This window comes from Pseudomonas sp. 05T35 (genome assembly GCF_056396605.1).
The window spans coordinates 1-47,234 of record NZ_JBFTLU010000023.1; the positions used below are offsets into that span (position 1 = coordinate 1).

Consider the following 47,234-nt stretch of genomic DNA (forward strand, 5'->3'; position numbering starts at 1 on the left):
GTTGGCCGATATCCCGGTGCGTTACCTGGCCTGGGAGCAGGGCGGCGAACTGAAAGCCGCGATCCCGACCTGGGGCCGCGACCTTGCATTGTCCAAGGACGTGCTCAAGCGTAAGGGCAAGAAGGGTTTGTTCGATCTCGGCAACGCTGAGTTCATCCTGCCGGCTGCGGCCGACGCGCAAGCGCTGTTGCGGCATCGCGGGCGCTACTTGTCGGCGTTGAATGAAGGTCGCTTTGCCGGTCTCAAGCTGCAAGCCGAACAACTGGCCATGGCCCGCACACCTGAAGAGCTGTCGAAGAAGTTTCGCTACAACCAGCGCCGTGAACTGCGTTTGCTGGAAGAGGCCGGTGGCGTGATACGACCGGTCAGCGACTTTTCCAGCCAGGAACTGGCGGCTATTTATTGTGATCTATTCCAGCGCCGCTGGGGGTTTCCGGCGACCGGTGCGGCACGCATGAGCGAGGTGCTCGAATTGCTGCGCGAGCTGATGATCGGCTCGGTGATTTTCCTCAACGATGCGCCGATTGCGATTCAGCTGGTCTACCGTGTTGAAGCGCCAGAATGGATCAGCGTCGAGTACATCAACGGTGGCGTCGACCCCGAGACTCGCGAGTTCAGCCCTGGCAGCGTATTGAGTTTTCTCAATACCCAAAGCGCTTGGGAGCACGCACGAGCAATCGACAAGCCGCTGCGCTTTTCCTTCGGGCGGGCTGATCGTGAATACAAGGACCGCTGGTGCAACCCTGTGCCGGTGTTCACCGTATGAGCCAGACCATGAGCCTGCCACTCAATCGCAAGCAGCAACTGCTCAAGCGTCATCGACGTAACAAGCGCATCGGTCTGTTGATCGGTGTCCTGCTGTTGATTGCCGTTGGCCTGCTGGTCACCTGGTGGCTGCCGCTGGTACTCGCGGTCCTGGCCTGGGTTGCCCATGAAGCGTGGTTTGCCGACCACTTGTTTTACTCACCCAAGGACGATTACCAGTACAGCTTCCCACCGTACACGCAGCAGCCCAAGGTCCGGCTGGAGGGCGCGCGTCTGCTGCTGGACGACGGCGTCATCCTGACTGACGACACCACGCTGGTACTGGCACTGAGGGTAAAAAGCACCTGGCTTGGACGTTTTTTCGACCCTGCAGTCGAGTTGTCGGGTGGTGATAATCCAGACCGACAAGCCTTCGAACGTGGTGTAGACGGCCTGCGTTACCTTAATCTCAGTGGTCAGGCGCATGTTCTGTCGCAGGGTGATTTGCGTGTGCGCGGGCGCTTCTGCCGATTGCTCGGCGAACCCGTGCTCTGGTCGTTCGAACAACCTGATTACCGCCGTCAACGAGTGATGGTGATCGCGCCTCACGCCGACGATGCGGAGCTGGCCGCTTTCGGTTTGTACAGCCAGGCCGACGAGGCCTGGATCGTCACGTTGACTGCCGGTGAAATTGAAGCCGGGCACTATCGGCAGATGGGGCTGAACGCCGTCGAGGCGTCGCGCGTCAAAGGCCGCTTGCGCGCCTGGGACAGCATTACGGTGCCGCGCTGGGCCGGCGTGCCTGAATCACAGTGTGTGCAATTAGGGTATTTCTGCCTGCAATTGCCAGCCATGCAGGCGGCGCCGGATCAACCGGTGGGCTCGCGTGAGGCGGATCTGAACGACACGCGACTGTTTCGCCAACTCAATCCGTTCGCGCTGCCGGGTGACCGCGATGGTGCCCCGACCTGGAATAACCTGCTGGCCGATCTGCGTGAACTGCTGCTCAAGGCGCGCCCTGAAGTGATCGTTTTGCCGCACCCATCGCTCGATCCGCATCCCGATCACATCTGTGCACAGCATGCGGTGCTGGAAGCCTTGAAGGGGCTTGAGTGGCAGCCGACTACACTGCTCGGTTACGCGAACCATCTGCACGACAATGATCGCTGGCCAATGGGTGATTCAGAGGCTGGTATTGCGTTGCCACCGGTGTTCGATTCGGCACACGTGCTACAACCCTATTGCCTGGTCTTGTCGATCGAGCAACAGCGCGACAAGGCCATGGCGCTGGGGATGATGCATGACTTGCAGCCGCGTGCGCCGTTCAAGCGTCGGATGCGTCGCGGTTTACAGCGTCTGCTGGCAGGGCGTTCAGGTTCGCCTTACGGCGAGAACGAATTTTTTCGCAAGGCTGTGCGTCGGCATGAGCTGTTCTGGCGTTTGTAAATGGCTGTCGCATGGAGTCTTTCTGCCAGGGCAGAAGGGTGATTTCAGGTTTTTGTCGGGCTGTTCAATGCTGCAAGGAAGACAATGAAGGTTCTATTTCTGGTGCAGAAAGAACAGCGGGCCATTCTGGACCGTTTGTACGAAGGTGTGGCCGCTCATTGCGAATGCGACCTGCGCTGGTTGAGCAGTGATGAACAGCGCAACCTGCGTAGCTATTTTCGGCGTGAAGTGGACGTGTCGCGCTATGACCGTATCGTGTTCTTCCTGCGGTTCAAGCAGGAAATTCGACAGGCCGGGTTTATCCGCACGATTCCCAATCTGGTGATTCTCGAACACGATGCCTACCAGAACTACATTCCCTGCAAGTACACCGGCAAGTTCAGTGCACATTACCGCCGCCTGCCGTGGGCCCGGGTGATCAGTTCCGGTTTTGTGGTCGCCAAGCGTTTACGTGAAGAAGGCGTTGACGCGGTGTTCGTGCCCAAGGGCTATGACCAGGCGTTGTTGCAGGATCAGGGGCGTGAGCGCGATATCGAACTGGCCTTCGTCGGCAGTACCAATAGTGTGGCGTACAGCGGTCGCAAAGCGCTGCTCGATGAGTTGGCGGGTGTCGAACCCTTGGTAGTGACGCGTACCCATTCCGGTGACGAATATCGCGACACGCTCAACCGTATCCGCTTCTTCGTCAGTGCCGACGTTGGTATGGGCGAATTCATGATCAAGAACTTTGAAGCGATGGCCTGTGGCTGTGTGTTGTTGGCCTTCGATCAGGGGGATGCGGAAAGTCGGGCCCTGGGGCTGCAGGATATGCACAACGTGGTGCTCTATCGGGATATCCCGCAACTGCAGGAAAAACTCGCCAGGCTGCGTGCCGATCCTGAGTTGGCTTCGATCATTGCCCGAAACGGACGCGATCTGGCGGTCAGTCAATTCAGCTTCGCACGTATTGGCCAACGTATTGTCGAAGAACTCCAGCCGGCTTTGAGGCCTCGCGCAGCGTTGAGTCTGATTGAACGGTTACGCCTGAATCTGGGCATTTGACAKGGTTTTCAAATCATTGAAAGTGCTCGAAATTATAAGAAGATGTGCCATCAGCCGATGTGAAAAAGGGCCTTCTGCTCGATGAGTATCCTTAATGTCATGTGGTCCGGGGGGGCTGCCTATGCCTCTGTCCACAAGGTTCATCTGCAGATACTTGCTCAGGTAGAACCCGCAACACCGATCAACACCTGGCTGTTGCAGGGTAGTGCGCGCGGCTGTGTCGCTGAAATCGGTGAAACTCGGGAGTGGCATCTGCCCTCCAATCAACTCAAGGGCAGGCGTTTCTGGAAACTGCTGACCCTGTGGATGCAGGCGCGCTTTTATCGCGCACTGCATCAAAGTGACGTACGCGTGCTGTTGCTCGACGGCTTAGGCACGGCTCGTGTGCTGCTGCCGGTTCTCAAGAAGCTGCCGCAACTTCGTGCCGTAGTACTTTTTCATGGCGCGACCCGGTTCACCGCAGCGGATCACAAGTTGCTTTCACAGCTTCCTGCTTCACAGCTGACCCTTGCGGCGGTTTCGCAAACCCTGGCCAACGCACTTGAGGCCGATTTACAGATCCCCGTCGTCACGTTGCGCAGTGCACTTGATCCATTGGCTTTTCGTTCCCGGCTGCTTTCTCGTGAGCAGGCGCGTGCTCGGCTGCAATTGCCAGTCGACAACACACCTGTCGTGGGGGCTGTAGGGCGCCTGGTTGGCAAAAAAGGCTTTGCATGCCTGATCGAAGCCTTTGCCAAGGTGCTGATACAGCGCCCGCAGTTGCGCCTGGTGATTATCGGGGAAGGTCAGGCAAGGGCTGCGCTGGAGGCGCGGGTCAACCGGCTTGGGTTACGCGACAAGGTGCTATTGCCCGGGAACCTGGAGGATGCAGCGACGCTTTTTCGGGCTTTCGATTGGATCGCGATCCCGTCACTTGAGGAAGGTCTTGGCTTGATCCTGCAAGAGGCTGTAATGGCCGGTGTCCCGGTGCTGGCCAGCGATTTGGCAGTGTTTCGCGAGCAATTGGCAGGGGCGGGTTGTTACGCCATGCCTGAGGATGTGACCGCCTGGAGTGAGGCGTTAATACAGGCGCTTGGTGTCGCTTCTGAATCGGTCGCTGCGGCTCAATCCACTGTACTTTCACCGGACGACGCCTGGCTGGATTTCAGCCAGGTTGCCCGCAGGCTGTTGTCATGCACAAAGTAGAATGTGCTCCAGCGTCTGCATCGGAAAGCTCTCGTTCAGCTTCTCTCGATCAATATACCGTGCGAAATGTTGCAGGTTGCGCTTGACCAGGTGTTGTGGCAGCGGTCCGCGCAAGAAGCGCATGTCGGCGACATCGATCAGGCCGAGCTGGTTGCCTGGAGTCACGACGATGTTGCCCAGGTGCAGCGAGCGAAAGTAGACCCCGGCCGCATGGAGTTCGCGGATGAATACGGTCAGCGCCGGCAAGGTCTGTTGCCAGTCGAAGCCGTCTTTGCCTGCCAGCTGGCGCAGGGTTTCTCCTGGCAGGGGGCGGTAAAGCACGGCCGTCATGCCAGGCGTATCCAGTTGATGGAATGTGAGCGTCTGAAGGGTGGGAATGCCGAGCTGTTMGAGTCGGGCGGCATTGTCGATGAAACGCTTTGAATAGGGGCGAAACAGTGCTGACGAAAGAAACCGCTTGCGGCGAAACAGTTTGAGAATATTCCCGTCCGGTAGAAGAAATACTTTCGGGCCGAAGCTGTCGGCTTCTAGTACTCTGGCGCCTTTAATCATCTGATTTAAAGCGGCTTGTGGAAGCCGGAAGCATTGCATGTGGAGAGCCTTGTAGAAATTGCGGGCGTATTGGCGATCAATGATGCCGAAAAGTTGCTGTTTTCACCATGCCGGGTTGGCGATCGGACCATTTAACGAGGATAGGCCAATGCAGGAAACGCGTTGGGCGCAGGTATGGATGGCGACTGGACTGTTCTGGTTTTTGACTGCCATTGCTTTTGCGCCGACCAATAAGCTTTATCAGCAAGGGTTGACCGTGTTTCTCTGGTTGCCGGCAATGTTTTTTGCCTGGTCGGCACGTGCTCGGTTATTTGAGCTTTGGCAAGCACAGCGCGTGTTTTGCCTTGGGTTGCTCGGGCTGGTGCTGTGGTCGTTGATCAGCGTGTCGTGGACGCATGACGATGACCTGACGCGGGGCGCCAAGCGAATATTGTACATCGTGGTGTTCCTGTTGTTTTTTCCGGTATTTGCCAATGCCCGTCCGGAGCGTGTCGTGCGTGTCATGCAATGGGGCGGCCTGGGCCTGGCATTGAGTGCGCTGTTGGCGGCCATCAAATTTTATCTGATCGACGGTAACACCTGGACGGCGCGCGTTGAAGGGTTGGGAGAGTTGAGTCACCCGATTCTGGGCGGTTACGTACTGGGAGTGGCGGCGGTCTGGATGATCCATTGGGTACCTCGGACCCGCTGGCTACAAGGTGTCTGGTTGGTTGCACTGGGTTTGCTCGCAGGCTTTGTCGTGCTGTCCCAGAGTCGTGGGGCCGCGCTGGCGCTGTTGCTGACGCTGGTGGCAATGCCCATTTGGTGCCGCAACCGACGTAGCTGCATTATCGCTATTAGCGCACTGGTTCTGGCGATGCTGGCGTTCTGGCTTTTCGAACCGCTGGTGTTGGCTCGCGGTACCTCGTACCGGCCACAAATATTCATGGCCAGCCTGCACATGATCGCTGCACATCCCTTGCGTGGACTGGGGTTGGAGTCTGGTTACACGGTGCTTGCCGAAGGCATCGAATTTGATCATGCGCACAACCTGTTCACCCATATCGCGATCGAATTGGGATTGCCAGGGCTCTTGCTGTGGTGTTTGGTCTGGTTTGCGGTATTGCGTGAGGCATGGCGAGCCCGTGAAACGCTGTATGGTCAGGGTATCATCGGGATCTGGTTGTTCTCGTTCCTGGCCATGCAATTCGATGCGGCCAGCATCAGTGGATCACCGCGAGCCGAATGGTTCATCAGCTGGCTACCGGTTGGCCTGGCCAGCCTTTTGGTATGGACACAGGCCAAATACAAAGCCTGTGATAAAATTTCGCGTTCAACCTAATCAGTGAGCTCTACGATGAGTGCAGCACCGCCCAATGCGGAACAGGAATCAAGCCTGAAAATCTATTTGCGACTGTTGGGGTATGTAAAACCCTACGTTGGCATTTTCCTGTTGAGTATCGTGGGCTTTGTGATATTTGCCTCCACCCAGCCGATGCTGGCCGGAATTCTCAAGTATTTCGTCGATGGCTTGAGCAACCCTGACGCAGTGCTCTTCCCCCACACTCCGTATCTGCGGGAGTTGAAGTTGCTGGTTGCCGTGCCGCTGTTGATCATCTTGATCGCTGCCTGGCAAGGGCTTGGTTCGTTCCTGAGTAACTACTACCTGGCCAGGGTTTCCCTGGGGCTGGTTCATGACCTGCGGGTAGAGTTGTTCAACAAGCTGCTGGTGTTGCCTAACCGTTATTTCGATACCCACAACTCCGGGCATCTGATTTCCCGTATCACCTTCAACGTGACCATGGTGACCGGTGCTGCAACAGACGCCATTAAAGTGGTGATTCGCGAAGGTCTGACCGTAGTTTTTCTGTTCGGCTACCTGTTGTGGATGAACTGGAAGCTCACCTTGGTGATGCTGGCAATTCTGCCGCTGATTTCTTTCATGGTCGGCAATACCAGCAAGAAATTTCGCAAGCAGAGCAAGAAGATTCAGGTGGCGATGGGCGACGTGACTCACGTCGCGTCCGAAACCATTCAGGGCTATCGAGTGGTTCGCAGCTTCGGTGGTGAAAGCTACGAGCAACAGCGCTTTGCCAAAGCCAGTCAGAGCAACACCGACAAGCAACTGCGCATGACCAGAACCAGCGCGATCTACACCCCTGCACTGCAACTGGTGATTTATAGCGCCATGGCGGCATTGATGTTCCTGGTGCTGTTTCTGCGCGGTGATGCGACGGCCGGTGATCTGGTGGCCTACATTACGGCTGCGGGTTTGTTGCCCAAGCCGATTCGTCAGCTGTCCGAAGTCAGCTCGACTATTCAGAAAGGTGTGGCCGGTGCTGAAAGCATTTTCGAACAGCTCGATGTCGAGCCGGAGCTCGATGCGGGCATCATCGAGCGCGAGCGTATCAGCGGTCGTCTGGATGTACACAACCTGAGTTTCACTTATCCGGGTACTGATCGCGAGGTGTTGAAAAACATCAGCTTCACTGCGGCGCCGGGGCAGATGATCGCACTGGTTGGTCGCTCGGGCAGTGGCAAGTCGACGCTGGCCAGCCTGATCCCGCGCTTCTACCACCATGAAACGGGGCAAATACTGCTTGATGAAGTAGAGATCGAAGACTATCGCCTGCGTAACCTGCGCAAGCATGTCTCTCAGGTCACACAACACGTTACCCTGTTCAACGATACCGTGGCCAACAACATCGCCTACGGTGATCTGGCCGGGGCTCCTCGTGCAGACATCGAGAAAGCCGCGCAAGACGCCTATGCGATGGACTTCATCTCCCAGTTGCCACATGGCCTGGACACCGAGGTAGGCGAGAACGGGGTATTGCTGTCCGGTGGTCAGCGTCAGCGTCTGGCCATTGCTCGCGCCTTGTTGAAAAACGCACCGTTGCTGATTCTCGACGAAGCGACTTCGGCACTGGATACCGAGTCTGAACGGCATATTCAGGCAGCGTTGGATAAGGTCATGAAGGGGCGTACCACGCTGGTGATCGCGCACCGTCTGTCGACTATCGAAAAGGCCGATCTGATCCTGGTGATGGACCACGGTGAAATTGTCGAGCGCGGTACTCACGCCCAACTGCTGGCACAGGGCGGGTACTACTCGCGTCTGCATGCCATGGGACTGGACGAACCCCTTTTTGCTGGGCCGTTTGTCGGTCGTTGACCGGCAGGCCGTGAACAAGTCGATGTCCGGCAATACCGCTTTTCCAGCGCACTTTCAGCAGCGTTCATGCCTGTTCATTCATGTTCCGAAATGTGCCGGCAGTAGCGTGTGCTCTGCATTGTTCAACGGTTGGACGCCTGGGCACCTGCCGCTGTACTGGTACGAACAGCAGTTTCCCGAACACTACGCAGGCAGTTTCAAGTTTGCGTTTGTCCGCGATCCGTTGGAGCGGGTTTATTCCGCCTATGCCTATTTGCGCGGCAACCAGTTGCCGCAACGGGATGAATCGGCTCGGCTGTTGGTCAACAGTTTCCGGGATTTTGATGATTTCGTCGGGCGCTGGTTGCACCCGGATAACATCCGTAAACAGCTTCATTTCGCACCGCAATCCGACTTTTTGAATGACTCCATGGGGCGCATGGCGATGGATTTCGTCGGCTATCAGGAACACCTGGAGCGCGACTTTCAGCTGCTCTGCCAGCATCTCGGCATGACGTCATCGTTGCCTCATCTGAATATCTCGCAAGAGCGTCGCGCTGAGCCCGTGCGCGATTTTTGCTCGGTGCGCACACGGCGCCTGGTACTGCGTGTCTATCAGCGTGATTACGAGGTTCTTGGTTATGAATGAGTCGCCGCTCATTGCTGCACATTCGTTGCACATTCGCCCCTTTGCATTGTCGTTATCAGCCTCGGCCCGAGCAGCGGTCAAGCATCAGCAACCGTGTTGTCTGTGGCTGACGGGGCTGTCCGGTGCCGGCAAGTCGACCTTGGCCAATGCGCTCGAGTTGCAGCTCAATGAACAGGGGCACCACACCTTTGTGCTGGATGGCGACAACGTGCGTAACGGTTTGTGCAATGACCTGGGTATGGACGCTGCAGCGCGCAAGGAAAATATCCGGCGTATTGCCGAAGTGGCGCGGTTGATGGTCGACGCGGGGCTGATTGTGATCGTCTCGGCGATATCGCCGTTTCAGGCCGATCGAGCGTCGGCCAGAGCCTTGTTCCGCACGGACGAGTTTCTTGAGGTGTATGTCAGCACGCCATTCGACATCTGTGCCCGGCGCGACCCCAAGGGCTTGTATCAAGCTGCGCTGCAAGGGCGAATCAAGGACTTCACCGGTCTTGACAGCCCATATGAGGCACCGCAGCAGGCGGACTGCGAAATCAACACCGATGAGGTCGAGTTGGCCGACGCCGTGCAGCACATCCTGGCTGTTTTGCTTAAAAAATGAACAATGTAACGGCGTGATGCACCCCAGATGAAGCTGTCGAACTAGGTAGCGCCCACCCTGTGCTAATATCGCGCCCCTGTTCATTTTGTATGTGGGTTGCTCCATGAAGTTGTCCATGCCGCGATTCRATCAAGCCCCTGTCTTGGTGGTCGGCGATGTCATGCTCGACCGTTACTGGCATGGTGGTACCTCACGGATTTCTCCTGAGGCACCGGTGCCGGTGGTCAAGGTCGAGCAAATCGAAGACCGCCCGGGCGGTGCTGCCAACGTTGCCTTGAACATTGCCGCGCTCGGCGCGCCGGCGTCCCTGGTCGGTGTGACCGGTGATGACGAGGCCGCCGACAGCCTGACCAATAGCCTAAAGGGCGCCGGTGTACGTGCATTGTTTCAGCGCATCGCGCATCAGCCGACCATCGTCAAACTGCGGGTCATGAGTCGTCACCAGCAATTGCTGCGTATTGACTTCGAACAACCGTTTGCCACCGACGCGCTGGCGCTCGGTGCTGAAGTCGACGGCCTGCTCGAAGGCATCAAGGTGCTGGTGTTGTCTGACTATGGCAAAGGCGCGCTGAAGAACCACCAGGCCTTGATCCAGGCCGCCCGTGCCCGTGGCATTCCGGTGCTGGCGGATCCCAAAGGCAAGGATTTCTCGATTTACCGCGGTGCCAGCCTGATCACCCCGAACCTCAGCGAGTTCGAAACCATTGTTGGTGGTTGCGTCGACGAGCATGATCTGGTCAGCAAGGGCGCGAAGCTGATGCACGACCTTGATCTGGGGGCCTTGCTGGTCACGCGTGGCGAGCACGGCATGACCTTGCTGCGTCCTGATCATCCGGCGCTGCACTTGCCCGCACGGGCTCGTGAAGTATTCGATGTGACCGGTGCCGGTGATACGGTGATTTCTACGTTGGCGGCGGCGATTGCTGCTGGCGAAGAACTGCCGCACGCAGTGGCCCTGGCCAACCTGGCCGCTGGCATCGTGGTCGGCAAGCTGGGTACGGCGGCGATCAGTGCTCCGGAATTGCGTCGCGCGATTCAGCGCGAAGAGGGTTCCGAACGGGGTGTCCTGGGCCTGGAGCAATTGCTGCTGGCGGTCGACGATGCGCGCGCGCACAAAGAGAAGATCGTCTTTACCAATGGCTGCTTCGACATCCTCCATGCGGGCCATGTGACCTACCTGGAGCAGGCGCGGGCGCAGGGCGATCGTTTGATCGTTGCAGTCAACGACGATGCATCGGTGAGCCGCTTGAAAGGTCCTGGGCGACCGATCAACAGCGTTGACCGACGCATGGCGGTGCTGGCGGGCCTGGGTGCGGTGGACTGGGTGATCAGCTTCTCTGAAGGCACTCCGGAAAACCTCCTGGCGCAGGTCAAGCCGGACGTGCTGGTCAAGGGCRGCGATTACGGGATCGACCAAGTGGTCGGTGCCGACATCGTCAGCGCTTATGGCGGAACAGTGAAAGTGCTGGGGCTGGTGGAAAACAGCTCGACGACGGCTATTGTCGAAAAAATCCGCAAGACCTGAAACGGGGGCGAGGGAGCTTGCTCCCGCTCGCCTGCGCTGCAGGCGTAAACCAGCAAACGCGGTGTATCTGTAGAAACTCAATGGCGGGTTTTAGGGCCGCTTCGCGGCCCAGCGGGAGCAAGCTCCCTCGCCACAGGGTGAGTTAGCGTGCCACCTTGCGTGGCACGATTTTCTTCAGCAGCAGTCTGGCTTTGCCGGTCAATCGGCTGAAACCCGATGCCTTGTCCGGTTGGCTCAAGCCCTGCTGCCTGAGCCAGTCCTTCCAGCGAATCCGTTCGTCACGCACCAGCCAGCCTTCCTGTCGGGCAAAACTTTCTGCCAGATACAGTCCGCGCGTGCTTGCCGGGTAGAGCTGATCTTTTTTCAGGGTGTAGAGCTCGGGCAGCGGCTGGCCATCCTCAAGCGGCATCAGGTACAGGTCGGGGCGCTTGCGATCCAGTCGTGCAACGAGTTGATCGCCTTCAAGACGTTCATCGACATGGAACAGGCTCAGGGATTTGGTTTCCTTGGGAACGTCCAGGCGCAAATCGTAGATCAACTGCAAGGACGCCGTGGGCAGATGCACGTAGGCCCGTGGTCGTTCGAGCAACTGCATATTGGCACAACGCACCGGGCGTGCAGCTCCAGACAGCGGCGTCAGGCGAAACGGCAGCGCTTCGCGGTAATGCAGCGCGCTGGCATAGGGGGCTGGCAGCCAAGTGTCATTGAAGCGCCCGCCGAGCCAGCCTTCTGGGGTCTCCAGCAGGCATTCTTCGGCGATCTCCTGAATGGCCGTGTGCAACGGCAGGTTCAGTTCATGGGCCGGCACATAACCCGAGATCAGCTTGAGCACCACGTCGCCACGGTCCTGACGACGCTGGCGAACCAGCACCCAGTAATCGCGATTCTGCCAGTGCAGGGTCAGCCGTACCGAGACGCCAAGGTTGGCCAGCTCCAGCGAAAAGTGCTCTGGATTGGCCACTGTGACCGGGCGCCGACGTTGCAGGGTTTGGGAGAAGTTCAGCGGCCTGCCGACACTCTGATAACTCAGGCCTTCGGGAGTCGCTTCGACGTATAACGGCAGGGTCTTGAAGTTGCTGGGGTTCTTTCTTATGAGCGTTCGCGGCATGTCGGCTCCTTCTTGYGTCGGGGTCGGCCGCCTCGGCGGCTGTTCAACGACTACGTAGGACTTGAGCAACAGTCGCCACATTGTGGGCGAGGTGCAGCGGATTAATGGTCCCGACAATAGCACTGGTGACACCGGGTTGCGCAAACAACAGTTCGAAGCTGGCGCGTACCGGATCAACACCCGGGCTGAGGCAGACGTGACCGCTGGCCAGAGCCTTCTTCACCAGGATCGCTTTGCCGTGGGCAGCAGCGTAGTCGATGACTGGCCGCTCGGCCTGTTCGTTGAGATTGTAGGTGACCATGGCGCAATCGCCTTGTTCCAGAGCCTTCAAACCGCCATCAACGGTCTTGCCGGAAAAGCCGAACCCGCGAATCTTGCCTTCGCGCTTGAGCTCGGCGAGGGTCTGGTAGACCTCGCACTCGTTGATAATCGCCAGATCGTTGCCGTCCGAGTGCACCAGCACCAGGTCGATAAAGTCGGTTTCCAGGCGTTTCAGGCTGCGCTCGATGGAAAAACGTGTGTGGGCAGCGCTGAAGTCATGGTGCGACAGACCGTCGGCGAATTCTTCACCGACCTTGCTGACAATCACCCACTCCTGACGCTGACCGCGCAGCAGCGGGCCGAGGCGTTCTTCGCTACGGCCATAGGCGGGGGCGGTGTCGATCAGGTTGATGCCCAGCTCGCGGGTCAGCTTGAGCAATCTGCGCGCTTCGTCATCGTCCGGGATCTGGAAGCCATTGGGGTACTTCACGCCTTGGTCGCGGCCGAGTTTCACCGTGCCCAGGCCCAGCGGCGAAACCAGCAGGCCAGTGCTGCCCAACGGGCGATGCAGGTCGTGCAGGGTGGCTTGGCTCATGGCAACAATTGCTCCCAGGCAGGCACGCCCATTGGCGGTTTTGGCAGGGTTGGCAACGGCGCCGGGTGGCTTGGCTGGATGCCGTCGCGTTGCAGCGACGCCATTACCCGGTCAGCGAAGTCCGGTGCCAGCGCCAGTTTGGTCGGCCAGCCCACCAGCAGGCGATCCTGCTCGGCGAGGAAGGCGTTGTCGGGTCGGCTCAGGCCCGATTGCAGTGGTTCGGCGCGCTCGACCCGCAAGGTCGCCCATTGCGCCTGGCTGAGGTCGACCCAGGGCAACAGGTTGCCGAGTTCTTTCTGTGCGGCGGCAATTTGCGCGGCAGGTTCGCGAGCCACGCCTTCGGCTTCGGCGATATCACCGCCCAGGTACCAGACCCATTGACCATCGGCGGCCGGGTGGGTGGTGACGGTGATGCGCGGCTTCGGCCCGCCGCCCAGGCAGTGGGCGTACAAGGGTTTGAGGCTCGGGCCTTTGACGATGACCATGTGCAGCGGCCGACGTTGCATGGCCGGCTGACTCAGGCCGAGTGCCGTGAGCAAGTCGGCGTTGCCAGCACCGGCGCTGAGGACGATGCGCTGCGCACGGATCTCGCGCTCGTCGACCCGCAGGCCAACCAGTTCGCCGTTTTCCAGCAGTGGCTCGATCTTCTGCCCGGCCAGCAGGCCGTCACCGGCCAGTTCGGCCAGACGCCCGATCAGGCTTGGCACATCGACCACCAGTTCCGCCAGGCGATAGACCTTGCCCTTGAAGCGCTTGTCTTGCAGGGCGGGTGGCAGTTGCTCGCCCTTGACCTGATCGACCCGGCCGCGCACCGCTTTGCTGGCGAAGAAACTGGTGAGGTTGCCGGCGAGGGTGCCAGGGGACCACAAATAGTGGGCTTCGGAGAGCAGACGCACGCCGGACAGGTCCAGCTCGCCGTCTCCGGCCAAGGCTGCACGCCAACGGCGCGGCATGTCGGAAATCGCTTCGGAGGCACCGGTCAACGCACCATGCAGCGCGTACTTGGCGCCGCCGTGGATGATCCCCTGGGATTTCACACTCTGCCCGCCRCCGAGGCTGGCGCTTTCCACCAGYACGGTCGAGAAACCCTGRCGRCGCAGGCGTGCGTTCAGCCAGAGGCCGGCGACACCAGCGCCGACAATCAGCACGTCGGTAGAAATAACGGATGGCATGCAGCGACCTCGGAGTTCAGGACTAGAGGCGCAGTATACAGACTCGACGAGTGGAGGTTTTGCTGGCGATCAACAGGTGGCTGGTCAGGCCATGCACAAATCTGTGGCGAGGGAGYTTGCTCCCGCTCGGGTGCGCAGCAGCCGCAAATGAACCAATGCGGTCTATCCCCAAGCCTCGATATCAGGTTTTGGGGCCGCTTCGCGACCCAGCGGGAGCAAGCTTCCTCGCCACAATGGACAGGTATCGGGCTTTAGTGGCCTGCGGTTTTCGAGAACAGCTGGATGACCACCACGCCCAGGACGATCAGTGCCATGCCGAGCATGGCCGGGATGTCGAGTTTCTGGTCGTAGAGAAACAGCGCCGCGATGCTGACCATCACGATCCCCATGCCGGCCCACACCGCATAGGTGACGCCAACCGGAATGGTGCGCACCACCAGGGTCAGCATCCAGAACGCAATGCCGTAACCGACGATGATCAACAGCAAAGGGAGTGGCGTGCTCAGGCCCTTGACCGCTTTCATCGATACGGTGGCGATCACTTCGGCGCAGATGGCGATAGCCAGGAGGTAGTAAGCGTTCATGGTGTGATCCTCGTATTTTGGCCTGCTTGATGAGGTCGGCATTCTAGAGGCTTTCGAGATGGGGTAAAGTCATTACCTATCTGATTTGAAGATGGGTTGAGCCATGAGTGTGCAATGGAGTCTGGAACAGATGCGTTTGTTCGTCAGCGTGGCCGAGCAGCGTTCGTTTTCGGCTGTCGCGCGGGACCAGCGCAAGGCGCAATCGGCGGTCAGCAGTGCGATTGCACTGCTTGAGGCAGACCTTGGCCTGAACCTGTTTGACCGCAGTAGCGGCCGCCAGCCGCGCTTGACCGAAGCAGGCAGCGCGTTGCTCGAAGAAGCGCGAGAAGTGCTGCGCCAGTGCGAGCGCCTCAACGGTCGGGCGCTGGCGTTGATGCGGGGTCAGGAAGCGCGGCTGCGTCTGGCGCAGGATGAGGCCATGCCTTATCAGCCGGTGCTCGACAGTCTCGAGGCATTGGCCGAGCAATTTCCCAGCCTGGAAGTGCAACTGGCCAGCGCCGCTCAGGGCGATGTGGCGCGCAAACTGGTGGAGCGCCGGGCCGATCTGGGCTTGCTGTTTTATCACGAGCAGATTCCCGAAGCCTTGGAACGTCGGGTGCTGGGCAGCGTCGAGATGGTCACGGTGTGCGGAGTAGGGCATCCGCTGGCTGTAGAAGGGCAGGTCAATTGCCAGCAGATGGCGCAGCATCGACAGCTGCTGATGGCCACGCATTCCAGCGTCTACCCCGGCAGTGAGCAAGCCAGCCCGCAAGTCTGGCGCGCCGACAGTTTCTACGTTCTCGCCGAGTGGCTGATGCGTGGCCTGGGGTGGGGCTGGCTGCCGCGGCATGTGGTGCAGTACCCGGCGTATCAGGGGCAGATGGTCGAACTGGTCAGCGAATGGACCCCGCCAGCCTTGGTGGTTGAGTTGGTCTGGCGGCGTGATGAACCGCTGGGGCCGGCGGCGCGTTGGTTGGCGGAACGTTTTGCCGTGCACTTGCAGGCGATTGGCTAAAAAAGCCGATAAACTCCGCCGCCATGAATAGAACTCTCTACACCGTGCTGTTTTACCTGGGGCTGCCACTGGTAGCGATTCGGCTGKGGCTGCGCTCGCGCAAGGCACCGGCGTACGCCAAACGTATTGGCGAACGTTTCTCCATCGGCTTGCCGGTGATGAAAACCGGCGGCATCTGGGTACATGCGGTGTCGGTTGGCGAAAGCATTGCCGCTGCACCGATGATTCGCGGGTTGCTCGAGCGTTATCCACAGCTGCCGATCACCGTGACCTGCATGACCCCGACCGGGTCCGAGCGGATTCACGCGATGTTCGCCAATGAGTCGCGCATCCAGCACTGCTATCTGCCTTACGATCTGCCGTGCGCGGCGGCGCGGTTTCTCGACCGGATTCAGCCGAAACTCGCGGTGATCATGGAAACCGAGTTGTGGCCCAACCACATTCATCAATGTGCCAAGCGCGGGATCCCGGTGGCGCTGGCCAATGCCCGGCTCTCGGAACGCTCGGCCAAAGGCTATGGCCGTTTCAGCAAGCTGACACAGCCGATGCTGGCCGAAATGAGTCTGTTCGCAGTGCAGACCGAAGCCGAGGCCGAGCGTTTTCGGCAGCTGGGCGCGCGTGCGGAAACGGTCGAAGTGACCGGTTCGATCAAGTTTGATTTGCGCATCGACCCCCAGCTGCTGCAGCGGGCCGCCGAGTTGCGTCAGCAATGGCAAGCAGTCGAGCGTCCGGTATGGATCGCCGCGAGTACCCATGAAGGTGAAGACGAAGTGGTGCTGGCGGCGCATCGACAATTGCTCGCCAGCCATCCGGATGCGCTGTTGATTCTGGTGCYGCGTCACCCCGAGCGTTTCAACCCGGTATTCGAACTCTGCCAGCAGCAGGGTTTCAACACGGTCCGTCGTTCGACCGGTGAAGCAGTCAGCGCCAGCACCTCAGTGCTGCTCGGCGACACCATGGGCGAGTTGCTGTTTCTCTACGCCTTGGCCGACAGTGCGTTTGTCGGCGGCAGTCTGGTGCCCAATGGTGGGCATAACCTGCTGGAGCCGGCAGCACTGGCCAAACCGGTGTTGAGCGGGCCGCACCTGTTCAACTTCCTTGAGATCGCCGCGCTGATGCGTAGCGCCAAGGCATTGCAGGAAGTGGATGACGCCCATGGGCTGGCGGTGGCGGTGCAGCGGTTGTTCGAGTTGCCACGCGATGCGCAGCGGATGGCAGAGGCGGGGCTGAACGTGATGCGCGCTAATCAAGGCGCCTTGCAGCGATTGCTGGATGGGTTGGGGCGGTTGATCAACTAATTCGGAATCTGACACCTGTGGCGAGGGAGCAAGCTCCCTCGCCACAGGGTGGGGTTTATTACTGCCCGGGATTAGCCTTCAGCTGTTCCGCTGCAGCCTTGGCCAGGTCCGGTGGCAGGAAATCCTTGTCCGGGTTGTAGTCGGCCTTGAGGTAACGCTTCAGGTCCTGCAAGTCGCCCGGGCTGAGAGTACCGGCCGCCTGCTTCAGGCGCAGGTTGTCGAGAATATAGTCGTAGCGGCTGTTGTTGTAGTTGCGCACCGAGGTGTACAGCTGACGCTGGGCGTCAAGCACGTCGACGATATTGCGCGTCCCCACCTGATAACCAATCTCCGTGGCTTCCACCGCGCTCTGGTTCGAGATGATCGACTGCCGACGTGCCTGCACCTGCTCGACATCGCTGTTCACCGCGCGGTGCAGGTTGCGGGTGTTTTCCACTACTTGCCGACGCAGTGCTTCGCGTTGCTGTTCGCTTTGGTCCAGGCGCGAGTACGACTCGCGAACCTGCGAGCTGGTCAGCCCGCCGCTGTAGATCGGAATGTTCAATTGCAGGCCGACCGTGCTTTGCGAGACGGTGCCGCCGTACGGTTGACCAAAGGCGCTCGGGTTGCTGAAGCCTAGCGCATCGTTGTCACCGGTCTTGTACTGCGCCACGGCGTCGAGGGTCGGTGCGTGGCCGGCCTTGCGCTGCTTGAGCGTTTCTTCGGCGGCGCTGACCGCGTAGTTGCTGGCTAGCAGATTGAGGTTCTGTTTGGCGGCGGTATCGACCCAGGCCTTGGCGTCGTTCGGTGCTGGCGGCAGGACCGGCAAGGTGTGGACGATGCCCTGAATCGAGTTGTACTGACGGTTGGTCAGGGTGATCAGTGCTTCGAACGCATCATCCACCTGGCGCTGGGCGAGAATCCGGTTGGCGCGCGCGGTGTCGTAACTGGCTTGCGATTGCAGCACGTCGGTCTTGTCCGAGAGGCCGACATCGAAGCGCTCATTGGACTGATCGAGCTGGCGCTTGAACGCGGCTTCCTCGGCCTTGGTCGAGGCAAGGTTGTCCTGACTGCGCAGCACGTTGAAGTAGGTTACGGCGCTTTGCAGTATCAGGTTCTGCTCGGTCGCCGAGAGTTGCAGCGCCGCTTGCTCGTTGACATCCTTGGCCGCCTGGAACTGGAACCAGCGATCGGCGCGGAACAACGGCTGGGCCAGCGTCGCTTGATAGAAGTGGGCACTGCGGTTGGCGATGGCTGACGGCTGGTCGATTTTTGTCCGCACATCGGCAACCTGGGCACCACCCGAGAGGTTCGGCAGCAGGCCGGCACGGGCCTGAGGCACGACTTCCTTTTGTGCGCCGTATTGGGCGCGGGCGGCGGCCAGGTCGGCGTTGTTGTCGACAGCTTCCTGGTAGACGCTGACCAGATCGGTATTGGTCGATAATGGCGCTTCTGCTGCCCAGGCCATTCCGTTGGACGCACAAGACACGGCAAGAGCCAGTGAGAGTTTGCGCAGCATGAGGCGATCCCTAAAATTTTATTACGTCGATAATTTGAGCGCCAAGGCTACGGCGCACGCCCTACAGCGTCAAGGCGCAGCATGGCGTAGCGAGTGTRGATGCGCCAACCTGCGGCAACAATCCTGTAATTACGCCATTCATCACGCTGTTTGCACCGGTGTTGGCGTTCTTTGCCAGTTGTGTCTAGACTGGCCGGGTTCTTGTCGGGGTGCCTTGCTATGAGGCTGAGATCGAATAATTTCGGATCCCGTTGAACCTGATCAGGTTTAAGCCTGCGTAGGGAACAAGATTTCTCGTCACCCGGCGAGTCCTCTTGTGCTTCGTCCGGGATGTTGTTCGACAATCGAACAGCCCTCGTGCACTCAGCACAGCACTCATCCAGCTGGAGTTTTCACTGGTGGGCTGCGTCCATTCGTTACAGGTTCGCTCCGACAAAATTCCACTGCCTGGATGAAGTCTGGAGAGCCCGTGATGACTATAAAATCAAAAAATGCGATCAATCTGAGTGACTCGGCCAAAGTCGATCAGCAATCGGTTCAGCCCTTTACCCGCTCGCAAAAAATTTATGTTCAGGGCTCTCGCCCGGACATCCTCGTGCCGATGCGCGAAATCAGCCTCGACGTGACGCCAACCGATTTCGGCGGTGAGATCAACGCACCGGTTGTGGTCTACGATACTTCGGGTCCATACACCGACCCCAACGTCATCATCGATGTGCGCAAAGGCCTGGGCGACGTGCGTTCGCCGTGGATCGAAGCGCGTAGTGATACCGAGCGTCTGGCCGGCCTGAGCTCGAACTTTGGCCAGGAACGCCTCGCCGATCCGGAGCTGACCAAGCTGCGTTTCGCTCACGTCAACAACCCGCGCCGCGCCAAGCCGGGCGCCAACGTCAGCCAGATGCACTACGCCCGCAAAGGCATCATCACCGCGGAGATGGAATACGTCGCCATCCGCGAAAACATGAAGCTCGAAGTGGCCCGCGCCGCAGGTTTGCTGGATCAGCAGCACGCTGGCCACAGCTTCGGCGCCAGCGTGCCGAAAATCATCACCCCGGAATTCGTCCGTGAAGAAATCGCCCGCGGTCGCGCGATCATCCCGGCGAACATCAACCACACTGAACTGGAACCGATGATCATTGGCCGTAACTTCCTGGTGAAGATCAACGGCAACATCGGCAACAGCGCACTGGGTTCGTCCATCGAAGAAGAAGTGGCGAAACTGACCTGGGGCATTCGCTGGGGCTCGGACACGGTCATGGACCTGTCCACCGGCAAGCACATTCACGAAACCCGTGAGTGGATCATCCGCAATTCGCCAGTGCCGATCGGTACCGTGCCGATCTATCAGGCGCTGGAAAAAGTCGGTGGCGCTGCCGAAGACCTGACCTGGGAGCTGTTCCGTGACACGTTGATCGAGCAGGCCGAACAGGGCGTSGACTACTTCACCATCCACGCSGGCGTGYTGCTGCGCTACGTGCCGATGACCGCCAAACGCGTGACCGGGATCGTTTCCCGTGGCGGTTCGATCATGGCCAAGTGGTGCCTGGCGCACCACAAAGAGAACTTCCTCTACACTCATTTCGAAGACATCTGCGAAATCATGAAGGCCTACGACGTCAGCTTCTCGCTGGGCGATGGCCTGCGTCCGGGCTCGATTGCCGACGCCAACGACGAAGCGCAATTCGGTGAGCTGGAAACCCTCGGCGAGCTGACCAAGATCGCCTGGAAGCACGACGTGCAAACCATGATCGAAGGCCCGGGCCACGTGCCGATGCAGTTGATCAAGGAGAACATGGACAAGCAGCTCGAGTGCTGCGACGAGGCGCCGTTCTACACCCTCGGCCCATTGACTACCGACATCGCACCGGGTTACGACCACATCACCTCGGGCATCGGCGCGGCAATGATCGGCTGGTTCGGTTGCGCCATGCTCTGCTACGTCACGCCGAAGGAGCACTTGGGCCTGCCGAACAAGGATGACGTGAAGACCGGGATCATCACCTACAAGATCGCCGCCCACGCGGCAGACTTGGCCAAAGGACATCCGGGCGCACAGATCCGCGACAATGCCTTGAGCAAGGCGCGTTTCGAATTCCGCTGGGAAGATCAGTTCAACCTCGGCCTGGACCCGGACACCGCGCGTTCGTACCACGATGAAACCCTGCCGAAAGACTCGGCCAAGGTCGCGCATTTCTGCTCGATGTGCGGGCCGAAATTCTGCTCGATGAAAATCACCCAGGAAGTCCGCGAGTATGCGGCCAACCAGCGGATCGAAACCGTCGATGCCGAAGTCGCCCAAGGTCTGGCCGAACAGGCTGAGCGCTTCAAGCAGGAAGGCAGTCAGTTGTACAAGAAGGTTTGATCTGACTTGAGGTTGGCGGTGCCTGCACCGCCGCCATCGCGAGCAGGCTCGCTCCCACATTGGATTTGTGTCGTTCACAAGTCCCCTGTGGGAGCGAGCCTGCTCGCGATGGCGATCAACACAACAACAAATGTTCCTCTGAGATACCCCCCCTTGAGTATTCAACCCAGTACCTATTCTCCCGACCACGCCGTGCCTCTGGCCCAGCGCGTGTTCGGTGCCCGTGATCTGTTCTCCCTGTGGTTCTCCCTCGGCATTGGCCTGATGGTCTTGCAGACCGGGGCCTTGCTGGCACCCGGTTTGGGCTTGTCGGGTTCGTTGCTGGCGATTTTCCTGGGCACGCTGGTCGGCGTTCTGCTGCTGGCGTGCGTCGGGGTGATCGGCAGCGATACCGGCCTGTCGGCCATGGCTGCACTCAAACTGAGCCTCGGTACTCGCGGTGCGAGTCTGCCGGCGCTGTTGAACCTGCTGCAACTGATCGGTTGGGGTTCGTTCGAAATCATCGTCATGCGCGACGCGGCCAGCCTGCTCGGCGCCCGTGCGTTCAGCGACGCTAGCCTGATGGCCAATCCATTGCTCTGGACGCTGGCGTTCGGCGCCTTGGCGACCTTGCTCGCCGTCAGCGGTCCGTTGACGTTTGTCCGTCAGATCCTGCGCAAATGGGGCATCTGGTTGCTGCTGGCAGCGTGCACCTGGCTAACCTGGAACCTCTTCACCAAAGCCGATCTGGCTGCGCTGTGGGTACAGGCCGGTGACGGTTCGATGCCATTCGCCGTGGGTTTTGATATCGCCATCGCGATGCCGCTGTCGTGGCTGCCGCTGATTGCCGACTACTCGCGTTTCGGCAAGCGTGCGAAAAGCGTATTCGGCGGCACGGCGCTGGGCTTCTTCATTGGTAACTTCTGGCTGATGAGCCTGGGCGTTGCCTACACCCTGGCGTTTGCCCCGAGTGGTGAAGTCAACGCCTTGCTGTTGGCGCTGGCCGGTGCCGGCTTGGGCATTCCGCTGTTGCTGATCCTGCTGGACGAGTCAGAAAATGCGTTCGCCGACATTCACTCGGCGGCGGTCTCCAGCGGGATTCTGTTGCGCATGAAAGTCGAACACCTGGCCTTGGCCATTGGTGTGATCTGCACCTTGATCGCGTGCCTGGCGCCATTGGCCCAGTACCAGAACTTCCTGCTGCTGATCGGTTCGGTGTTTGCGCCGCTGTTCGGCGTGGTGCTGGTGGATCACTTCATCCTGCGCAAGCGCAGTGCCCGGATCGCGTCAGCCGCCTTGCGCTGGCCGGCGTTGCTCGCCTGGCTGGGCGGGGTGAGCACCTATCACTTGCTGGCGAATCTGTATCCGGAAGTCGGCGCAACCCTGCCATCGCTGGTACTGGCAGGGCTGCTGCAACTGCTGCTGGGGCGGGTCTTCAGCTACGCTCCGGCACCAGCTCAGGCTTGATCTGACCCTTGAGACGAGCGTAGGGGATGGTCATCTCGATGAGGCCACTCGAATAGGGCGCGATGGTCGCGACGTTGTACTTGAGCACCACCCCGGCGCTGGTCAAGGCCACGTTCGGGGTTTTCTGGAAGGGCCAGGTTTTGACGAAGTCCGGATCCCGATCCAGTTGCGAATTGATCAGCCAGCTATTGTGCGCAACTTGCGCGGTCTTCCAGAACGCCACTTCCTGCCCCGGCAACAGCATGTCGCTCAGGCTCAGCTCTTTTTGCAGCTGGCGCGAGTAGTTGATAAAGCCTCGTCCCGGCGTGCCATTGGCCGCGCCCGTGTCCAGATAGCTGGATACTTCAATGATCACCAGTCCGTCATGCTGCTCACGTACCTTGGCTTGCAAGTAGACGCTGTTGCGATCGCCTGATTCACGCAGGAACTGTTCGCGGAAGGCGTTGAGGGAGGCGGGTAGCGCCGCGCCCGGTGAGGTGCGGGCCATTTGCAGCAGGCGCTGTTCGACGATCCGGTCCAGTTGCGGGTCGGTCGGGAAATGCACCGTGTCGATATTCACCAGCGGACAGTCGGGGCCGTCGCAACCCGGCTTGACCTGCTCGGACGCATCGCGAGTGGATGTCACCTGTGCCCGATAGCTGGGTTGGAACAGGCTTTGGCAGGCGCCGAGCGTGAGGGCAATACAGGCCACGGAGGCGATTTTCAACAGCGACATGGGCGTCCTTCATGAATMAGAGAAAGGCAAAATTCAGGGTCTTCGACTGCCAGCGGCGCGGTCGGTTCGCCACTAAGCTAATTAGAGCCAATTAGAGTTGTTTTCACCCCTTGCCGTCTATCCCGCTGACGGCAAAGAGGCTGCATCAACCGGTGCGGGCGCGTTAGGATGGCGCGAAGCCTGGGGGGGAGCCTCAGACAGATCGACAGTAAACGAGGAATGTTATGACTGATTTTGCCACTGCTACCCCGACCATCGTAGACGTCGTACGCAGTGAAAACTGCTTCAAGGGCTTCTACAAGCTTGAGCGCGTGCATCTGCGCCATGAGCTGTTTGCCGGTGGCATGAGTCGCGAGATCAGCCGCGAGCTGTTCGTTCGCCATGATGCCGTGTGTGTCTTGCCTTACGATCCACAGCGGGACGAAGTGGTATTGATCGAGCAATTTCGCGCCGGCGCATTGGGCAAAGTCGATAATCCGTGGCTGATCGAACTGGTCGCCGGTCTGATCGACCGGGACGAAATACCGGAAGAAGTTGCTCACCGCGAAGCGCAGGAGGAAGCTGGACTTGTATTCACTGCGCTGTGGCCGATGCTCAATTATTTTCCGTCGCCTGGTGGCAGTACCGAATATGTGCACTTGTATCTGGGGCGGTGTAACAGTGCCGGGGCCGGCGGCCTGCATGGGCTGGTGGAGGAAGCAGAAGATATTCGCGTGACGGTCTGGGACTTCGAAGATGCCCTGCAAGCCGTACGTGATGGACGGATTTCCAACGCGGCGAGCATTATTGCCTTGCAATGGCTGGCTTTGAACCGCGTTGAAGTGAGGGGGTTATGGTCGTAAACAAACAGCGCGATCGTTATCGGGTCGACCTTGTGGGGCTGCAAAGCGCCTGCGAGGCCAACTACGCCCGACTGATGCGCCTGTTACCGGAGATGCGCAACCAGCCGGCTGCCCGGCGCATTGCCATGACCCAGGGTGAGCAGATGCTGGGCGTGCTGATGCTGGAAGTGTTGCAGGCGTGTCCGTACACCACGACCCTGCGAGTACGCCAGGAGCACAGTCTGCCATGGCTGCCGGTGCCGCAGTTGGAAGTGCAGGTCTACCACGATGCGCGTATGGCCGAAGTCATCAGTGCCGAACATGCACGGCGCTTTCGCGGCATCTATCCTTATCCGAATGCGTTGATGCACCAGCCGGACGAAAAGGCCCAGCTCAATGTGTTCCTCGGCGAGTGGTTGAGTCATTGCTTGGCCTGCGGGCATGAGTTCGAAGTCGTACGCTAGTTGTGAACTGCGTCTGGTTCACGGGTTTCCTCTTTTCAATTTCCCCCAGCATAATTGCGCCATTCATCCATATCCGTGATCACGCCTTGGGAGAACGCCTTGCCGAGCGTATCCACTCTGACAGCCAACGATGCCGTATTGCTGGTGCAGCTCTCTGACAGCCATCTGTTCGCCGAGGCGGATGGCACGTTGCTGGGCATGAACACCCGCGACAGCCTGCAAAAGGTTATCGAGTTGGTACTGGCGCAACAGCCGCAGATTGACCTGATGATCGCCAGTGGCGACGTGTCCCAGGATGGCACGCTTGAGTCGTATCAGCAGTTTCGCGAGATGACCCGGCAGATCGATGCGCCCGCGCGCTGGATTCCGGGCAACCACGATGAGCCGCAGATCATGGCCCGGGCCGCGGTCCAGAGTCAGTTGCTGGAGCCCATCGTGGACATCGGTAACTGGCGGATCACCTTGCTGGATTCGGCGGTACCGGGTTCGGTGCCAGGGTATTTGCAGGACGATCAACTGCAATTGCTCGTCCGCGCCTTGAGCGAAGCGCCGGAGCGCCATCATCTGGTGTGCTTGCATCATCATCCGGTGTCCATCGGTTGTGCCTGGATGGAACCGATTGGCCTGCGCAACCCGGACGCCTTGTTTGCCGTGCTCGATCGCTTCCCGCAGGTGCGGGCAGTGCTCTGGGGTCATGTGCATCAGGAAATCGATCAGTTGCGCAACGATGTGCGGCTGATCGCTTCGCCATCGACGTGCATCCAGTTCGAGCCTGGTAGTGTGGATTTCAAGGTCGATACCCTGGCGCCGGGTTATCGCTGGTTGCGGTTGCTGCCGGACGGACGGCTGGAAACCGGGGTCGAGCGCGTGACCGGGTTCGATTTCCAGATCGACTACGGTTCCAACGGCTACTGAAATTTTTGTAGCTCAGGAAAACCGGGTCGCGGCCATCGTCGGAACGCCGCCCGGAGCAGGCTCGCTCCCACATTGATCTCGGGTGTTCACAAATGGTGTGCTCACCGCAGATCCACTGTGGGAGCGAGCCTGCTCGCGATGGCGTCCTTAAAGAGGGCCTGATTTCTGTGGATGTCCCCGATCCGCCCGACTCCCTGTAAACTGCGGCATCTTTGCCCGCCTCACAGGGAGCTCGCATGTCTGGTTCGATCCTCTATATCCACGGTTTCAACAGCGCACCCGCGTCGAAAAAGGCCTGTCAGCTGGTCGACGTGATGGATCGTCTGGGTCTGGGCGACCAGTTGCAGGTGCCGGCCTTGCATCACCATCCGCGCGAGGCCATCGGTCAGCTGGAACAGGCGATTGCCAGGCTGGGGCGGCCACTGCTGGTCGGCAGCTCCCTCGGCGGCTACTATGCCACTCACCTTGCCGAGCGCCATGGCCTCAAGGCCCTGTTGATCAACCCTGCCGTCAGCCCGCACCGGATGTTCGACGGATACCTGGGCACGCAGAAAAACCTGTATACCGAAGAGACCTGGGAATTGACCCACGACCACGTGACGGCCCTGGCCGAGCTGGAAGTGCCGGCGCCCCAAGACCCGCAGCGGTTTCAGGTGTGGTTGCAAACCGGGGACGAAACGCTGGACTATCGCCTCGCCCAGCAGTATTACCGAGCCTGTGCCTTGCGTATCCAGGCTGGCGGCGACCATAGTTTCCAAGGATTCGCCGGGCAATTACCGGCTCTGTTGAGTTTTGCCGGCATCGGCGCAGATGTGTACCAGGCGATCGATTTCACAGCACTGTGAACCTTCGCCCCTATTTTCATGAACGACTGACGACGAGACCCCATGGCCACTCCCAGCGCTAGCTCTTATAACGCAGACGCCATCGAAGTCCTCTCGGGCCTCGACCCGGTGCGCAAACGCCCCGGCATGTACACCGACACCAGTCGGCCGAACCACCTTGCCCAGGAAGTCATCGACAACAGTGTCGACGAAGCCTTGGCCGGGCATGCGACATCGGTGCAGGTCATTCTCCACGCCGACCACTCCCTGGAAGTCAGCGATGACGGCCGTGGCATGCCGGTGGACATTCACCCCGAAGAGGGCGTCTCGGGCGTCGAGCTGATCCTCACCAAGCTGCACGCCGGCGGCAAGTTCTCGAACAAGAACTACCAGTTCTCCGGCGGTTTGCACGGGGTGGGTATTTCGGTGGTCAACGCCCTGTCGACCCAGGTCCGGGTGCGCGTCAAACGCGATGGCAACGAGTACCAGATGACCTTCGCCGATGGCTACAAAGCCACCGACCTGGAAATCGTCGGCACCGTTGGCAAGCGCAACACCGGGACCAGCGTGTACTTCTCGCCGGACCCGAAATACTTCGACTCACCGAAATTTTCCATCAGCCGTCTCAAGCACGTACTCAAGGCCAAGGCCGTGTTGTGCCCGGGGCTGCTGGTCAGCTTTGAAGACAAGGCCACCGGCGAAAAAGTCGAATGGCATTACGAAGACGGTCTGCGTTCCTACCTGGTAGACGCGGTCAGTGAATTCGAGCGTCTGCCCGACGAACCCTTCTGCGGCAGCCTGGCCGGTAATAAAGAAGCGGTCGACTGGGCTGTCGATGAAAATGCAGGAACCGCAGTTCTCCGGCCAGACCAAAGAACGACTGTCGTCCCGCGAGGCGGCGGCGTTTGTTTCCGGCGTGGTCAAGGACGCCTTCAGCCTGTGGCTCAACGCGAATCCCGAGTTGGGCCTGCAACTGGCTGAGCTGGCGATCAACAACGCTGGCCGCCGTTTGAAGGCCAGCAAAAAGGTCGAGCGCAAACGCATTACCCAAGGGCCGGCCTTGCCGGGCAAGCTCGCCGATTGCGCCGGGCAGGACCCGATGCGTTCCGAGCTGTTCCTGGTGGAAGGTGATTCCGCCGGCGGTTCGGCCAAGCAAGCGCGGGACAAAGAGTTCCAGGCGATCCTGCCGCTGCGCGGGAAGATTCTGAACACCTGGGAAGTCGACGGCAGCGAAGTGCTGGCCAGCCAGGAAGTGCACAACATTGCCGTGGCCATTGGTGTCGATCCGGGCGCTGCGGACATGAGCCAGCTGCGTTACGGCAAGATCTGCATCCTCGCCGACGCCGACTCCGACGGTCTGCACATCGCGACCTTGCTGTGTGCCTTGTTCGTCCAGCACTTCCGTCCGCTGGTGGATGCCGGCCACGTCTACGTGGCGATGCCGCCGCTGTACCGTATCGACCTCGGCAAAGAGATTTACTACGCCCTCGATGAAGCCGAGCGCGATGGCATTCTCGATCGTTTGGTGGCCGAGAAGAAACGCGGCAAGCCGCAGGTCACCCGATTCAAGGGGCTGGGTGAAATGAACCCGCCGCAACTGCGCGAAACCACCATGGACCCGAACACTCGACGTCTGGTGCAACTGACGCTGGATGATTTCGAAGCCACCTCGGAAATGATGGACATGCTGCTGGCGAAAAAACGCGCCGGCGACCGCAAGTCCTGGCTGGAGTCCAAAGGCAATCTGGCCGAGGTTCTGGGTTGATGCGGAGCGGTTTCGCCCTCGCGTTGCTGCTGTTGGCGTCCGCCGTTGCGGCGGAGCCTGCGCCGGAACTGACGCTGGTTGCCGAGCATGCCGTGGACGGCATGCGCGGCGGTAACCTGTCGGGGCTGGCGCAATGCGGCAAAGACCTGTGGGCGGTTTCCGATCGTGATGATGACCAGATCTACCGGCTCGATAGCAGCGAGCGCGTCTGGCAGGCCGAAACCGTGCGCATCAATGTGCCGCCAGTGCCTGACAGCGGGTTGCCCTGGGGGCTGAAGTCGCGTACCTGGGCGGCATCGTTCGTACGCGGTGGAAACCTCGACTTCGAGGGGATCACCTGCGACAAGGCCGGTAACCGCTACATTGTCAGTGAAGCCCAAGCTGCGGTGCTGCAAGTGCCGGTACAGGGGCCCGCCGCGTGGCTGAGAATTTCACCGATCATGGTTCGCGAAGCGCGAGCCAGTGGCATGTTGCTGCACTTCAACGCGCTGTTCGAAGGGCTGGCGATCAGTCCGCAAGGTGATCAGCTATGGCTGGCGGCCGAGCGCGAGCGGCGTGGTTTGTTGCTGATCAAGCGCCAACAGACCGTCTGGGACTGTGACGGCAGCTGTGTGCTGTTGAGCGAAGCTGGCAAGGAAATGCAGCCCGCGCCATTTCCCAACGCCAAGCCGGTATCCAAGGATTTTGCGGACCTGGCACTGTTCAACGGCAAGCTCTTCACCCTGGAGCGCAACGCTTTTCAAATCTGTCGTCGCGATGCGCTGAGCGCCAAGGTCGAGCGTTGCTGGTCATTTGCGGCTGAAGCCTTGCAGGAACATCGACGTTATTCACAGCCCTACGGTCTGGCCGAAGCCCTGGTGGTCGATGCCGATGGCGCCTGGATCGGCATCGACAACAACAACGGTGCCCGCGCGGACGGCGAAGCCCGGCCGATAGTCTGGCGCTTTGCCGCACCGCAAGGTGGCTGGAGCGCCAAGTTGTGATCGTCCTGAAAACACTTGAATTTACCCAGCGCAGTGGCACCTTGTTGCTGCGCCAGACAACGAACTGATGAGGCCCGCATGAGCGACTCCCTGGATCTCAGCCTGGACGGCGTTGAACGCCGCTCACTGGCCGACTTCACCGAAAATGCCTACCTCAACTACTCCATGTACGTGATCATGGACCGAGCTTTGCCGCACATCGGCGACGGCTTGAAACCTGTGCAGCGGCGTATCATCTACGCCATGAGCGAGTTGGGGCTGGACGCTGACTCCAAGCACAAGAAATCCGCGCGTACGGTCGGTGACGTACTCGGCAAGTTCCACCCACACGGTGACTCCGCGTGCTACGAAGCCATGGTGCTGATGGCCCAGCCGTTCAGCTACCGCTACACGCTGGTGGACGGGCAGGGTAACTGGGGTGCGCCGGACGATCCGAAATCCTTCGCCGCCATGCGTTACACCGAAGCGCGCCTGTCGCGTTATTCCGAAGTGCTGCTCAGCGAACTGGGCCAGGGCACGGCGGATTGGGGCCCGAACTTCGACGGCACCCTCGACGAGCCGCTGGTATTGCCGGCACGTTTGCCGAACATCCTGCTCAACGGCACCACCGGCATCGCCGTGGGGATGGCCACCGACGTTCCGCCGCACAACCTGCGGGAAGTCGCCACGGCTTGCGTGCGTTTGCTCGATGAACCGAAAGCCACGGTCGAGCAGCTCTGTGAGCACATCCAGGGCCCGGATTATCCGACCGAAGCGGAAATCATCACGCCGCGCGCCGACCTGCTGAAAATCTACGAAACCGGTCGCGGTTCGGTGCGCATGCGCGCCGTGTACCACGCTACCGGGTCAACATCAACATCATTGGCCTGGATGGCAAGCCGCAGCTGAAGAACCTGCGGGCGTTGCTGGTGGAATGGCTGGAGTTCCGGGTCCAGACCGTACGCCGCCGCCTGCAATTTCGCCTGGACAAGGTCGAGCGTCGCCTGCACCTGTTGGACGGCTTGCTGATCGCGTACCTCAACCTGGATGAAGTGATCCACATCATCCGTACCGAGGAACACCCGAAAGCCAAGCTGATCGAGCGCTTCGCCCTGAGCGAAATCCAGGCCGATTACATTCTCGATACTCGCCTGCGTCAGTTGGCGCGACTCGAAGAAATGAAGCTGCGCGATGAGCAGGATGAACTGCTCAAGGAACAAGCCAAGCTGCAAGCCTTGCTGGGCAGCGAAGCCAAGCTGAAGAAGCTGGTACGCAGCGAGCTGATCAAAGACGCCGAAACCTATGGCGACGACCGTCGCTCGCCGATTGTCGAGCGTGCCGAAGCCAAAGCGCTGACCGAGCACGATCTGCTGCCGAACGAAAAGGTCACCGTGGTGTTGTCCGAGAAAGGCTGGGTGCGTTCGGCCAAGGGCCACGACATCGACGCCACCGGGCTTTCGTACAAGGCCGGGGACGGCTTCAAGACCGCGGCAGCCGGTCGTTCCAACCAGTTTGCGGTGTTCATCGACTCCACTGGTCGCAGTTATTCGGTGCCGGCGCACACGCTGCCGTCAGCTCGTGGTCAGGGTGAGCCGCTGACGGGGCGTCTGACGCCGCCGCCCGGCGCGACCTTCGAATGCGTGTTGATGCCTGAAGACGATGGGCTGTACGTCATCGCCTCGGACGCCGGTTACGGTTTCGTGGTCAAGGGTGAAGACCTGCAAGCCAAGAACAAGGCTGGCAAKGCGCTGTTGAGCCTGCCGAACAACGCCAAGGTGATTCTGCCGCGTCCGGTCGCTGACCGTGAGCACAACTGGTTGGCCTCGGTGACCACCGAAGGTCGCCTGCTGATTTTCAAAATCAGCGATCTGCCGCAACTGGGCAAGGGCAAAGGCAACAAGATCATCGGTATCTCCGGCGAACGTGTGGCCAGTCGCGAGGAATATGTCACCGACATCGCGGTATTGCCGGAAGGTGCGACCCTGGTATTGCAGGCGGGTAAACGCACGCTGTCGCTTAAAGCCGATGACCTCGAACACTATAAAGGTGAGCGCGGACGCCGTGGCAACAAGCTGCCACGGGGCTTTCAGCGTGTCGATGCACTGTTGGTAGAAACTCTCAATTAAGCGCTCCTGGGGGCTCGATCTACGATTTAACCCGTAGATCGATGCTTTCGCGCTGGAGTCGGAAGCCATATTCACGGATGATATGGCCTTTCAAACGTGGGCGTGGTCCTGCGTTCTTCATATTGGTTGAGTATTTTTCACTGTGGCCGGCCTGTTGGCCGTCACTTGGATGGGATGATGACTGTTCTGCGCCTTCCTCTATTTTTGTTGCTCGCTGGCGTATTTGGCCTGGCGGGTTGCAGCGTTCACCAGCCGGTGTCGCTGTATCAGCTGGACAGCGGAAGTCCGGCTCAGCCTGCGCAAAGCGCGGGCATGGCGGTTTTGTTGGGTCCGGTATCGATTGCCGATTACCTGCAACGTGAAACCCTGCTGCAGCGTCAGCCTGATGGCAGCCTGCAAGCGTCCACCGACGGTCGTTGGGCAGGCAGCCTGTCTTCGGACATCAACCAGCTTTTATTGCGTCAGGTGGCCGGCCATCTGGACAGCCAGCGCGTAGTGCTGGCGCCGGCGACCTTGGGTTTCACCCCGGATGTACAGGTTTTGCTGTCGATCACACGCCTGGATTCGGGTGAGTCGCAACCGGCGATCCTCGATGCCCAGTGGCGTTTGATCGATCGTCGTGGCCAGGTGCGTGACAACCGCATCATTCATCTGCAAGAGCCACACGCCAGTGGTACGGCGGCTCAGGTACAGGCCCAGGGCATATTGCTGCAGCGTTTGGCCGAGCAACTGTCGGTCGCGCTCAAGCCGCTGGCCAATCAGCCGCCGGTTGTCGAAGCACCGCGTAAACCTGCGTCCAAACCAGCGGCGCCGGCAGAACCGGAGAAACCGAAGATCCCGATGGCTTCACCGATTCGCACTGACATGGAAGTGTTCAGGTTCTAAGGTGAATGCCGTACAGACAAAGCCCGCGTTGATGCGGGCTTTGTTGTTTCTGCAGGTTGGGAAACTCTAGCGCTGCTCCCGGCCTCATCGCGAGCAGGCTCGCTCCCACAGTGGATTTGGGAGCGATCTAGATCAAATGTGGGAGCGAGCCTGCTCGCGATGAGGCCGGAACGGCCGGGTTCAGCTCTTGGCGCGCGTCTCATGCATGCGCGCCAGTTGCCGCTCCAGCATCGACGGGTAAGGCTCCATCAACCGTTCGACGCAGCAAGCGCCTTCAGGGCTGGCGATTGGGCGGATCCGCGCACGCTGGCGGATCAGTACGTCGTCGCTGATCTTGCGCTCCACCAGCAGCAGGTTTCGGCTGTGCTGGGACAATGCGAGCGCATCCTGAGCGGTTTCGGTCAGCAGCAGATCAATCTGGCTGAGGCCGAAGAGCCCATCGCCCAAGGTCAGGCCCAGCTGCAATTGCAGGGTGATGCCGCTGTCGGCGACTTCGATCTGCAACTGGTGGCCGAGCGCACGCAGCAACTCACCACAGCAGATGGCGTTGGTCAGGTAGTCGTCGCCGCTGTCTTCACTGTGGAACAGCATCAGCGTGCTGCCATCGTTCAGGGTGTGCAGTTCGCTTTCATACAGCGAAGCCGCCTGGTCCAGGCAGTCGCGATAACGCTCCAGCAGTTCGGTCAGGCGTGCCCGCGGCAAGCGACGCAGTTGATCCTGAGCACCCAGCTGCACCGCCAATACCGCGCTGTGCTGTGGTTGCGCCGGGGCAGCAGGCTTGGGTTGCGGCTTGGCAACCGGCGTAGCGACGGCGGTGTCGCGCAGGTCGGCAAACGGATCTTCTTCGTCMAGTTCGTCTTCTTCAGCGTTGACCACATGCCGTGTCGCCGGTTTCAGGCCAGCCAGCGGAGCACTTTCGTCGAAGCTCGGATCGCGCAGATTACGCACTTCGAAGGTCGGCTCGGCCTCTTCAGTGTCTTCGAAATCGTCGAACTCAGGCTCTGGCTCGGGTTCAGGCTCGACCTTTTCAGGTGCATAACTGCTGTGGAGCTGGCGGGCCAGGTCACCGATTTCGTCCTGGCGCTGAGTCGCCGGAGTGTGTTCGTCAATGTCACGCAGCCACACCCGCAATTGCAGCAGCGGTGTGGAGATGTGCCGACCCAGGCGCAAGCTCAGGGCCAGGGACAACGCCAGCAGGATCGCGCTGAGAATGCCCATGCTTTGCAGGCTGATGGTCATTGGCTGCTGGAACTGCGCCATGTCCAGGCTGATCCGCAGTTGACCGGCGGTCACGTCCTGAAAGGTGATCTTGCTCTCGTACATGCCTTCGGCTTCGCCCAGCAAGCCATGCTTGGGGCGCTGTCCGGCCTCGGCGAGAATCCGGTTGTCCACGCTATAAATAGCCGCGTGAGCCACCAACGGGTTCTTGGTCAGGTTGTTCAGCAACACGTTGAGGCTGAGGATGTCGTTGGACACCAACAGCTCGGTTGCCGACATCGCTGTCTGGGTGGTCAGGCTCTGGCCGAGGGCATCCGCTTGCTCGTGCATGGCCTGTTTGAACTGCAGACCCATCACGCAGGCGTAGATCACCAGGGCCAATGCGACCAGGATCACGTTATGGCTGGCAATGCGCAATGCAATCGGTACACGGCGATGGCGCAGTGCCCGGAAGATCAGCAGAAAGAAGTTATCGGTTTTGACTGGCGTAGGCCGGTTCACTGAGCTCGGCTCTTTTGTCCGTGAAGTTGAGGCGCAGTATAGCGACAGGCCCCAGACCGGCAAAGCGCTCGCTGTGCCCGATGGTCACTGAAAGTGGGTAGAATGCGGTTTTTTTCCACTTGCGGGGGTGCGCCTTGCGCGAAATCGTCCTGATAAACATCACGGGAGTCGACCGTCCGGGTCTGACTGCGGCCATTACCGGTGTACTGGCCCAGGGTGGTGTGAACATTCTCGACATCGGTCAGGCGGTGATCCACGACACGTTGTCGTTCGGCATCCTGGTTGAAATTCCCGACACCAAACAGGGTTCGTCGGTGCTCAAGGACATCCTGTTCAAGGCCTACGAGCTGGGGCAGCAGGTGCGTTTCACGCCGGTCTCCGAAGAGGATTACCAGCAATGGGTCGGCGCCCAAGGCAAGAAACGCCACATTGTGACCTTGCTGACCCGCAAAGTGACGGCCGAGCAGTTGCAGCGCGTGAGCTCGATCACCGCCAAATACGGGCTGAACATCGATCACATCGACCGTCTGTCCGGGCGTATGCCGCTGGACACTCCGGCCGACAAGGGCAAGGGCTGCATTGAGTTTTCCGTGCGCGGCGAAGCGGCCGATCCGCAGGCCCTGCGTGCCGAATTCCTCAGCGTGGCCCAGGAGCTGAACGTCGATATCGCCTTCCAGGAAGATTCGCTGTTCCGCCGCAACCGGCGTCTGGCGGTGTTCGACATGGATTCGACTCTGATCGAGGCCGAAGTCATCGACGAGCTGGCCAAGGCCGCCGGGGTGGGCGAGAAGGTGTCGGAAATTACCGAGCGGGCGATGGCCGGCGAACTGGATTTTCGCGCCAGCTTCAAGGAACGCCTGGCCTTGCTCAAAGGGCTGGACGTCAGCGTGCTGGACTCGATCGGGGCTTCCCTGCGCCTGACCGAAGGTGCTGAAACCTTGTTCGCCGAACTCAAGCGCCTGGGCTACAAGACGGCCATTCTGTCGGGCGGCTTCACTTACTTTGCCAAACAGCTGCAAGCCAAGCTGGGCATCGACTACGTGTTCGCCAATGAACTGGAAGTGGTCGACGGCAAAGTGACCGGCGTGGCTGTCGAGCCGATTGTCGATGCACAGCGCAAAGCCGATTTGCTGCGTGAACTGGCGCACAAGGAAGGCTTGCGTCTGGAGCAGACCATTGCCGTCGGCGATGGTGCCAACGATTTGCCGATGCTGGCGATTGCGGGTCTGGGGGTGGCGTTCCGTGCCAAGCCGCTGGTCAAGCAGTCGGCCAAGCAGGCGATTTCGACCCTGGGTCTGGATGGCGTGCTGTATCTGCTGGGCTTCAGGGACCGCGACGGTCAGCTTTAACACCACGAGGCCTGAGTGAATGCAGGCCTTTGTGGGAGCGAGCCTGCTCGCGATTGTATCGCCGCGGTTTATCAGATAGACCGCGGTGCCTGAATCGCGAGCAGGCTCGCTCCCACATTTCCCACATTGGATCTGTGTGCAGATCAGGCTTTCGGCAAGCCCATGCCTTGGCCCATTTGTACCGGCGAGCCAGCCGCCAGCTCTTCAGCCCACTTCACTTGATTCGGGCCAAACAGCACAACCGCCGTCGAACCCAGCTTGAAGCGACCCAGCTCGGCACCTTTTTCCAGGTGAATCGGCGCGCGGGCAGCTTCGTCGTAGCGGAAGGTTTTCAGTTCGCGCTTGGGCGGCGTTACCAGCCCGGCCCAGACGGTTTCGATCGAAGCAACGATCATCGCACCGACCAATACCACAGCCATTGGCCCGCGCTCGGTGTCGAAGATGCACGCGACGCGTTCGTTACGGGCGAACAGCTCCGGAACGTTTTCCGCGGTGGTCTGGTTGACCGAGAAGATCCGGCCCGGGATGTAGACCATTTCGCGCAGGGTACCGGCCAGCGGCATGTGGACGCGATGGTAGTCTTTGGGCGACAGGTAAATAGTGGCGAAATCACCGCCCATGAACGGCGCCGCGTTTGCCGTATCACCGCCGAGCAATTCCAGCACGCTGAAACTGTGGCCCTTGGCCTGGAACACCCGACCGTGCTCGATTGGGCCGAGCTGACTGACGGCGCCGTCGGCCGGGCTGAGGATTGCGCCCGGGGTCTGGTCCAGCGGGCGTGCGCCGTCTTTCAACGCGCGGGTGAAGAACGCGTTGAAGTGTTCGTAAGCGGTCAGGTCCTCGACCAGCGCTTGCGACATGTCCACCTGATAACGCTTGGCGAACCAGGCGGTGAAGGCGTTCTTGAACCAGCGCACGCGGCATTCGGCAATGCAGCCGGCCAGACGCGACAGCAGGTGATGAGGCAGCAGGTACTGGCTGAGGATAAACAAACGCTTATTCATAACTTTCCTTAAAAAAACTTAAATCTCTACGGGCGTGTCAGGGTGATTGCCCCATTCGCCCCAGGAGCCGGCGTAGCCTTTGACCCGCGGATAACCGAGTGACTTGGCCACCAGATAGGTGAAGCCAGAACGATGGTGGGTCTGGCAGTGGGTAATCACTTCTTTGTCTTTGCTGATCCCGAGCTGTTCGAGGATTTGCGGCATGTCGCTGCGGATGCGCAGGTTACGCGCCTTGTCCATGCCGGCGGTCCATTCGAAATTGACTGCGCCGGGGATGTGTCCGCCCTTGGCGGCGAGGACTTTCTCACCGGAATATTCCAGCGGCCCGCGTGCGTCCCAGATCGCCAGGTCGGCGGCGCCGAGACGGCTTTGCAGGTATTCGCGGGTGGCGGTGGGCTCGTCGTGCAAGGTCAGTGCAACCGGGCCGCCGACAGCCGCGGGAACCTCGGTCGACACCGGCAAGCCTTCTGCCAGCCAGGCCAGCAGACCGCCGTCCACATAGTGGTAGTTGCTGTGGCCAATGACGTCCAGCAGCCAGATGAAACGCCCGGCCCAGCCACCACCTTCGTCGTCGTAGACCACGTAGACCGCGTCCGGGTTATGCCCCAGTTCGCCGAACAGGGCTTCAAGCGCGGCCTGTGACGGCAGCAGACCCGGCGCTGGCGGATGACCCAGTTGAGTCCGTTTGGGGTCGACGAAGCGCGCGCCGGGAATGTGGCCTTCGGCGTAGCGGGCGCTGCTGGTCAGGTCGACCAGAATCAGTTCGCGAGCATCGAGACGGGTGAGCAGGTCGCTCGGCTCGATCACCAGCGACAAGCCAGAGAAGTCAGACATGTGAGGTCTCCAGAGCACAAAGGGGAGGATTGTAGCGCAGGAACTACTGGCCGCGGTTGGTAAAGCTGTGCAGGGCCTTTTCGATGCACTGTGCGGTTTTACCAAAGGCTTGCACGGTGATTTCCGAAAAGGGACCGCCGCCCTGATCCGCCACGACCAGCATGATCACCCGGCCATTGTTGACCAGTGAGCGCAGCAGCAGGTGCTCGCCGCCGAACAGTGCCCGCAGGCTGGCAGGCAGCAAGGCTGAAAACTGTGCGTTGTTGGCTGGCGTCAGCCGCACCTGAGCCTGTTGCGAGAGCAGGCGTTGCAGCACGGTGCTCTGGCTGACCACAAAGTTCAGCGTCGCGGCTTCTTTAGGCAGGCCGTGAATCTGGTGCACGCGCAATTGGCTGTGCGTGCGATCAGCCATCAGAATCATCACCCGACGCATGCCGCAGGCAGCCAGCGCATCCCGTGCGGAGGTGGTCAGGTGCATGGCGTTGGTAAAGCGGCTCGGCTCCGCCAGCAGTTCTGCGCATTGCTTGCGCCACTTGGTCAGGTCTTCGGCGGTGGGGGCGGGCGCCGGAAGCTGGCCGCGATGAAGACGCCGCTCGTCCCACGGCCAGAGCAATGCTCCGGCGGGATGCCAAAGGTCCGGCATGGCGTGGTTACGGGCGCTGAGTGCCGCTTGCTGGTGCAGTTGCTGCTGGACCTCGTCCATCGGCATTTGCAGGTAGAGGCTGGTCAGAAACTGCCAGCGCAGGCAGTGAGGGCTGCTCCAGGCTTGCTGCGCCGATAACGCCAGACCGTTGGCCAGCAATACCGTGTTGGCGGGTTGATTGAGCCAGCGGCGCAGGGTCGGGTCGTCATCAAGTCGGTTTTGCTGGCGCAACGGGTGATCGGCATCGCGGGCGATATGCACGACTTTCGCCAGTTCGCGTTGCTCATCCAGCAGCAATCGATAGCCTTGTCCTACCCAGATTGGCAGACGCCAGACGTCCACCAGTGCCTGGCCGAGTTCCAGCAGGCGTACGCCGAACAGTTCTTTTTCGACCTTGCCTGCTGGCTCATGCTTGTGCAGGACCCGCAGTTCCCAGTCTTCCAGCAACTGCGGGAAGGTCAGGGCCAGTGGCCAGAACGGCGAGAGGAACAGCAGGCTACCCCAGTGGATGTCCTGCCAGAGCCGCGCCAGGCGACTGGCAAAAAAACCGTTGGCCTGTTGGGTCGCGTGCAGGCTTATCAATTGGAGTTGGCGCAGGGCCGGCGGGATTTCGTTCTCGGGCAGGGCGGGCAGGCGCGCGAGCAGTTCTTCGGTGCGCTTGAGACCGAGGCGATTGATCGCCACTTCCAGGTTCTCGCTGGGCTCGCTCATACTGCCGAGGGTGTGGCGATTGGCTTCGCGGATGACGCTGAGGGCCAGGGCCGGGCTGCCCTGCATCAGTTCGGCAATATCGCGCAACGAGCTGCGATTGTCGGCGATTGCCTTGCAGACGCGATCATGGCTGGCTCGCGGCACGGGCAAGGTCACGCCGTCGAGCAGCTTGACCCAGCTTTCGAGTGTGGTCGGTCTGGCAGTTGGAACGGTCGTTTCATTAGCCATGGTTGGGCGCGATCATCGTCTGCATTAAACACGCCCGGAGTGGGCCAAATTAGCTTTTCGCCTTAACTGGCTATAGTCTGGCGCAGTTTTGCCGATAAGTAGAAGAAGAGATTTTTTAACTTCCGAATATGACCTTGAACCCGACTTAAGTAAGTACCTTCTACCTATGGCTAAAATTATCGGCATCATCGTCGTATTCGCGAGCGTGCTCGGCGGATACGTGCTTTCCCACGGCAAGATTGCCGCCCTGATTCAGCCTTTCGAGGTGATGATCATCGGCGGTGCGGCGCTGGGTGCATTCCTTCAGGCCAACCCCGGCCACATGACGAAACACGTGCTCAAGAAATCCTTGGGCATGTTCAGTTCGCGTTTCAATCACACCTTCTACCTGGAGGTGYTGGGCCTGATCTACGAGATCCTCAACAAGAGCCGTCGCGAAGGCATGATGGCCATTGAGGGCGATATCGAAGACGCTGCTGCCAGCCCGATTTTTGCCAAGTACCCGGCGGTTCTCAAAGATGACCGCATGACCGCGTTCATCTGCGATTACTTGCGCATCATGTCGTCCGGCAACATGGCGCCGCATGAGCTTGAGGGTCTGTTCGACATGGAGCTGTTCAGCCTCAAGGAGGACCTCGAACACCCCTCCCACGCGGTCAACGGTATCGCCGATGCCATGCCCGGCTTCGGTATCGTTGCGGCGGTACTGGGTATCGTGGTGACCATGGCCTCGCTGGGTGAGGGCGATCAGAAGTCCATCGGTCTGCACGTAGGTGCCGCGCTGGTCGGTACCTTCTTCGGTATTCTCGCGGCCTACGGTTTCTTCGGTCCGCTGGCGCACTCCCTGGCTCACGATGCCAAGGAAGAGCTGAACATCTACGAAGCCATCAAGGCTTCGCTGGTGGCTTCGGCTTCTGGCATGCCGCCATCGCTGGCGGTGGAGTTCGGGCGCAAGGTTCTGTACCCGGCACACCGTCCGAGCTTCGCTGAGCTGGAACAAGCGGTTCGCGGTCGTTAAGTCATGGAGAATAATCAGCCGATAATCATCAAGCGCGTCAAGCGCTACGCCGGCGGGCATCACGGGGGCGCGTGGAAAATCGCCTTCGCTGACTTCGCGACGGCGATGATGGCGTTCTTCCTGGTGTTGTGGCTGTTATCCACCGCCACGCCAGAACAGAAGATCGCCATCGCCGGTTACTTCAAGGACCCGATCGGCTTCTCTGAAAGCGGTACGCCGTTCATTATCGACCTAGGCGGCACGCCGGTGCTGGCGCCGGAGAAAACCCTCAATCCCGAGGTCAAGTCCCAGCCGCAACCGGACAAGGTCACCGTCGATACCGAGCAGGTTGAAGGCATGGCCGAACAGGTCGAGCACGAGCGTCTGGAGCTGTTGCTGCAAGAGTTGCAGAACAAGGTCGAAGAGAACCCGCAACTGCAGAAGTTCAAGGATCAGATTCTTTTCGAAATCACCCCGGATGGTTTGCGCATCCAGATCATCGACTCCGAAAACCGGCCGATGTTCGACTCCGGCAGTGCACGCTTGAAGCCGTACTTCGAAGACATTCTGCTGGCCATGGCCGACACCATCAAAGCGGTGCCGAACAAGATCAGCATCGGTGGCCACACCGACGCCAAGCCTTATGCGGGCACCGGTGAATTCGGCAACTGGGAGCTTTCGGCCAACCGTGCCAACGCCGCTCGCCGGGCGCTGGTCGCAGGCAGCTATCCGGAACAGCAAGTGGCGCGAGTGGTGGGTTACGCTTCGTCGACGTTGTTCGATCGTAAAAATCCGCTCAATCCGGTCAACCGCCGCATCGACATCGTCGTGCTGACCAAGAAGGCCCAGCGCGCCATCGAGGGTGAGCAAGGCGCGGAACCGACACCAGCACCAGGGCAGGGCGCTCCGGGTGAAGTGCCTGCCGTACCTGCCGATCCGAATGCCTTGCCGGCGGACAAGGAACCCCTGCCGGCACATGAGCTTCGGGAACGCTTGAACCTGTTCGACAACCCGGCGCCGAAAGCCGGCGACCCGGCCAAACCGGCCGGGCCTCCCAAGCAGTGACCCAATAAAAAGCCGCGATAATCGCGGCTTTTTATTGTCTGTCGATGCGCCAGTGGGCGGTCAGCAACCTTCAGTGTCGGGGGCTGCTGAGCGCTCTGGTTAATAACTGGTTTCAGGCAAGCTGGCGATGATCGAGCGGTAGCTGTTCATGCGCTGCTGTTGCACGCGGCCTTCTTCCAGTGCCTTGAGCAGGGCGCAACCGGGTTCGCGGTCGTGCTTGCAGTCACGGAAGCGGCAGGTGCCGATCAAGTCGTTGAACTCGATGAAACCGGCTTCGACGTCGGCACGGCTGACGTGGCCCAGGCCGAATTCCCGAATACCCGGGGAGTCGATCAGCTCGCCGCCGCCGGGGAAGTGGAACAACCGCGCGGTGGTGGTGGTGTGGGTGCCCTGGCCGGACAGCTCGGACAACGGACCGACACGGGTTTCGACTTCCGGCAGCAGGCTGTTGACCAGCGAGGACTTGCCGACGCCGGACTGACCAACGAACACACTGATGTGCCCGTCCAGTTGCTTCTGCAACTGCTCCATGCCGTTGCCGTGATGGGCCGAGACTTCCAGCACCGGGTAACCCAGCGTGCGGTAGACTGCCAGCAAGGCATTCAGCGCCGGGGCGTTCTGCTCGTCGATCAGGTCGAACTTGTTGAGCAACAGCAGCGGGCGAATACCGGCGTGTTCGGCGGCGACCAGGTAACGGTCGATCAGGTTGGCGTGAGGCTCGGGCAGCGGGGCGAAGACGATCACGATCATGTCGACGTTGGCTGCTACCGGCTTGAGCTGGCCACGGCTGTCTGGACGGCACAGTTCGGTTTTACGCGGCAATTGCGCGACGATCACGCCGATGCCCTGGTTGCCGGCGCGCCAGACCACCTGGTCGCCGGTCACCAGCGCAGGCAGGTTGGCCCGCAAATGGCAGCGGAACACCTGGCCGGCGAGTTCACCGTCACGGGCTTCGACCTCGACCTGAACGCCGAAGTGAGCGATCACCAGGCCGGTCTGCTCGGGGCCAAGGTCACCGCCCTCGAGCGCTTCTACGGCGGAGGATTCGCGTTTGGCGGCGCGGGCAGCGCGCTCACCTTGAATCTTTTCGATGCGCCAGTTTTGACGACGATTGAGTTGGCGTTTGGCCATGGGTGTTCCGTGTGGATAATGCAGCGATTAGGTAAAACGGCCGCGAGTTTAGCACGCCCCGAGAGTCCTCTAGGCTAAACTGCATGCCTACGCCGAGGAGCCGACACATGCAAAACCCGCAGAACCTGATTTGGATCGATCTGGAAATGACCGGTCTGAATCCTGACACCGACGTCATCATCGAGATGGCCACCATTGTCACCGACAGCAATCTCAACACCTTGGCCGAAGGCCCGGTAATCGCCATCCACCACAGTGATGAGATCCTGGCGGGCATGGACGAGTGGAACACCCGTCAACACGGCGGTTCCGGCCTGACCCAGCGGGTACGCGACAGCCGCATCAGTATGGCCGAAGCGGAAGCCCAGACCATCGCCTTCCTGGAAAAGTGGGTACCGAAGGGCACGTCGCCGATCTGCGGCAACAGCATCTGCCAGGRCCGGCGCTTCCTTTATACGCACATGAAGGCGCTGGAATCTGAGTAGACTGCGCGCCTTCCCGTAAGGACCGCCGCCATGTTGTTGATGCTCTACCTGATTGCCATTACCGCTGAAGCCATGACTGGCGCGTTGTCTGCCGGTCGGCGTGGCATGGACTGGTTTGGCGTGGTGCTGATCGCCTGCGTGACGGCGCTGGGCGGTGGTTCGGTGCGTGACGTGCTGCTCGGGCACTACCCGCTGACCTGGGTCAAGCACCCGGAATACCTGGTGTTGACCTCGGCTGCGGCAATGCTCACGGTCTTTACCGCACGCTGGATGCGCCATCTGCGTTCGCTGTTCCTGGTGCTCGACGCCTTGGGGTTGGTGGCGTTTACCCTGATCGGCTGCATGATTGCACTGGAAACGGGCCACGGTATGTTGGTGGCGTCGGTCAGCGGGGTGATCACCGGGGTGTTCGGCGGCATCTTGCGCGACATCTTCTGCAACGACATCCCGCTGATCTTCCGTCGCGAGCTCTACGCCAGCGTCTCGTTCGCCGCCGCGTGGTGCTACATGCTCTGCCTTTACCTGCAATTACCTGGCGAACAGGCGATCCTGATCACCTTGTTTGGCGGCTTCCTGCTGCGCTTGCTGGCGATTCGTTTCCACTGGGAAATGCCCAAGTTCGTCTACAACGACGAAGCCTGATACCACAGCTCCTACGAGAGTCCGTGTTGCTTCAGGGCCCACGCCACGTGCTCGCGCACCAGCTCTGACGGATAGTCCGCGCGCGCTTTCAGGGCTTCCAGTACCGGAATCGTTGAAGGCGCATTGCCAAGTCCGACKGCCAGGTTACGCAGCCAGCGTTCATAACCGGCGCGGCGCAGCGGCGAGCCTTCGGTGCTGCTCAGAAATTTGTCTTCGTCCCACATGATTGCCGATCAGCGACCGCAAGTCTTCGGGGATCGCCGTTTTCAGCTCGATGGTCAGGTACGAAATGCAGCGACGGGCGTCCAGCACATAGGGGCCGACAAAGGCATTGGTCGGGCAAATGTCCAGGCACGCCGTGCAGCGCCCGCAGTGTTCGGTGCTGTGAGGCGGGTCTACCGGCAGCGGCAGGTCGACGAACAGTTCGCTCAAAAAGAAGTAACTGCCGGCCTTGCGGTTCAGCACCAGGGTGTTTTTGCCGATCCAGCCGAGGCCGGCTTGTTCGGCGATGGCTTTTTCCAGCACCGGGGCGCTGTCGACGAAAGCCCTGTAGCCGAAGGGGCCGATGACCTGCTGGATCTTCTCGGCCAATTGCTGCACGCGTTTGCGGATCAGCTTGTGATAGTCGCGGCCCAGAGCATAGCGCGAGACGTAGGCTTTTTCCGGTTGGCCCAGGCGCTTGGCCATTTCAGTGTCACCCGGCAGATAGTCCATGCGCAGCGAAATCACCCGCAGCGTACCCGGCACCAGCTCTTCCGGGTGCGAGCGTTTGCTGCCGTGGGCGCCCATGTAGTCCATTTCGCCGTGGTAGCCGGCTTCGAGCCAGCGCTCCAGGTGTTGTTCATGCTCAGCCAGGTCCAGACCACTGATGCCGACTTGTTGAAAGCCCAACTCGCGACCCCAGTCTTTGATCGATTGGGCGAGAGCAGGAAGATCTGTGGTAATTGCAGGCATGAGACAGGGGAAACCGGAGCTGAGGTGCGTATAATTCTGCCAGACATCGGAGCCTGAAGACGCATGCCGCAGACAAAACACCATTTACCCGACGCGCTGTACAGCGCCGCACAGGTCCGGGCGCTCGACGCGCGGCTGATTGCGGCCGGGACACCGGGCTTCGAATTGATGCATCGGGCTGCCCGCGCCACGTGGCGAGCGTTGGTCCGGCACTGGCCGACGGCCACTGAACTCAGCGTGTTGGCGGGCCACGGCAATAACGCCGGGGACGGTTATCTGGTGGCGGTACTGGCGTTGCGTGCCGGTTGGCAGGTGCGAGTGCTGGCGGTGGTTGAACCGTCGCGCCTGCAGGGCGATGCCGCGCTGGCGTATGCCGAAGCGCTGGCCGCCGGGGTTGTCGTCGAGGCCTGGTCACTGGCCATCGAACTACGTGGGGTGGTGCTGGATGCGCTGCTGGGCACCGGCCTGAGCGGTGAGGTGCGCGAACCCTATATTGCTGCGATCGAGGCGATCAATGCCTGTGGCCTGCCCGTTGCGGCGGTGGATATCCCGTCCGGCCTGTGCGCCGATACCGGGCGAGTCCTCGGGGTTGCGGTTCGGGCCGACCTCACTGTGACGTACATCGGCCTCAAGCTTGGGCTGTTCACCGGCGATGCGGCGGATCAGGTGGGGGAATTGCAGTTCAACGATCTGCAAGCCGACCCGCAGATCGTCGCTCAAAGCACMGTCAGTGCTTATCGCCTGAATCCCGGTAACCTGCCGCGCCTGGCAGCTCGGGCACCGAGCGCTCACAAAGGCCGCTTCGGTCACGTCCTGCTGATCGGTGGCGATCGCGGTTTTGGCGGCGCCATTCTCTTGAGCGCCCAAAGTGCCCTGCGCAGCGGCGCGGGCATGGTGTCTCTGGCGACCCGCAGTGAACATGTGCCGGCCGCATTGGCGCGGGTGCCCGAAGTCATGGTGCTGGGCGTTCACTCGGCCAACCAGTTGATGGGCCTGCTCGGCCAGGCCAGTGTGCTGGTGGTCGGACCGGGTCTCGGCAAGGGCGCGTGGGGTCGCAGTTTGTTGTCGGCGGCGGCCAATGCCCCGTTACCGCAGGTCTGGGACGCCGATGCGTTGAATTTGCTGAGCCAGGGTGATGTGCGCCTGCCAAAGGATTGCGTGATCACTCCGCATCCGGGGGAAGCGGCGCGGTTATTGGGGATTTCCACGGCCGAGGTTCAAGCCGATCGCCCCGCCGCGGCCCATGCATTGAGCAAAAAATACACAGCCACCGTCATTCTCAAAGGGGCCGGCAGCCTGATTGCCAGCCCTGATGGTCGTTTGGCGCTGTGTCATCAAGGCCACCCGGCCATGGCTGCCGCGGGTCTGGGGGATGTGCTGGCCGGACTGGTCGGTGCCTTGCTGGCTCAGGGTCTGTATGCATTCGATGCAGCTTGCCTGGCGGTCTGGCTGCACGCCAGTGCCGGTGAGCGTGAAGGTAAATCTGGCCGTGGGCTGGCGGCCAGTGATCTGATTCCCGCCATTCGTCAGTTGCTGGAGGAGCAAGCACCGTGTCTGAAGTAACCCTGTATCTGGCCAATGAAGACGCCATGGTCGCGTTGGGCAACCGTATCGCTCAAGTGACCAAGGGGCACGGCATCATCTTTCTGGACGGTGACCTTGGGGCGGGTAAAACCACCCTGTCACGGGGCATTATTCGCGGTTTGGGGCATGTTGGGGCAGTAAAAAGTCCGACCTTTACCTTGGTCGAGCCCTACGAGATCGGCGACATTCGCGCCTTCCATTTTGACCTGTATCGACTGGTCGATCCGGAGGAACTGGAGTTTCTTGGCATTCGTGACTACCTCGAAGACGATGCACTGTGCCTGATCGAGTGGCCCCAGAAGGGTGCAGGCTTTTTGCCAAAGCCCGACCTGACCATTACCATTAGCCCGCATGACAGCGGGCGTTCGCTGAATCTGTCGCCCCAGGGTTTGCGTGGCGAGTCTTGGTGTGCCGCTTTGGCATTGGAATTCAAATAAATGATGGGGTTAGGTATGCGCTTTCGCGCGTTGGTTGCTGTCGTAGGAATGCTGCTTACGGCACTGGCCGTCGACGCTGTGGCCGCGACAAAGGTCAACAGTGTTCGCTTGTGGCGGGCGCCGGATAACACCCGACTGGTGTTTGACCTGTCAGGCCCGGTCCAGCACAGCGTCTTTACCCTGACGTCCCCGGATCGTCTGGTGATCGACATCAATGGCGCCGTCCTTGGTGCACCGCTGAATGTCTCCACTGCCAATACCCCGATTACTGCCATGCGTTCGGCTCAGCGCACGCCGACCGATCTGCGGGTGGTCATCGACCTGAAAAAAGCCGTCACCCCGAAAAGCTTCGTGCTGGCGCCGAATGCGCAGTACGGCAACCGACTGGTGGTCGACCTGTTCGACAACGCCGCCGATGCCGCACCGCCACCTGTGCCGACCCCGTCCCCAACCGTTGCCACCGTGCCTGCGGTGCCGGTGACCCCGGTTGAGCCGGCGATCAAGCTGCCGCCTGCTCCGGCCGGCAAGCGCGACATTATCGTGGTCATCGATGCCGGTCACGGCGGCGAAGACCCGGGGGCCTCCGGTTCCCGTGGCCAGCACGAAAAAGATGTGGTGCTGGCCATCGCTCGCGAACTGCAGCGCCAGGTCAACGGCATGAAAGGCTTCCGGGCCGAGCTGACCCGTACCGGCGACTACTTCATTCCATTGCGTGGCCGTACCGAGATCGCCCGCAAAAAGGGCGCCGACCTGTTCGTCTCGATTCACGCCGACGCAGCGCCATCGGCAGCAGCGTTCGGCGCTTCGGTATTTGCCTTGTCCGAGCGCGGCGCAACGTCCGAGACCGCGCGTTGGCTGGCCGACAGCGAAAACCGCTCCGACCTGATCGGCGGTGCCGGTAACGTCAGCCTCGACGACAAGGACAAGATGCTTGCCGGCGTACTGCTCGATCTGTCGATGACTGCGTCGCTGACCTCCAGCCTGAACGTCGGCCAGAAGGTCTTGAGCAACATTGGCCGGGTCACCTCCGATCAGCGCGGGTGTGCGCCAGTTCTTCCAGCAGAACCCGCCACCGGGCACCTACATCGCCTGGTTGCGTGATTCCGGCAAGATCGCCCAGGGCCCGCGTGACCACACGGTGCGTCCGGGTGAAACCCTGGCGATGATCGCGGTACGTTATCAGGTCTCGCCGGCGACTCTGCGCAGCGCCAACGGCCTGCAATCCGATGAACTGAAAATCGGCCAGCACCTGAATATTCCGGGCACCGAATTGGCGGCCAAGGAATGAACGATGCCGTGAACACCGCAGCGCGTATCGAGCTGCTCAGCCCGCGACTGGCGAACCAGATTGCCGCTGGTGAGGTGGTTGAGCGCCCGGCTTCGGTGATCAAGGAACTGTTGGAAAACAGTCTTGACTCTGGCGCCAAGCGTATCGACGTCGATGTCGAGCAGGGCGGCGTCAAGCTGCTGCGGGTTCGCGACGATGGCAGTGGGATTTCCTCCGATGATTTGCCGCTGGCGCTGGCGCGACATGCCACCAGCAAGATTCGCAATCTCGAAGACCTCGAGCAGGTGATGAGCCTCGGGTTTCGCGGTGAGGCACTCGCGTCGATCAGCTCCGTGGCACGTCTGACCCTGACGTCCCGCACTCGAGGTGCCGATCAGGCCTGGCAGGTCGAGACCGAAGGCCGGGACATGGCGCCTCGCGTCCAGCCGGCCGCCCACCCGGTCGGCACTTCGGTTGAAGTGCGCGACTTGTTCTTCAACACCCCGGCAC

At 60.5% G+C, this 47,234-nt stretch carries 38 protein-coding genes, 5 pseudogenes and 1 riboswitch; of the genes and pseudogenes, 30 read left to right on the forward strand and 13 right to left on the reverse strand.

Annotated elements, in window-relative coordinates; genetic code table 11:
- The 4 genes from AC1DH9_RS03370 to AC1DH9_RS03385 form a co-directional block, all read left to right on the forward strand.
- Positions 1-766, forward strand: a 766-nt coding sequence (locus AC1DH9_RS03370) for a GNAT family N-acetyltransferase (protein ID WP_477807801.1), incomplete at its 5' end; no start/stop codon positions are given.
- Entirely contained in the window at positions 763-2,190 is a 1,428-nt protein-coding gene (locus tag AC1DH9_RS03375) for a PIG-L deacetylase family protein (RefSeq protein WP_427544050.1), read from the forward strand. The genes AC1DH9_RS03370 and AC1DH9_RS03375, both read left to right, overlap by 4 nt.
- 84 nt (positions 2,191-2,274) lie before the next feature.
- Positions 2,275-3,231 carry a glycosyltransferase family protein gene (locus AC1DH9_RS03380; protein ID WP_427544047.1) on the forward strand — a complete coding sequence of 319 codons (957 nt, stop codon included), beginning with the start codon at positions 2,275-2,277 and terminating at the stop codon, positions 3,229-3,231.
- An 81-nt stretch (positions 3,232-3,312) separates the two neighbouring features.
- Positions 3,313-4,416 (forward strand): glycosyltransferase, encoded by a 1,104-nt coding sequence (locus tag AC1DH9_RS03385; protein WP_427544044.1) that lies wholly within the window; start codon positions 3,313-3,315, stop codon positions 4,414-4,416.
- Here AC1DH9_RS03385 and AC1DH9_RS03390 read toward each other — a convergent pair.
- Complete coding sequence (locus AC1DH9_RS03390) at positions 4,402-5,007, reverse strand: BUD32 family EKC/KEOPS complex subunit (RefSeq protein ID WP_477807802.1); 606 nt, start codon at positions 5,005-5,007, stop codon at positions 4,402-4,404. The genes AC1DH9_RS03385 and AC1DH9_RS03390 overlap by 15 nt on opposite strands.
- Positions 5,008-5,116: 109 nt before the next feature.
- On the opposite strand from AC1DH9_RS03390, the gene AC1DH9_RS03395 reads away from it, so the two are divergent.
- The 5 genes from AC1DH9_RS03395 to hldE all read left to right on the forward strand — a co-directional run bounded on the left by AC1DH9_RS03395 (position 5,117) and on the right by hldE (position 10,879).
- Positions 5,117-6,289: an O-antigen ligase family protein gene (locus AC1DH9_RS03395; RefSeq protein ID WP_427544038.1), complete on the forward strand. Its 1,173-nt coding sequence runs from the start codon at positions 5,117-5,119 to the stop codon at positions 6,287-6,289.
- Positions 6,290-6,304: 15 nt separating this feature from the next.
- Positions 6,305-8,122, forward strand: coding sequence for a lipid A export permease/ATP-binding protein MsbA (gene msbA / locus AC1DH9_RS03400; protein WP_477807803.1), 1,818 nt, complete (start codon positions 6,305-6,307; stop codon positions 8,120-8,122).
- Positions 8,070-8,750, forward strand: coding sequence for a sulfotransferase family 2 domain-containing protein (locus tag AC1DH9_RS03405; RefSeq protein ID WP_477807804.1), 681 nt, complete (start codon positions 8,070-8,072; stop codon positions 8,748-8,750). The genes msbA and AC1DH9_RS03405 overlap by 53 nt, the downstream gene beginning before the upstream one ends.
- Positions 8,743-9,354, forward strand: coding sequence for an adenylyl-sulfate kinase (cysC, locus tag AC1DH9_RS03410; protein WP_427544032.1), 612 nt, complete (start codon positions 8,743-8,745; stop codon positions 9,352-9,354). Before AC1DH9_RS03405 ends, cysC begins: the two co-directional genes overlap by 8 nt.
- Before the next feature lie 103 nt (positions 9,355-9,457).
- Positions 9,458-10,879, forward strand: coding sequence for a bifunctional D-glycero-beta-D-manno-heptose-7-phosphate kinase/D-glycero-beta-D-manno-heptose 1-phosphate adenylyltransferase HldE (gene hldE, locus AC1DH9_RS03415; RefSeq protein WP_477807805.1), 1,422 nt, complete (start codon positions 9,458-9,460; stop codon positions 10,877-10,879).
- A gap of 142 nt (positions 10,880-11,021) precedes the next feature.
- On the opposite strand, the gene AC1DH9_RS03420 is transcribed toward hldE, so the two are convergent.
- The 4 genes from AC1DH9_RS03420 to AC1DH9_RS03435 form a co-directional block, all read right to left on the reverse strand.
- A complete protein-coding gene (locus AC1DH9_RS03420) occupies positions 11,022-11,987 on the reverse strand; it encodes a metal ABC transporter ATPase (RefSeq protein ID WP_427544026.1) in 966 nt (321 codons plus the stop codon).
- A gap of 43 nt (positions 11,988-12,030) precedes the next feature.
- A complete protein-coding gene (locus AC1DH9_RS03425; protein ID WP_427544023.1) occupies positions 12,031-12,843 on the reverse strand; it encodes an aldo/keto reductase in 813 nt (270 codons plus the stop codon).
- Positions 12,840-14,015, reverse strand: a complete 1,176-nt coding sequence (locus AC1DH9_RS03430; protein ID WP_427544020.1) for an NAD(P)/FAD-dependent oxidoreductase — start codon at positions 14,013-14,015, stop codon at positions 12,840-12,842. Before AC1DH9_RS03430 ends, AC1DH9_RS03425 begins: the two co-directional genes overlap by 4 nt.
- A 251-nt stretch (positions 14,016-14,266) precedes the next feature.
- On the reverse strand, positions 14,267-14,599 hold the full coding sequence (locus tag AC1DH9_RS03435) for a DMT family transporter (RefSeq protein WP_019691475.1): 333 nt from the start codon (positions 14,597-14,599) through the stop codon (positions 14,267-14,269).
- Between the two features lie 103 nt (positions 14,600-14,702).
- On the opposite strand from AC1DH9_RS03435, the gene AC1DH9_RS03440 reads away from it, so the two are divergent.
- Both AC1DH9_RS03440 and waaA read left to right on the forward strand, forming a co-directional pair.
- Positions 14,703-15,593 carry a LysR family transcriptional regulator gene (locus tag AC1DH9_RS03440; RefSeq protein WP_123581908.1) on the forward strand — a complete coding sequence of 297 codons (891 nt, stop codon included), beginning with the start codon at positions 14,703-14,705 and terminating at the stop codon, positions 15,591-15,593.
- A 23-nt stretch (positions 15,594-15,616) separates the two neighbouring features.
- On the forward strand, positions 15,617-16,891 hold the full coding sequence (gene waaA, locus AC1DH9_RS03445) for a lipid IV(A) 3-deoxy-D-manno-octulosonic acid transferase (protein ID WP_477807806.1): 1,275 nt from the start codon (positions 15,617-15,619) through the stop codon (positions 16,889-16,891).
- A gap of 58 nt (positions 16,892-16,949) precedes the next feature.
- Here the strand turns inward: waaA and AC1DH9_RS03450 are convergent, their stop codons facing one another.
- Positions 16,950-18,389: a TolC family outer membrane protein gene (locus tag AC1DH9_RS03450; protein WP_427544012.1), complete on the reverse strand. Its 1,440-nt coding sequence runs from the start codon at positions 18,387-18,389 to the stop codon at positions 16,950-16,952.
- A gap of 195 nt (positions 18,390-18,584) precedes the next feature.
- Positions 18,585-18,690, forward strand: a riboswitch (TPP riboswitch).
- 171 nt (positions 18,691-18,861) lie between these two features.
- On the opposite strand from AC1DH9_RS03450, the gene thiC reads away from it, so the two are divergent.
- On the forward strand, positions 18,862-20,751 hold the full coding sequence (gene thiC / locus AC1DH9_RS03455) for a phosphomethylpyrimidine synthase ThiC (protein ID WP_427544009.1): 1,890 nt from the start codon (positions 18,862-18,864) through the stop codon (positions 20,749-20,751).
- 153 nt (positions 20,752-20,904) lie between these two features.
- A complete protein-coding gene (cytX, locus tag AC1DH9_RS03460) occupies positions 20,905-22,197 on the forward strand; it encodes a putative hydroxymethylpyrimidine transporter CytX (protein ID WP_427544006.1) in 1,293 nt (430 codons plus the stop codon).
- On the opposite strand, the gene AC1DH9_RS03465 is transcribed toward cytX, so the two are convergent.
- A complete protein-coding gene (locus AC1DH9_RS03465) occupies positions 22,166-22,912 on the reverse strand; it encodes an RsiV family protein (RefSeq protein WP_427544003.1) in 747 nt (248 codons plus the stop codon). The two genes, cytX and AC1DH9_RS03465, sit on opposite strands and share 32 nt — an antisense overlap.
- 224 nt (positions 22,913-23,136) lie before the next feature.
- On the opposite strand from AC1DH9_RS03465, the gene AC1DH9_RS03470 reads away from it, so the two are divergent.
- From AC1DH9_RS03470 to AC1DH9_RS03505, 8 genes and pseudogenes are all read left to right on the forward strand, one after another.
- Positions 23,137-23,754: an NUDIX domain-containing protein gene (locus AC1DH9_RS03470; RefSeq protein ID WP_427544000.1), complete on the forward strand. Its 618-nt coding sequence runs from the start codon at positions 23,137-23,139 to the stop codon at positions 23,752-23,754.
- Complete coding sequence (locus AC1DH9_RS03475; protein ID WP_019691483.1) at positions 23,745-24,197, forward strand: DUF1249 domain-containing protein; 453 nt, start codon at positions 23,745-23,747, stop codon at positions 24,195-24,197. Before AC1DH9_RS03470 ends, AC1DH9_RS03475 begins: the two co-directional genes overlap by 10 nt.
- 99 nt (positions 24,198-24,296) lie before the next feature.
- A complete protein-coding gene (cpdA, locus tag AC1DH9_RS03480) occupies positions 24,297-25,112 on the forward strand; it encodes a 3',5'-cyclic-AMP phosphodiesterase (protein WP_427543997.1) in 816 nt (271 codons plus the stop codon).
- A 236-nt stretch (positions 25,113-25,348) separates the two neighbouring features.
- Complete coding sequence (locus AC1DH9_RS03485; protein ID WP_427543994.1) at positions 25,349-25,957, forward strand: YqiA/YcfP family alpha/beta fold hydrolase; 609 nt, start codon at positions 25,349-25,351, stop codon at positions 25,955-25,957.
- 42 nt (positions 25,958-25,999) lie between these two features.
- Positions 26,000-27,701, forward strand: a pseudogene (locus AC1DH9_RS03490) (DNA topoisomerase IV subunit B).
- Entirely contained in the window at positions 27,701-28,684 is a 984-nt protein-coding gene (locus AC1DH9_RS03495; protein WP_427543988.1) for an esterase-like activity of phytase family protein, read from the forward strand. Before AC1DH9_RS03490 ends, AC1DH9_RS03495 begins: the two are co-directional and overlap by 1 nt.
- Before the next feature lie 78 nt (positions 28,685-28,762).
- Positions 28,763-30,789: pseudogene (locus AC1DH9_RS03500) on the forward strand (DNA topoisomerase IV subunit A).
- Positions 30,790-30,966: 177 nt separating this feature from the next.
- The gene (locus AC1DH9_RS03505; protein ID WP_427543982.1) at positions 30,967-31,674 is read left to right on the forward strand and encodes a PqiC family protein; all 708 of its coding nucleotides are present in this window, start codon (positions 30,967-30,969) and stop codon (positions 31,672-31,674) included.
- A gap of 180 nt (positions 31,675-31,854) precedes the next feature.
- Here AC1DH9_RS03505 and AC1DH9_RS03510 read toward each other — a convergent pair whose 3' ends face one another.
- A complete protein-coding gene (locus AC1DH9_RS03510; protein ID WP_427543979.1) occupies positions 31,855-33,393 on the reverse strand; it encodes an AhpA/YtjB family protein in 1,539 nt (512 codons plus the stop codon).
- 134 nt (positions 33,394-33,527) lie between these two features.
- On the opposite strand from AC1DH9_RS03510, the gene serB reads away from it, so the two are divergent.
- On the forward strand, positions 33,528-34,742 hold the full coding sequence (serB, locus tag AC1DH9_RS03515; RefSeq protein ID WP_427543976.1) for a phosphoserine phosphatase SerB: 1,215 nt from the start codon (positions 33,528-33,530) through the stop codon (positions 34,740-34,742).
- Between the two features lie 143 nt (positions 34,743-34,885).
- Here the strand turns inward: serB and asd are convergent, their stop codons facing one another.
- The 3 genes from asd to AC1DH9_RS03530 are packed head-to-tail and all read right to left on the reverse strand — an operon-like array spanning position 34,886 to position 38,162.
- The gene (gene asd, locus AC1DH9_RS03520) at positions 34,886-35,746 is read right to left on the reverse strand and encodes an archaetidylserine decarboxylase (protein WP_427543973.1); all 861 of its coding nucleotides are present in this window, start codon (positions 35,744-35,746) and stop codon (positions 34,886-34,888) included.
- A gap of 18 nt (positions 35,747-35,764) precedes the next feature.
- Positions 35,765-36,580, reverse strand: a complete 816-nt coding sequence (gene rhdA, locus AC1DH9_RS03525; RefSeq protein WP_427543970.1) for a thiosulfate sulfurtransferase — start codon at positions 36,578-36,580, stop codon at positions 35,765-35,767.
- Between the two features lie 43 nt (positions 36,581-36,623).
- On the reverse strand, positions 36,624-38,162 hold the full coding sequence (locus tag AC1DH9_RS03530; RefSeq protein ID WP_427543967.1) for an HDOD domain-containing protein: 1,539 nt from the start codon (positions 38,160-38,162) through the stop codon (positions 36,624-36,626).
- A 166-nt stretch (positions 38,163-38,328) separates the two neighbouring features.
- Between AC1DH9_RS03530 and motA the strand changes: the two genes are divergently transcribed.
- Both motA and motB read left to right on the forward strand, forming a co-directional pair.
- Entirely contained in the window at positions 38,329-39,180 is an 852-nt protein-coding gene (motA, locus tag AC1DH9_RS03535; RefSeq protein WP_427534273.1) for a flagellar motor stator protein MotA, read from the forward strand.
- A 3-nt stretch (positions 39,181-39,183) separates the two neighbouring features.
- Complete coding sequence (gene motB / locus AC1DH9_RS03540; RefSeq protein ID WP_427543964.1) at positions 39,184-40,224, forward strand: flagellar motor protein MotB; 1,041 nt, start codon at positions 39,184-39,186, stop codon at positions 40,222-40,224.
- A gap of 99 nt (positions 40,225-40,323) precedes the next feature.
- Here motB and rsgA read toward each other — a convergent pair whose 3' ends face one another.
- Positions 40,324-41,355 (reverse strand): small ribosomal subunit biogenesis GTPase RsgA, encoded by a 1,032-nt coding sequence (gene rsgA / locus AC1DH9_RS03545; protein WP_427534275.1) that lies wholly within the window; start codon positions 41,353-41,355, stop codon positions 40,324-40,326.
- Positions 41,356-41,462: 107 nt separating this feature from the next.
- On the opposite strand from rsgA, the pseudogene orn reads away from it, so the two are divergent.
- Positions 41,463-41,831 (forward strand): annotated as a pseudogene (gene orn, locus AC1DH9_RS03550) (oligoribonuclease); the annotation flags it as partial.
- Positions 41,832-41,870: 39 nt separating this feature from the next.
- Entirely contained in the window at positions 41,871-42,482 is a 612-nt protein-coding gene (locus AC1DH9_RS03555; RefSeq protein WP_427543959.1) for a trimeric intracellular cation channel family protein, read from the forward strand.
- 11 nt (positions 42,483-42,493) lie between these two features.
- On the opposite strand, the pseudogene queG reads toward AC1DH9_RS03555, so the two are convergent.
- Positions 42,494-43,436 (reverse strand): annotated as a pseudogene (queG, locus tag AC1DH9_RS03560) (tRNA epoxyqueuosine(34) reductase QueG).
- A 63-nt stretch (positions 43,437-43,499) separates the two neighbouring features.
- Here queG and AC1DH9_RS03565 point away from each other — a divergent pair.
- From AC1DH9_RS03565 to mutL, 4 genes and pseudogenes are all read left to right on the forward strand, one after another.
- Complete coding sequence (locus AC1DH9_RS03565; RefSeq protein ID WP_427543953.1) at positions 43,500-44,999, forward strand: NAD(P)H-hydrate dehydratase; 1,500 nt, start codon at positions 43,500-43,502, stop codon at positions 44,997-44,999.
- Positions 44,987-45,457, forward strand: a complete 471-nt coding sequence (gene tsaE / locus AC1DH9_RS03570; protein WP_103316310.1) for a tRNA (adenosine(37)-N6)-threonylcarbamoyltransferase complex ATPase subunit type 1 TsaE — start codon at positions 44,987-44,989, stop codon at positions 45,455-45,457. The genes AC1DH9_RS03565 and tsaE overlap by 13 nt, the downstream gene beginning before the upstream one ends.
- Positions 45,458-46,745 (forward strand): annotated as a pseudogene (locus AC1DH9_RS03575) (N-acetylmuramoyl-L-alanine amidase). It begins immediately after the preceding gene.
- An 8-nt stretch (positions 46,746-46,753) separates the two neighbouring features.
- Positions 46,754-47,234, forward strand: a 481-nt coding sequence (mutL, locus tag AC1DH9_RS03580) for a DNA mismatch repair endonuclease MutL (protein WP_477807807.1), incomplete at its 3' end; no start/stop codon positions are given.

What these genes read in the sequence shown, in the direction of transcription:
- msbA (WP_477807803.1), top strand. Translation starts at nt 6,305, where the DNA reads ATGAGTGCAGCACCGCCCAATGCGGAACAGGAATCAAGCCTGAAAATC.
- AC1DH9_RS03465 (WP_427544003.1), bottom strand. Translation starts at nt 22,912, where the DNA reads ATGTCGCTGTTGAAAATCGCCTCCGTGGCCTGTATTGCCCTCACGCTC.
- AC1DH9_RS03375 (WP_427544050.1), top strand. Translation starts at nt 763, where the DNA reads ATGAGCCAGACCATGAGCCTGCCACTCAATCGCAAGCAGCAACTGCTC.
- AC1DH9_RS03435 (WP_019691475.1), bottom strand. Translation starts at nt 14,599, where the DNA reads ATGAACGCTTACTACCTCCTGGCTATCGCCATCTGCGCCGAAGTGATC.
- AC1DH9_RS03530 (WP_427543967.1), bottom strand. Translation starts at nt 38,162, where the DNA reads ATGGCTAATGAAACGACCGTTCCAACTGCCAGACCGACCACACTCGAA.
- AC1DH9_RS03485 (WP_427543994.1), top strand. Translation starts at nt 25,349, where the DNA reads ATGTCTGGTTCGATCCTCTATATCCACGGTTTCAACAGCGCACCCGCG.
- asd (WP_427543973.1), bottom strand. Translation starts at nt 35,746, where the DNA reads ATGAATAAGCGTTTGTTTATCCTCAGCCAGTACCTGCTGCCTCATCAC.
- AC1DH9_RS03450 (WP_427544012.1), bottom strand. Translation starts at nt 18,389, where the DNA reads ATGCTGCGCAAACTCTCACTGGCTCTTGCCGTGTCTTGTGCGTCCAAC.
- AC1DH9_RS03470 (WP_427544000.1), top strand. Translation starts at nt 23,137, where the DNA reads ATGACTGATTTTGCCACTGCTACCCCGACCATCGTAGACGTCGTACGC.
- rhdA (WP_427543970.1), bottom strand. Translation starts at nt 36,580, where the DNA reads ATGTCTGACTTCTCTGGCTTGTCGCTGGTGATCGAGCCGAGCGACCTG.
- AC1DH9_RS03440 (WP_123581908.1), top strand. Translation starts at nt 14,703, where the DNA reads ATGAGTGTGCAATGGAGTCTGGAACAGATGCGTTTGTTCGTCAGCGTG.
- AC1DH9_RS03495 (WP_427543988.1), top strand. Translation starts at nt 27,701, where the DNA reads ATGCGGAGCGGTTTCGCCCTCGCGTTGCTGCTGTTGGCGTCCGCCGTT.
- AC1DH9_RS03505 (WP_427543982.1), top strand. Translation starts at nt 30,967, where the DNA reads ATGACTGTTCTGCGCCTTCCTCTATTTTTGTTGCTCGCTGGCGTATTT.
- AC1DH9_RS03425 (WP_427544023.1), bottom strand. Translation starts at nt 12,843, where the DNA reads ATGAGCCAAGCCACCCTGCACGACCTGCATCGCCCGTTGGGCAGCACT.
- AC1DH9_RS03555 (WP_427543959.1), top strand. Translation starts at nt 41,871, where the DNA reads ATGTTGTTGATGCTCTACCTGATTGCCATTACCGCTGAAGCCATGACT.
- AC1DH9_RS03385 (WP_427544044.1), top strand. Translation starts at nt 3,313, where the DNA reads ATGAGTATCCTTAATGTCATGTGGTCCGGGGGGGCTGCCTATGCCTCT.
- motB (WP_427543964.1), top strand. Translation starts at nt 39,184, where the DNA reads ATGGAGAATAATCAGCCGATAATCATCAAGCGCGTCAAGCGCTACGCC.
- AC1DH9_RS03380 (WP_427544047.1), top strand. Translation starts at nt 2,275, where the DNA reads ATGAAGGTTCTATTTCTGGTGCAGAAAGAACAGCGGGCCATTCTGGAC.
- AC1DH9_RS03475 (WP_019691483.1), top strand. Translation starts at nt 23,745, where the DNA reads ATGGTCGTAAACAAACAGCGCGATCGTTATCGGGTCGACCTTGTGGGG.
- AC1DH9_RS03420 (WP_427544026.1), bottom strand. Translation starts at nt 11,987, where the DNA reads ATGCCGCGAACGCTCATAAGAAAGAACCCCAGCAACTTCAAGACCCTG.
- cysC (WP_427544032.1), top strand. Translation starts at nt 8,743, where the DNA reads ATGAATGAGTCGCCGCTCATTGCTGCACATTCGTTGCACATTCGCCCC.
- AC1DH9_RS03395 (WP_427544038.1), top strand. Translation starts at nt 5,117, where the DNA reads ATGCAGGAAACGCGTTGGGCGCAGGTATGGATGGCGACTGGACTGTTC.
- rsgA (WP_427534275.1), bottom strand. Translation starts at nt 41,355, where the DNA reads ATGGCCAAACGCCAACTCAATCGTCGTCAAAACTGGCGCATCGAAAAG.
- AC1DH9_RS03405 (WP_477807804.1), top strand. Translation starts at nt 8,070, where the DNA reads ATGCCATGGGACTGGACGAACCCCTTTTTGCTGGGCCGTTTGTCGGTC.